The following is a 41723-nucleotide window of genomic DNA, read 5'->3' as shown; positions in this document are numbered from 1 at the left end:
GTCCTGCCGCAACGCATTCAGAGTACAGGAGTTCTTCATGGACGGGCTCTTAGGCCGCCGCCTGACTTCAGACTGCCCAGGTAGTGCTAGAGGGTGTTATGGACCTCTGCAGTAGTATTCTTCAGTATGAGGGATGCAGTCTGCCCGCAAGCCATACCCGTCTGACGTCTCCGACGAAGAATGGGCGCTGATCGCGCCCTATTTGGTTCTTCTGCGTGAGGATGCCGGCCAACGACTGTACTCGCTCCGCGAGCTGTTCAACGGCCTGCGCTACGTCATCCGCCACGGCATTCCTTGGCGCGCCATGCCCAATGACCTGCCGCCCTGGGCCGCGGTCTACCAGCAGGCACAGCGCTGGTTGGCCGCCGGTGTGTTCGAAGCCCTGGCCAGCGACCTCCGCGCCATCCTCCGCCTGGCCGCCGGCCGCAACGCCGAGCCCAGCGCGGCCATCCTCGACAGCCGCACCCTCCGCTCGACGCCCGAGAGCGGTGAACGTGCCGGCTACGATGGCGCCAAGCGCAAGCGCGGCTCCAAGCTGCACCTGGCCGTCGACACCCTCGGCCATCTGCTGGCCCTGCACGTCACCCCAGCCAGCGCCGAGGATCGTGGCCAAGTCGAGCACCTCGCTCAGGCAGTGCAGGTGGAAACCGGCGGGAGCGTCGACCTGGCCTATGTCGATGCGGGCTACACCGGTGAGCGCGCCGCCAACGCCGCCCGCCGGCACGGCATCGAACTCGAGGTCGTCAAGCTGCCCGAAGCCAAGAAGGGGTTCATCCTCTTGCCTCGCAGATGGGTGGTGAAGCGCTCCTTCGCCTGGACCACGCGCTTCCGCCGCCTCGTCAAAGACTACGAGCGCTACGCCAGCACGCTCGCCGACCTCCACCTCGTCGCCTTCGTCTGCCTCATGCTCAAGCAAGTCGCTCTACTAACAACAGGTACCTAACAACCTCTAGGCGGCCTGAACCCCCTTCGAGGTGCTGTACTCGAAATGCAGCGCCTCGCCGGGGAAGACCCGCGGATGGATCGCATGCGCCGCCATCGCTGCCTCGGAGAAGCCCTGCAGGATCAGCTTCAGCTTTCCCGGATAGGTGGCGATGTCGCCGATGGCATGCACCCCCGGCAGGCTGGTCATGCAGGTCGCGGGCTCCACGGAGACATGGCTGTGGGAGAGCCCGAGCCCCCACTCCGCGATCGGCCCGAGCTCCATCGACAGGCCGAAGAAGGCCAGCAGGTGGTCCGCCGGCACCACCTTCTCCTCGCCCTTCAGCGTCGCCAGCACGACGCCGGAGAGCCGCCCGCCATCCCCCCGCAGCCCGTGCAGCTGATAGGGGATGGCCATCTCGATCTCCCCCTTCGCCGCCGCCTCCTCGAGCCTGGCCGCGCTCTCCGGCGCCGCCCGGAACTTGGCCCGGCGATGCACGACGACGACCCGCTCGGCGACGTCCTTCAGCGACAGCGCCCAGTCGACCGCCGAGTCGCCCCCGCCCGCGATGACGACGCGCCGGCCGCGGAACTCCTCGCGGCGCGCCACCGCGTAGCGCACCGCGCCTGCGGCCTCGTAGCCGGCGAGCCCCTCGAGCGGCGGCCGGTTCGGCCCGAAGGCCCCGGCGCCGGCCGCGATCACCACCGCCTTCGCCCGCACCTCGTCCCCCGCGCTGGTGCCGAGCAGCCAAGTCTCGCCTGCATTCGCCAGCCGCTCCACCCGCCGCCCGAGCAGGTAGACGGGCTTGAATGGCGCCGCCTGCGCCTCGAGCTGGTGGATCAGCGCCGCACCGTCGATCGCCGGATGGGCCGGGATGTCGTAGATCGGCTTCTCCGGGTAGAGCGCCACGCATTGCCCGCCGATCGAATCCAGCGCATCGATCACGACGCTCCGCATCCGCAGCATGCCGCACTGGAACACGGCGAAGAGCCCGACCGGGCCCGCGCCGATGATCGCCACATCCGTCTCGATCGCCGCCATCATCATGACCTTCGAAGAGGCCCGGGTATTAAGGCGCAAGCCGCGCTATACCAACCCCTCGATGTTCCCTTCTCCGGCGCCCCTCACCCTGACGCTGCCCGACGCCGCGGCCACCGTCCGCCTCGCCGCCCTGCTTGCCCCGCGTGCCCGGGCGGGCGACGCCATCCTGCTCGAGGGCCCGCTCGGCGCCGGCAAGAGCGCCTTCGCCCGCGCCCTCCTCCGCACCCTCGCCGGCGATCCCGCGCTCGAAGTCCCCTCGCCGAGCTTCACCCTGGTGCAGAGCTACGACCTCCCCGGCGGGCTCGAGGCGCATCACTTCGACCTCTACCGACTCGACGGTCCCTCCGGCCTCCGCGAGCTGGGCTGGGAGGAGGCCCGGCGCGGCCTCGTCCTGGTCGAATGGCCGGACCGCCTCGGCCCGCTCGCGCCCGAGGCGGCGTTGCGCCTTTGCCTCGCTTACGGCGATCATGAAGATTCACGCATCGCCACACTGGACGGCTGGCCCGGTCGGCTGCATGGGCTGCCGGGATGAGATTCCCCGACCCCTTCCTCGCCGCTCATGGCTATGGGACGGCCGCCCGCCAGCCCCTCGCCGGCGATGCCGACCTGCGCCGCTATGCCCGCCTCGCCGGCGGCCCGCGCCCCGCCCTGCTGATGGACGCCCCGCCGCCGCAGGATGTCCGCCCCTTCCACGCCCTGTCGCGCCATCTCCTCTCGGCCGGCTTCTCCGTGCCGGAGGTGATCGCGGCCGACGAGGCGGCGGGCTTCCTCCTGGTCGAGGATTTCGGCGACGCGACGCATGCCGCCCTCCTCGATGCCGGCGCCGACCCCCTGCCCCTCTACCGCGAGGCGGCGGAGGCGCTCGCCGCCCTGCACGCCGCCCCGCCGCCCCCCGGCCTGCCCGCCTGGGATGCCGAGGCGATGGCCCGGGCGACGGCCGCGACCTTCCTCGAATGGTGGTGGCCGGCGGCCTTCGGCGCCCCGCCCGCCGAGTCCGTCCGCGCCGGCCTCGCCGCCGCGCTGGCCGAGATGCTGGCACCCCTGGCCGGCGCGCGGGGCTTCGTCCACCGCGACTGGTTCCCGGCCAACCTCATGCGACTCGAGGACCGCGCGGGAATCCGCCGCACCGGCATCCTCGACTTCCAGGACGCTGCCATCGGCCACCCTGCCTACGACATCGTCTCCCTGGTGGAGGATGCCCGGCGCGACGTGGCGCCGGAGGTCCGCCGCGCCACCCTCGCCGCCTACCTGGCTGCCCGCCCCGGCCTCGACCGCGGGGCCTTCCTCGGCGCCATGGCGGCCTGCGGCGCGCAGCGGCATCTCCGCGTCGCGGCGCTCTGGGTGCGGCTGGCCAGGCGCGACGGCAAGCCGGGCTATCTGGTACACGGCCCGCGCTGCTGGGCGCTGCTCGACCGCGCGCTCTCGCAGCCGGCCTGCGCCCCGCTCCGCCGCTTCCTCGACACCCATGTGCCGCACGAGATGCGCCGCAATCCCCCGGAGGGGTCATGACGCCCACCGCTCCACGCCTTCGCGCCCCGCGGCGCACCAGCGACCGGGGGGCCGCATGATCCACCTGACCCATGGCATGGTCCTCGCCGCCGGCCTCGGCCTGCGCATGCGGCCGCTGACCGAGACCACTGCCAAGCCGCTGCTGATGCTGGACGGCCGCAGCCTGCTCGACCGCGCGCTTGACCGGCTCGATTCGGCCGGCGTGGCGCAGGCCGTGGTCAACGCCCATTGGCATGCCGACCAGGTCGCCGAGGCCGTCGCCCGCCGCGACACGCCCCGCATCACCCTGCAACGCGAGGAGCTGCTGTTGGAGACCGGCGGCGGCGTCACCCGCGCCCTGCCCCTGCTCGGCCCCGGCCCCTTCGCCGTGCTGAACGGCGACAGCGTCGCCCTCGACGGCCCGACCCCGGCCCTCGCCCGCATGGCGGCCAGCTTCGACCCGGCGGCGATGGATGGGCTGCTGCTGGTCGTCCGCACCGCGCAGGTGGATGGCGAGGTCGGCCGCGGCGACTTCCATCTCGACCCGCTCGGCCGCATCCGCCGGCCGAAGGAGCTGGAGCTCTCGCCCTACATCTTCTCGGGCGTCCAGCTCCTCTCGCCCGCGCTCTTCGAGGGCGCCCCGGCCGGCCCCTTCAGCCTCAACCGCCTCTACGACCGGGCCATCGAGGCCGGCAGGCTCTTCGCCCTCGTGCATGACGGCATCTGGTTCCACCTCTCGACGCCCGCCGACCTGGAACGCGCCGAGGCCTCCATGCAGGCCGGCCTGGTGAGGGCCCCCTTCTAGCCGATGGCGCTCTTCCACATCCCGACGCACCTGCCCTTCCTCGACTGCCTCGCGGCCGGGGTGCTGCAGGCCGTGCCCGGCGACGCGCCGGAGCGCTTGTCGCGCGTCACCATCCTGCTGCCGACGCGGCGCTCGGCCCGCGCGCTCCGCACCGCCTTCCTCCGCGCGGCGGATGGCCAGGCGCTGCTGCTGCCGCGGATGCGGGCTCTCGCCGGCCTCTCCACCGAGGATGCCGACGAGCTGGCGCTGCCCGCCCTGCTCGACCTGCCGCCCGCCGTCGACCCGCTGCGCCGCCAGGCGGTGCTGACCGGCTTCATCCAGCGCCTGCCGCGGGAGCGCGGCGGCCCGGCGACGCCGGACCAGGCCTGGGCGCTGGCCGGCGCCCTCGGCACGCTGCTCGACGAGATCGCCCTCGAGGAGCGCGACCTCGACCTGCTCGCCGAGACCCCGCCCATCGCCCTTGCCGAGCAATGGCTGGAGCGGCTGGAGGCCCTGGTGCCGGAGACCCATGCGGCGCATTGGCAGATCACCCTCGCCTTCCTGCGCGGCGTCATGGCGCAGTGGCAGCACTGGCTGGAGGGCGAGGGGCTGCTCGACATCGGCATGCGCCGGGCCCAGGCGCTCAGGGCGCAGACCCTCGCCTGGCAGCAGGACCCGCCGCGGGACCCGGTGATCGCCGCCGGCATCGGCGTCGGCGGCACCATCCCGGCGGCCGAGGCCCTGCTCCGCGTCATCGCCCATGACCTGCCGCGCGGCTCCGTCGTCCTGCACGGCATCGACGCCGCCTCGGCCGAGGCGCAGGTCTGGGACGCCATCCCCGACTCCCCGACGCATCCCTATTGCGGCCAGCGGCGGCTGCTGGCGGCGCTGAAGGTCGGCGCCGACCAGGTCGCCCGCTGGCCCGGCTGCCCGGCGGAGGAGGCCGAGCGCGCCGCGCCGCAGCGCCGGCCGGACCTGCTGGGGATGGCGCTGCGCCCCGCCGCCGGCCTGCCCGCCTGGCAGGCGCGCCGGCCGGAGGAGTGGCGGCAGGCGCTCGAGGGCCTCACCCTGCTGACCGCGCCGGATGCCCAGGCCGAGGCGGCCGCCATCGCGCTGACGCTGCGCGAGGCGCTGGAGGACCCTTCGGCCCGCGCCGCCCTCGTCACCCCCGACCGCGACCTCGCCCGCCGCGTCTCGGCCGAGCTGGCCCGCCACGGCGTCACCGCCGACGACTCGGCCGGCGAGCCGCTGGGCGAGACGCCGACCGGCAGCTTCCTCCGCCTCATCGCCCGCATGGCCGCGGCCGAGCTGGCGCCGGTGCCGCTGCTCTCTGTCCTGAAGCACCCGCTCTGCGCCGGCGGGTGGGAGCGCGGCCGCTGGATCGCCGCCGTGCGCCGGCTGGAACGCGCCGCGCTGCGCGGCCCTCGCCCGGCGCCGGGAATGGCCGGGCTGCGCGCCGCTGCCCGCGCCGGCCTCTCCCGCGAGGCGGAGGCCGAGGCGCTGGCCGAGGTCACCGCGCTGCTCGATGCACTGGAGGCCGCGCTCGGCGCCTTCACCGGCCTCGGCCCCACGCCCGTTCCGCCTGCTGACCTGCTCGCTGGCCACCTCCGCGCCGCCGAGGCGCTGGCGGCGACGCCGGGCCTGCCGGGCGGCCTCCGCCTCTATGCCGGCGAGGAGGGCGAGGCGCTGGCCTCCCACCTCGCCGCCCTGGCGCCCGCCATGGCGCTGCTGCCGCCGCTCGCGGCCGAGGCCTGGCCCTCGCTCTTCGACGCCGCCATGGATGGCGCGGCGGCACCCAGCCTGCGCGGCAGCCGCGGGCGTGATGGCGGGGTGCATCCGCGGGTCGAGATCCTCGGCCTGCTGGAGGCGCGGCTGCTGACCTTCGACCGCGTCGTGCTCGGCGCGCTCGACGAGACGGTCTGGCCGCTCGCCACCGATCCCGGCCCCTGGATGAGCCGCCCCATGCGCCGCGAGTTCGGCCTGCCGGAGCCGGAGGCACGCATCGGCCGCGTCTGCGCAGATTTCCTCCTGGCCGCCTGCTCGGCACCGGTGGCCGTGCTCTCTCGCGCCCAGCGCCGGGGCGGGGCGCCGACCCTGCCGGCCCGCTGGCTGACGCGGCTGGAAACCTTCCTCGCCGGCCAGGACGGATTGCGGCTGGAGCCGAGCCCGGCGATCGCCTGGGCCGCCCGGCTGGACCGGGCGGAGCGCGCCATGCCCTGCGCCCGCCCCGCCCCGCGCCCGCGGCCCGACCAGCGGCCGGCGCGGCTCTCCGTCACCCAGGTGGAGACGCTGATCGCCGACCCCTACGCCTTCTATGCGCGGCACGTCCTGCGGCTCTATCCCCTCGACCCGCTGGAGGCGGATGCGGGGGTGCTCGACTACGGCAACCTCGTCCATGCGGCCATGGCGGGCTTCGTCCGCCGCCTCTCCAGTCAACCCTGGCCGGGCGAGGATGCGGCGCGGCAATGGTGGCAGGATGCGGCGCGGGCGGCGCTGGCCGAGGCCTCGCCCCGCCCCGGCCTCGCCGCCTTCTGGGCGCCGCGCCTCGCCCGCATCGGCGATTTCGCGGTGCGCCAGGAAGCAGCGTTGCGCGAGGGCACGGGCCCGATCCGGAGCGAGGTGGAGGTCCGCGGCGAGCTGCCGCTCCGCCTCGGCGGGCGCGAGGTGGTGCTGACGGCCTATGCCGACCGCATCGACATCCTGCCGAATGGCCTTCGCATCCTCGACTACAAGACCGGCGAGCCGCCGAGCGGCGAGGCTGTGCGCGACGGCCGCAAGCCGCAGCTGACGCTCGAGGCCGCCATCGCCGCGGCCGGCGGCTTCGCCCGCGTCCCGGCCGAGGATGCGGCGGCGCTGCTCTACTGGCGCCTCTCCGGCGGGCCGAAGCCGGGCGAGGAGAAGGCCGCGGCAGAGGACAAGGCGCTGGTCCGCCAGCTCGCCGATGCGGCGCAGACGGCGCTGATCGACCTCGTCCGCGACTTCCTGCTGGGCGACCGGCCCTTCACCGCCCGTCCGCATCCGAAGCGGGCGCCTGCGGGCAGCGACTACGACCATCTCTCGCGCCTGGCCGAATGGGCCGGCGCCGAGGATGCGCGGGGGCCGGCATGAGCGAGAATGCGCGCGCGCGGGCGGAGGCGCAGCAGCAGGCGGCCTCCGACCCTGCGGTCTCCGCCTGGGTGGGCGCCTCGGCCGGCTCGGGCAAGACCAAGGTGCTGATCGACCGCGTGCTGCGGCTGCTGCTCGACCCGGAGCAGGTGCCGGGGCGCATCCTCTGCCTTACCTTCACCCGCGCGGCGGCGGCCGAGATGCAGGCGCGCCTGCGCCGGCGCCTCGGCGAATGGACGGTGGCGGAGGAGGCGCAGCTCGCGGCGCAGATCCGCCGCCTCACCGGCCTCGACCCCGATGCGCGGCGGATCGACCGCGCCCGCCGGCTGCTGGTCGAGGTGCTGGAGATGCCGGGCGGCATGCGCATCTCGACCATCCACAGCTTCTGCCAGACCCTGCTGCGCAGCTTCCCGCTCGAGGCCGACCTACCGCCGCAATTCGCCGTGCTGGAGGAGCAGGACGCCGCCGCCATGCTGGCCGAGGCGCGCGAATCGGTGCTGGCCAATGCGGGCGCGGTGGCTCAGGAATTGGCGCTTCTTGCGGGCATCGCCTCGGCGGATACCTTCGCCGATGTGACGCGGGCGCTGCTGCAGGACACGGCGCGGGAGCGGCTGCTACGCTGCCTCGACGGCTGCAACGGCATCACCGGCCTCAGGCTGCGCCTCGCCGCGGCGCTCGGCGCGCCGGACAGCCTCGACGAGGCGGATGTGGTCGCGGCCGCCTGCGCCGTCGAGGAGGCGCCGCTGCGCCTGGCGGCGAGCCTGCTCGGCGCGAGCAAGAACGAGAACGACCGCAAGCGCGCCGAGCTTCTCGCCGAGTGGATCGGCGCAGGTGCCGAGGCCCGTGCCGCGCGCTTCACCGATTGGTGCGAGGTCTTCCTCACCAAGGAAGGCAAGGCCCGCGCCGCCCGCAGCCTGCTGACGAAGAGCGTCGGCGCCCGCTATGACGAGGTGCTGACCGCGCTCCTCGCCGAGGGCGAGCGGCTGCTGAAGGTGGAGGAGCAGCGCGCCGCCTGCCGCCTCGCCGCCGCAACGGGCGCGCTGCTGGCCCTCGCCGCGCCGGTGCTCGACCGCAGCCGGGCGCGGCAGCGCCAGGCCGGGCTGCTCGGCTATGGCGACCTGATCGACCATGTGCGGCGCATCCTGCAGGATCCGGGCAGCGCCTGGGTGCTCTACAAGCTCGATGGCGGGCTCGACCACGTCCTGCTCGACGAGGCGCAGGACAGCAACCCGGCGCAATGGGGCATCGCCGCAGCGCTGACGGCGGAGTTCTTTGCGGGTGCGGGCGTCGAGCGCGGCCGGGCCCGCTCGCTCTCGGCCGCGGCGGTGGAGGCGCCGGCGCCGCGCCGCACGGTCTTCGCCGTCGGCGACATCAAGCAGGCAATATACGGCTTCCAGGGAGCGGACGCCGCCGGCTTCGCCACCTGGCAGGGGCATTACGGGCGCCAGGTGCTGGATGGCGGCGGCGAGTTCCGCCAGGTGCAGCTCGACGTCTCCTTCCGCTCGACGGCGCCGGTGCTGGCCCTCGTCGATGCCGTCTTCGCCGATGGGGCGGCGCGGCAGGGCGTCGTCGCCGATGGCGCGCCGCTGCGCCACCTACCCGACCGGCTCGGCCATGCCGGCTGCGTCGAGCTCTGGCCGCTGCTCCGCCCCGCCGAGACGCCGGCGCCCGAGCCCTGGCTCGTTCCGCTCGAGCCGGAGCGCGTGGCGAGCGCCGATGCGCTGATGGCGGAGGCGCTGGCGGCGCGCATCGACCATATGATCCGTCATGAGCGCCTCGAGGCGCGGGGCCGCGGCGTGCGCGCGGGCGATGTGCTGGTGCTGCTGCGCAAGCAGGCGAATGTCGCCCTCGTCCCGCTGCTGGTCCGCGCGTTGAAGGCGCGGCAGGTGCCGGTCGCGGGCGTCACCCGCGTCAAGCTCGTCGAGCATATCGCGGTGATGGACCTGCTGGCGCTCTGCGACGTGCTGCTGCTGCCCGAGGATGATCTTCAGCTCGCCGCGCTGCTGAAGAGCCCGCTGATCGGCCTCTCCGAAGAGGGGCTGCTGGCCCTGGCGCATGGCCGCACGGGCTCGCTCTGGCGCGCGCTGATGGCGCATCGGGACGAGGCGGCGGATGGCACCGTGGCGCGGGCGGCGGCCTGGCTGGCGCGGCTGGCGGACCGCGCCGACCTCGTCACCCCGCATGCGCTGCTGGCCGAGGTGCTGGGCGAGCCCTCGATGGATGGCACCCGCGGCCGGGCGCGGCTGCTGGCGCGCCTCGGGCCGGAGGCGGCGGATGTGCTGGACGAGCTGCTGCATGCGGCGCTGACCCATGAGCGGCGGCATCCCCCGAGCCTGCAGGGCTTCCTCCACTGGCTGCGCCAGGGCGGCGCCGAGGTGAAGCGGGAGGCCGAGGCGGCGGGCGATGCGGTGCGCATCATGACCGTCCACAATGCCAAGGGGCTGCAGGCGCCGATCGTCATCCTCCCCGATGTCGGCAGCGGCACCGGCTCCGAGGCGATCCGCTGGCTGGAGGGGGATGGCTTCCACCTTCCCCTTTGGGCGCCGAACAAGGGCTTCCACGCCCCGGCCTTCCTCGCCGCGAAAGCCGCCGACGAGGCGCGGCGGCAGGAGGAGGAGAACCGGCTGCTCTATGTCGCCCTGACCCGCGCCGAGGACCGGCTGGTGGTCTGCGGCTGGGGCAAGGAGCCGGGCGAGTGGTACCTGCATGTCGCGGCCGGCTTCCGGCGGATCAAGGGCGCGGCGGAGCATCGCTTCGACCATCTCGGCTTCGGCGCGCCGGCGGCCTGCGATTTCGGCGACTGCATCCACTGGCGGCTGGAATGCCACCAGGAGGAGGAGGCAGTGCCCGACAGCGCCGCCGCCGAGGCGGCCGAGGCCGGGCCGCTGCCGGACTGGGCGACGCGCGCCGCGCCGGCCGAGGCGGCCGAGGCGGCGCTCAGCCCCTCCGCTCTGCCCGGCGAGCAGGAGACGCCCGCCGCCGCCCCGCATGGCGCGGCCGACCCGGACGGGCGGCGCTTCCGCCGCGGCCGGGTGATGCACGCCCTCCTCCAGCACCTGCCGGAGCGGGCGCCGGAGGAGCAGCGGGAGGCCGCGGCGCGTTTCCTCGCCCGGCCCGGCCATGGGCTGGAGCCCGAGGAGCAGGCGGAGATGCTGGAGGAGGTGCTGGCGCTCCTCGCCGCCCCCGCCATCGCCGCCGCCTTCGGGCCGGGGAGCCTGGCCGAGGCGCCGATCGCCGGCCGGATCGCGGGGCAGCTGGTGACGGGCCAGGTCGACCGGCTGGTGGTCTCGTCCGACCGCGTGCTGGTGCTCGACTACAAGACCAACCGCCCGCCGCCCGCGACGCCCGAGGAAGTCGCGCCGCTCTACCTGCGGCAGATGGCGGCCTACCGGGCGGTGCTGCGCCAGGCCTTCCCCGGCCGGGCGCTCGAGTGCGCCCTGGTCTGGACCTATGGCGCGCGGCTGATGCCGCTGCCGGGCGAACTGCTGGACGCGCATCTCCCCGCGCGCCCGGCATAGCCGCCCCGCGGTGGGACCGGCCTTGACCCAGGCGCGCCCTGTGACGAATTCTTACATCACGATGGGGCCTTCCCGGCCCCAGGAGCGAGGCGCAGAACGATGAGCGAACTCACCAAGGCCGTGACCGACGACAGCTTCAAGCAGGACGTGCTGGACGCCTCCGGCCCCGTGCTGGTCGATTTCTGGGCGGAGTGGTGCGGGCCCTGCCGGATGGTCGGCCCGATCCTCGACGACATCGCCCGCGAGTATGACGGCAAGCTGACTATCGCCAAGGTCAACATCGACGAGAACCCGATGACGCCGAACGAGTATGCGGTGCGGGGCATCCCGACCATGCTGCTCTTCAAGGACGGCAAGCTGCTCGACACCAAGGTCGGCGCCCTGCCAAAGACGGCGCTGAAGGACTGGATCGCCGGCCAGATCGACTGATGGCGAAAGGGGGTCCCGGTTCGGCCGGCGGCCCCCATCTCCGTGGGATGAAGCGCATCCTGCAGACCTTCCTCTCCCTTCCCCTGACCCTTCCCTGGGTCCTGCCGGCCGCGGCGCAAAGCCCGGCCGGCTTTCGCGTGGCGGAATTCGCCACCGGCCTCGAGCGCCCCTGGGGCGGCGCCTTCCTGCCCGATGGGCGGCTGCTGCTGACCGAGCGGCCAGGGCGGATGCGCCTGGTCGGGCGCGACGGCGCGGTCTCCCCGCCGCTCGCCGGCGTGCCGGAGGTGGAGGTGCGCGGCCAGGGCGGGCTGCTCGACGTCGCCCTCGCGCCCGACTTCCAGCGGACGCGGGAGGTCTATCTCTGCCAGGCGGCGCTGGTGCAGGGCGGGGCGCTGACGCGGCTGGTCCGCGCCCGGCTCTCCGCCGATGCCACGGCGCTCGAAGGGGCGACGCCCATCCTCGATGCGACACCGCCGCAGGAGAGCGGGCGCAACCACTACGGCTGCCGCATCGCCTTCGGCCCGGACGGGGCGATGTACCTCTCGACGGGCGATCGCTACACGACCAAGGCGCGGGCGCAGCGGCTCGACGACCTGGGCGGCAAGGTTCTGCGCCTGGCGCGGAACGGCGCGGCGCTGGCCGACAACCCCCTTGCCGGGCGGCCGGGGGTGCGGGCGGAGATCTTCACCTACGGCCACCGCAACCCGCAGGGCCTGGCCGTCAACCCCTGGACGGGCAGCCTGTGGGAGGCGGAGTTCGGCGCCCGCGGCGGGGACGAGGTGAACATCCTCCGGCCCGGGCGGAATTACGGCTGGCCGGTCGTCACCAAGGGCGTCGACTACGACGGCAGCCGAATCGGCGAGGGCACGTCGCGGCCCGACATGGAGGAGCCGGCGCATTACTGGGTGCCCTCCGTCAGCCCCTCCGGCATCGCCTTCTACTCGGGCGATGCCTTCCCCGCCTGGCGCGGCAGCCTGTTCCTCGCGGCGCTCAACCCGCCGGGGCTGGTGCGGCTCTCGACCGAGGGCGACCGGGTGACGGGGGAGGAGCGGCTGCTGCAGGGGCGGACGCGCTTCCGCCAGCTGCTGCAGGGGCCGGACGGCTTCCTCTACCTGCTGACGGACGAGGGCGCAGGGCGGGTGCTGCAGCTCCGCCCATGAAAAAGGCCCCGGGGATCGCTCCCCGGGGCCCGTCCTCGCGCCTTGCGGCAGCGATCAGTTGTCGCTCTGGCGCACGCCCATGAACTGCATCATCAGCTGGAACAGGTTGATGAAGTTCAGGTAGAGGCCGAGCGCATCCATCACGCTGCGCTTGCCGGCCTCGTCCGTGCCCTCGGCATAGGCGTGCTCGACATAGTCCGCCTTGATCCGCTGGGTGTCCCAGGCGGTCAGCCCGGTGAAGACTACCACGCCGAGCACGCTGATGGCGAACTGCAGCGCCGTCGAGCCGATGAACATGTTCACCAGGCCCGCGATGATGATGCCGAACAGGCCCATCATCATGAAGCTGCCCATCCGCGTCAGGTCGGTCTTCGTCGTGTAGCCGTAGAGGCTGATGGCGGCGAACATGCCGGCCGTCACGAAGAAGGCGCGCGCCACCGAGGCGCCGGTGAACACCAGGAAGATATGCGCCATGCTGGCGCCCATCACCGCAGCGAAGGCCCAGAACAGCGCCTGCGCCGTGGTCTTGGACAGGCGGTTGATGCCGAAGCTCAGCACCAGCACGAAGGCCAGCGGCGCGAACATCGCGACATAGGCCAGGATGGTCGGCTGCACGGCGGCGCCGCGCGGCGTCATCACGCGCTGATAGAAGAGCGCCTGGAGCTCAGGGACGTTGGCGATCAGGTATGCGACGATGCCTGTCAGCACCAGCCCCGAAGCCATCCAGTTGTAGACCCGGAGCATATACGCCCGGAGCCCGGCATCGACGGCGACCGCGTCGGCGGTCGACGCACGACCCCAGCCAGGCGCACCCGTCGTAGCGCGATAGTCGGGTTGAAGGGCCATTGGTGTCTCGAACCTCCCAAAGGGGGTTATCCCCGCGATGCGGTTTATATGGACAAGCTGTAACCCGTTTCAACGGGATTCGGGAGCGGCAAACCCATCACCGCCTCACAACCTCTCCGGCCGGCGGGCGAGGGAGCCACCGGCTCCCGCTATATGGGCATGCGGCCGCCCAAGTTCATGTGAAGAAGTGTGCATCGCCGCTTACTCGTTCCGCAACAGCGGCGCCGGGCGGGCCCGCAATGCGAGCGCGGTGCCGATCTGGCCGCAGAGCAGCGTCAGCAGCGTGCAGCCGAGCACCGTCAGGGCGAGCGTCCCCGGCAGCGGCGCCCAATGCGCCTGCATCACCAGGGTGACGACGGCCCAGGAGGCGGCGCTGCCGGCGACCGCCGCCAGCGCGCCGGCGACCAGCCCGACCAGCGCATACTCCACCAGCCAGGCCGCGCGGATCTGCGCGCGCGTCGCGCCGATCGTCTTCAGCACCACCGCGTCCCGCACCCGCTGGCGCTGCCCGGCGGCGACGGCGCCGGCCAGGACCAGGCCCCCCGCCAGCAGCGTCACCCCGCCGACCGCCGACATCGCCGTCCCGATGCGGCCGAGCAGCGTCGCCACCGCCTCCAGCGCATCCCGCACGCGGATGCCGGTAATGTTGGGGAAGGCGTCGGTGAGGATGCGGAGCACCGTCGCATCCTGCGCCGCATCGCCGCGGAGGGTGGCGATGTGGGTGTGCGGCGCCGCCTCCAGCAGCCCGGGCGAGGCGACCATGGCGAAGTTCAGCCCGAGGCCGCGCCAGTTCACCTCGCGCAGGTTGGCGATGGTGAAGTCGATGTTGCGGCCGAGGATGTTGAGGGTGATGACGTCGCCGATCCCGACACTCCAGCCCTTGGCGATGTTGGCCTCGAAGGAGAGCAGCGGCGCGCCGCGGTAGTCGGCCGCCCACCACTGGCCGGCAACCAGGCGGGTGCCCTCGGGCGGCGTCGGGGTGTAGGTCAGGCCGCGGTCGCCGCGCAGCGCCCAGGCGGTCTCGGGCGTCGTTTGGAACTGCTCGGCGGGAATGCCCTTCACCGCGGCGACCCGGGCACGGAGGCTCGGCACCCGCTTCACCTCCTCGATGCCGGGGATGCCGCGGGCGACCGCGTCGAAGCGCTGCACCTGGTCCGACTGGATGTCGATGAAGAAGAAATTGGGCGCATTGGCCGGCATCTCCCCGGCCAGCTCGCGGCGGAGATTGCCCTCGATCTGGGCGATGGCGGCGAGCGTCGTCAGCCCGATGCCGAGCGAGACCACGAGCAGCACGGTCGGCGCCCCCGGTCGGTGCAGGTTGGCGAGGCCGAGGCGGAGCGCCGGCCGCCGCAGATGGCCGAGCCGCCGGGCGAGCAGCATCAGCCCCGCCGCGCCGAGGCGGAAGAGCAGCAACGCCCCGATCGCCGCGCCGCAGAAGCCGGCGGCGAAGTAGGGGTCGCCCGAGCTGCGGATGACGAGGCCGATCAGCGCCAGGGCGGCGAGCGCATTGAGGGCCAGCACCGTCCAGGACGGGCGGCCGGCGGCGGGCTGGACGGCATCGCGGAACAGCGCCGCACCCGAGATGCGCGCCGCCCGGCCGAGCGGCCAGAGGGTGAAGGCAAGCGCGGTGAGGAAGCCGTAGAGCGCCGCCGCGATCAGCGGCCGCGGATAGGGGGCGAGGCGCGGCGGCACCGGCAGCGAACCGGAGAGGGCCTGCGCGGCCGCCCAGGTCAGCCCGTAGCCTGCTACCAAGCCGATGACGATGCCGAGCCCGGCCAGCGCCATCACCTGGATCAGGTAGGTGAGGAAGATGACCGAGGACGGAGCGCCGAGGCAGCGCAGCGTGGCGATGGACCGCGCCCGCGCCTCGAGCCAGGCGCGCACGCCGGTGGCGACCCCGATCCCCCCCACCAGGAGCGCGGTGAGGCCGGCCAGCGTCAGGAAGGAGGCGGAGCGATCGAGGAAGCGATTCACCCCCGGCTCCGCCGCATCGGCGGTGCGGACGCGCCAGCCCTCGGCGGCGAAGTCGCGCTGCAGGCTCTCGGCGAAGGCCTTCGGGTCGGCGCCGGCGGGCAGGCGGAGGCGCAGGTCGTTCTGGTAGAGGCTGCCGGGCTGGATCAGCTGGGTCTCGGCCAGGGTGGCGGCGGCGATCAGGGCGCGGGGTCCGAAGAGGGCGGGCGTCGCCACCTTGTCGGGCTCCGCCTTCACCGTGGCGGCGAAGCGGAGGCGCGCCTCGCCCACCCGCACCTCGTCGCCGAGGGCGAGGCCGAGGCGCTCGGCGACCAGAGGGTCGAGCGCCAGGGTGCCGGTGGCCAGCGGCAGGGGCGGGTCGAGCTCCAGCCGGCCGATCAGCGGGTAGGCGCCATCCACCGCCTTCAGCTCGACCAGCATGCGCTCGCCCTTCGGCGAGACGGCCATGGCGCGGAGCGTGGTGATGGCCGAGGGCGCGGCGCCGCGGGCGGCCGCCCAGGCGAGCAGCTCCGGCGGCAGGGGGCGGGACCCTCCCCTGACCTCGACATCGCCGCCGAGGATGCGGGCGCCATCGGCCCGGAGCCCGGCCTGGATGCCGGCGCGGAGGGTGCCTACCGCGGCGATGGCGGCGACGCCGAGGGCGAGGCAGGCGAGCACGATGCGCAAAGACCGCAGCCCGCCGCGCAATTCACGCCGCGCCAGGACGAGGCCGAGCCTCGCTTGGCCGAGGATGCCCAAATACCGTCTCCGCAATGGGGTTATGTTGAGGAGGTGGGGCGGGTAAAGCCGGGTCCAAGGCCCGGCGGCAACGTCGGTCGTGAAGAAGCGTTACGCCGCCCGACCGGGAAAGAGAGTCGAATGGACAGCGAAATCGTCGTCGCGCTGGTGGCGCTCATCGCGATGGAGGTGGTGCTCGGCATCGACAACCTCGTCTTCATCGCCATCCTCTCCAACCGGCTGCCGGAGGCGCAGCGCGTCAATGCCCGGCGCATCGGCCTCGGCCTCGCCGTGCTGATGCGCTTCGCCATGCTGGCGGGGGCATCCTGGCTGCTGTCGCTGACGCGGCCGCTCTTCGCGGTGGCGGGGATGGATTTCTCGGGCAAGGACCTGATCCTGCTCGGCGGCGGGCTGTTCCTGATCGGCAAGGCGGTGGTCGAGATCCATCACCGCGTCGACCCGGACAGCCAGGAGGCGGCGCATCAGGCGGATGCGCGGGTCGCGGGCTTCTGGACGACGGTCATCCAGATCCTACTGCTGGACCTGGTCTTCTCGGTGGACAGCATCCTCGCCGCCGTCGCGCTGACGCGGGAGTTCTGGATCATCGCGACCGCGATCGTCGTCTCGGTGCTGGCCATGCTGCTGTCGATGGATGCGCTCTCCCGCTTCATGGAGCGCAACCCGACGGTGGTGATGCTGGCCCTCGCCTTCCTCGTCATGATCGGGATGGTGCTGATGGCCGAGGGCTTCGGCGTGCATGTGCCGAAGGGCTTCGTCTATGTGGCGATGGCCTTCGCCGCGGCGGTGGAGGGGCTGAACCTGCTGGCCAAGCGCGCGGGACGGCGGCGGAAGGCGGCTACTCCTTCGCCGGGAACCGATTGAAGACCAGGGCGCGGAAGCCGGGCGGCAGGGCGCCCGCCAGCCGGGCCGCCAGGTAGAGCGGCAGGGGATAGGCGATGCGGGTCCGGCCGGCGGCGATGCCGGCGAGCGTCCGCCGCGCTGCCTCCTCCGGCTCCATGAGCAGGGGCATCGGGAAGGCGTTGCGGGCGGTCATCGGCGTGCGGATATAGCCCGGGCAGACGGCGTACAGACGAATTCCCCGCCGGCGCTCGCTGGCGTCCAGCGCCTCCGCCCAGCGCTGCACCGCGGATTTGCTGGCGCAATAGGCGGGCGCGCCGGGGGCGGCGACGAAGGCGGCGACGGAGGCGACCACGGCGACCCGGCCGCGCACCCCGTCCGGGCCGGGCGGCTGGGCGGCCATGGCCTCGAGTGCCGGGAGGGCGGTGTTCAGCACGCCCGTCACATTGGTCTCGAAGACCGAGCGCGCGACATGGGCAGGCTCCACCCGGCCGCCGGTGCCGGCGGAGATGCCGGCATTGGCGAGGACGAGGTCGAGGCGGCCGGCGGAGGCGACCCAATCGGCCATCGCCGCGGCGTCCCGGACATCGACCACCCGCGCCCGGGCGGTGGCGCCGACGGCGCGGCAGGCCTCGGCCACCAGCTCCAGCCGGGCCGCGTCGCGGCCGCCGAGATGGAGCACCCTCCCCTCCCCCGCGCAGGCGAGGGCGAGCGCCCGCCCGAGGCCGGAGGAGGCCCCCGTCACCAGCACATGCCGCCACGCTGCCATCGCTTGCATCCCGCCGCGCCGCGCGGGACAAGGCGCGGCGATGGGCACTCTTATGAGCATGACCGGCTTCGCGCGCGAGAGCGGCGTGCTGGCCGATGGCACCGGCTTCGTCTGGGAACTCCGCAGCGTGAACGGGCGGGGGCTCGACCTCCGCTTCAGGCTGCCGAACGGGCAGGACGCGCTGGAGGCGGGGCTGCGCGAGGCGCTCACCAGGCGACTGAAGCGCGGCAATGTTTCGGCGACCCTCAGCCTGAAGCGCGAGGAGCGGCCCCGGCTGGCCGTCGACCCGGCGGCGCTCGACCAGGCCCTGCGGCTGGCGCTCGACCTTGCCGCGCGCATCCCGGGCAGCGCGCCGCCGCGGGCGGAGGCGCTGCTGGGGCTCCCCGGCATCATGCGGACGGAGGTTCCGGAGCCGGACGAGGCGCTGGAGGAGGCGAAGCGCGGCGAGCTCGCCGCCGCCTGGGGCCGGGCGCTGGACGGGCTGGTCGCCGCCCGGCGCGAGGAGGGGGCCAAGCTGCGTGACATCCTCGCCGGGCTGCTCGACGAGGTCGCGGCGCTGCGCGAGCGGGCTATCGCCGAGGCGGCGGACCAGCCGGAGGCGCAAAGGCGGCGGATGCTGGACCAGCTCGCGGCGCTGCTCGGCGAGGCCGGCACGGCGCGGGTGCCGGAGGAGCGGCTGGCGCAGGAAGTGGCGCTGCTCGCCCAGAAATCCGACGTGCGGGAGGAGCTGGACCGGCTCGGCGCCCATATCGAGGCAGCCCGCGCCCTGCTGCAGGCCGGCGAGGGTGCGGGCCGCAAGCTCGACTTCCTCACCCAGGAATTCGTGCGGGAGGCGAACACGCTCTGCTCGAAATCCGCCTCCATCCCCCTCACCCGCACCGGGCTCGAGCTGAAGGCCGCGATCGAGCGGCTGAAGGAGCAGGCGGCGAATGTGGAATGATGCGTAAGGGCTGCTGCCTCGTCCTCGCCGCGGCGCCGGGGGGCGGCAAGACCAGCATCTCCCGCGCGCTGCTGGAGCTGGAGCCGGAGCTGCGCCTCTCGGTCAGCGCGACGACCCGCGCGCCGCGGCCGGGCGAGCAGGAGGGCGTGCACTACTTCTTCCGCAGCCCCGAGCAATTCGCGGCCGGCGTCGCGGCGGGCGAGTTCCTGGAGCATGCCAGCTTCCTCGGCCGCTCCTACGGCACCCCGCGCGCCGCGGTGGAGACGGCGCTGGCGGCGGGGCAGGACGTGCTCTTCGACATCGAGTGGCAGGGGCACCGGCTGCTGAAGGCGGCGATGCCGGACGACGTCGTCGGCATCTTCCTCCTGCCGCCGAGCCTCGCCGAGCTGGAGCGCCGGCTGCGCGGCCGCGGCCAGGACGCTGAGGAGGAGATCGCCCGGCGCATGGCCGCCTCGCGCGAGGAGATGCGGCACTGGGATGAATTCGACCATGTGCTGGTGAATGACGACTTCGCCGCCACCGTCGCCGCGGCGCGCGCCATCCTGCATGCGGCGCGGACGCGGCGGAGCCGCCTGCCCTGGCTGCCGGGCTTCGTCGCCGGGCTGCTGGGGGAGTAGCTTGGGCGCGGTCCTCGAGGTCGTCGGGCCGGTCTTCGTCATCATCGGCCTCGGCTGGGCGATGGCCCGCCGGGGCTTCATCGACGCGCCGGGCTTTGCCGCGCTGAACCGCTTCGTCTTCACCTTCTGCGCGCCCGCGCTGCTCTTCCTCGGCGGCACCAGCGGTGCGAGTGGCGGCGGGCGGGCTGCGCTCGCCTTCTTCCTCGGCACGGCGGTGCTCTATGCGGGCGTGCTGGTGCTGGCGCGGCGGCGCATGCCGCTCGGCCAGGCGGGGATGCTGGCGCTCGACTCCACCTTCGGCAACACGGTGATGATGGGCATCCCGCTCATTCTCGCGGCCTATGGGCAGGGGGCGCTGGCGATGCTGCTGGCGATCCTCGCGCTGCACTCCATGCTGCTGCTCGGCACCGCGACCGTCGTCGCCGAGATCGGGCTGCATGCGCGGGCGCCCTGGCGGCGGGTGCTGCGGGCGACGCTGCTCGGCGTGGCGCGGAACCCGATCGTCATGGCGGTGGTGGCGGCGCTGGCCTGGCGCCTCCTCGGCCTGCCGCCGCCGCCCGGCGTGGTGCGGCAGACGCTGTCGCTGCTCGGCGGTGCGGCGCCGCCGGTCGCGCTGTTCTGCCTGGGCGGCAGCCTCGCGCGCTTCGATGTCGCCAGCGCCTGGCGGGAGACGGTGGTGGCGACGGTGCTGAAGCTGCTGGCGATGCCGGCCCTGGTCTGGCTGGCCGGCCTGGCGATCGGCCTTGGCCGGCTGGAGATGGCGGTCGCGGTGACCGCGGCGGCGCTGCCGACGGGCGCGAACGCCTTCCTCCTGGCCGAGCGCTACCGGATCGGCGCAGCGCGCTCGGGTGCGACGGTGCTGGCGAGCACGCTCCTCTCCGTCGCAACGCTTGCGGGGCTGCTGGCCTGGTTCGGGATTGGCTGATCAGCGCATGGGCGGAGCGAATTGCAGACCGCCCTTGGTCCAGAGCGCGTTCGGGCCGCGCTCCACGCCCATCGGGGTGATCGAGCGCTCCCACATCTCGCCGTAATTGCCGACCTGGCGGATCGCCTCATAGGCCCAGCGGTTGTCGAGGCCGAGCGCCTCGCCGAGATTGCCCTCGCGCCCGAGCAGCCGGCGGATGTCGGGGTTGGTGCTCCCCTCCAGCCTGGCGAGGTCGGTGCTGCGGACCTCCAGCTGCTCGGCCGTCAGCAGGGCGAAGTGGACCCAGCGCACCACGTCGAACCAGCGGTCGTCGCCCTTGCGCACCATGGAGCCGGAGGGGCCGGTGCTGATCATCTGCGGCAGGATGCGGTAGTTCTTCGCCCGCTCCGGCCCGAGCCGCCAGCGGAAGCCGGCAAGCTGCGAGGCATCGGTGGTGAAGGCATCGCAGCGGCCGGCGAGGAAGGCCTCCTGCACCTCGGTCACGCCGCCGATCATCACCGGGGTGAAGCGCATGGAGCGGGTGCGGAAGAAGTCGGCGAGGTCGAGCTCCGTGCTCGTCCCCGGGCGGACGCAAACGCTGGCGCCGTCGAGCTGGCCGGGCTCCGTCACGCCGCTGTCGGCGCGGACGATGAAGGTGGTGCCGTCCCAGAAATTCGTCGCGGCGAAGAGCAGGCCGAGATTGCCCTCGCGCGTCAGCGACCAGCCGGTATTGCGGATCAGCACGTCGATCTCGCCCGACTGCAGGGCGGTGAAGCGGGTCTGCGCTGAGAGGTTGACGAAGCGGACGCGCTTGGCGTCGCCGAGCACGGCGGCGGCGATGGCGCGGCAGTAGTCAGCATCGAGTCCCTGGACCTCGCCGCGGCTGTCGGCCAGCGAGAATCCGGCGATCTCGCCGGAGACGCCGCAGAGAAGCTGGCCGCGGGCGCGGATCGCATCGAGCGTCGCCGAGCCGCTTGGGCGGGGCTGGGCCGCGGCGGGTTCGGCGGCGAGGCCGAGCGCGAGCAGGGCGAGGAGGCAGAGGCGGCGCATGCGGGGCTCTCCGGTTCAGGCGGCGTGGCGGGTGGCGCGGGCGAAGCGTTCCAGCCGGAAGGGCGAGGGATCCACGACGGGCGGCGCGCCGATGGCAAGCTCCGCAGCCAGCCGCCCGGCGCCGGGGCCGAGGCCGAAGCCATGGCCGGAGAAGCCGCTCGCCAGGACCAAGCCCGGCAGCGCCGCGACCGGGCCGATGACCGGCACCGCATCCGGCGTCGCATCGATCAGCCCGCCCCAGCTACCGGCGACGCGCATCGCCTTGAAGGCCGGGAAGTCGCGGGCGAGGTTGGCCTGCGCCTCGGCGAGGATGCCGGGAACGGGCGCCGGGTCGAGCACGCGGACGCGCTCGAAGGGCGTCACCTCGTCCATCGACCAGCGGCGCGGCATGCGCCATTCCTCGAGGAAGCGGCCGCCGACGCGGAGCCGCAGCTCATGCCACTGCTTGCGGAGCGAGGGCAGGAAGTCGCCCATCAGGCGGAAGCTGTCGGGTACGATCTCGGCGACGCTGGCGCCGCGCTGGGCCACGGTGTAGCCGCCGTCCCGCCGCTTGCGGAAGGCCCAGTCGGAGGCGCCGACCGCCATCTCCGGCAAGCCCTCCAGCGTCTCGGTGCGGAGGACGGAGCCGAGGATCTTCAGCTGCGGGAAGTCAACGCCATGGTTGCCGAGGAAGAGGCGCGACCAGGCGCCGGCGGCGAGGATCACGCCGTCGCAGGCGATCCGCCCGCGCTCGGTGACGACGCCGGCGACGCGGCCGCCCGCCAGGTCAAGGCCGCGCACGGCGCACTCGGTGAGGATCGCGGCGCCGGCGCGGCGGGCGGCGCGGGCCATGGCCGGCACGGCGAGCGAGGGCTCGGCCCTGCCGTCGCTCGGCGTGTGGAGCCCGCCGGCCCAGCGGCGGGTGGTCTCGGGGAACATCGCCGCCACCTGGTCCGGCGTCAGCAGGCGGGCATCGATCTGCCATTGCCGCGCATGCTCGAGCCAGGCCTCGTGCACGGCGGTGTGCCGCGGCGTCTCGTGCAGGTAGACCACGCCGGCGCGGTGGTAGCCGGTGGATGCTTCGAGCCGCGCATCCATCCCCTCCCACTGACGGAGGGCTTCGAGGGAGAGGGGGATCTCGGCCGGGTGGCGGCCCATCTTGCGGCACCAGCCCCAGTTGCGGCTGGACTGCTCGCCGGCGATGCGGCCCTTCTCCACCAGGGCGACGGAGACGCCGCGCTCGGCGAGCGTCAGCGCGGCCATGACGCCGATGACGCCGCCGCCGATCACCACCACCGCGGCCCGCGCCGGGAGCGCCTCGTCACCCTGGAATGGATCGACCACTGCGGCCATGCGTCACCTCGAGGACAATGCGGCAGGGTGACGAAGCGGCGCCGCCGGGCCAAGACCCGTTCTCGCGCCGCAACGTCCGTCAGCCCCGGGCGAGCAGCACCCGGGCGAGGCGGTCGAATTCGGCGATGCTCAGCGTCTCCGCCCGGCGGTCGCCGGCGATGCCGGATTCGGCCAGCAGCCCCTCCGCATCGCCGAGTGCTTTGAGCGCGCCGCGCAGCATCTTGCGGCGCTGGCCGAAGGCGGCGGCGGTCAGCCGCTCCATGGTGCGGAACAGGGCATCGCCCGGGTCCTCCGCATGCGGGGTCAGACCGACCACCGCGGACCAGACCTTCGGCGGTGGGCTGAAGGCGCCGGGCGGCAGGCGCAGCAGCAGCTCGCAGCGGCAGCGCCACTGGGCGAGGACGCCGAGCCGGCCATAGGCCCCCGTCCCCGGCGCGGCGCAGATGCGCTCGGCGACCTCCTGCTGGAACATCAGCGCCATGCCGGTGACGGCGGCGGCGGCGCGCAGCCAGCCGACCAGCAAGGGCGTCGCCACGTTGTAGGGCAGGTTGGCGAGGATGGCGCGCGGGGCAGGCACCAGCGCCGCGACATCGATGGTGAGCGCATCCGCCTCGATCACGCGGAGGCGGCCGGGATAGGCGGCCTCCAGCTCGGCAAGCGCGGCGATGGCGCGGCGGTCGAGCTCCACCGCCGTCACCGTCTCGGCCGGGCCGGCCAGCAGGGCGCGCGTCAGGCCGCCGGGGCCGGGGCCGACCTCCAGCACATGCCGCCCCGCCAAATCCCCGGCGAGGCCGGCGATGCGGCCGCACAGCGCCTCGTCCAGCAGGAAATGCTGGCCGAGCGACTTCCGCGCATCGAGCCCGTGGCGGGCGATCGTCTCCCGGAGCGAGGGAAGCGCGTTCAGCTCCGCATCTCAATCACCGCACGGCGGCGCAGGTCGCGCTGAAGCTGGCGGGAGAGCAGCTCGATGCGGTCGCGGAGGAGCTGCTGCTTGGCCTGGTCGGGGGTCAGCTCGGCGAGGTTCCGCTGCTCGCGGGAGCAGACCATCATCACCAGCACGCCCTCCGGCGTCAGGATGGGCTGCGAGGGCTTGCCCGGCGTGAGGCCGGCCAGCATGGCGCGCAGCGGCGGCGGGTTCACCGTCTCGAGGCGGATCTGGCCGGGATCGGCCGCGCGGTCGCCGCCGCCGGCGCCCTTGGCCGCGGCCTCGACGGCGTCGCAGCTCCGGGCACTGGCGGCGAGGCGCTGGGCCTTCTCCACCTGGTCGCGCTGCTGCTGCGTCGGGTTGTTCGGGTCGAGCGTGCCGGCGAAGGGGAAATAGGCCTGGCGGACGCTGATCAGCGTGGCGAGGTCGCGGCCGCTCTCGCGCTTCTGGCGCATGGCGACGATCTGGAAGCCGCCGGGCACCTTGATGGCGTTGCTGACGGCGCCGGGCGGCATGCGCTCGGCGACGGCGGCGACGGCGGGATCCAGCTCCTCCTTCCGGGTCCAGCCGAGGTCGCCGCCCTGCAACGCGGTCTGCGACTGGCTGAACTGGGTCGCGGCAACGGGGAAGGGAATGCCGGCGCGGAGCTGGCGGATCACCTCGTCGGTGAAGCGGTTGACCTCCGCCTCGTTCCGCGGGTCGTCGAGCGGGATGAAGATCTCGGAGAGCAGGTATTCCGGCTGGCCGGTGCGGGCGGCGGCGGCGCGGATCGTCTCCTGCACCTCGGCATCGGAGGGGACGGCGGTGGGGCCGAGCTGCTGGCGCAGCAGCCGGGCCCAGCCGATCTGGGTGCGGATCTGGTCGTAGAGCACGCGCGGCTGCACGCCGACCTGGCGGAGCTGCTGGCTGAGCGCACCGGCCGGCAGGTTGTTGCGCTGCTCCAGCTCCTTCACCGCATCGGCGACGTCGGTGTCGGTGACGGGGATGCGGCGGCGCTGCACCTCCTGCAGGCGGAGGCGCTCGTCGACCAGCAGGCGGGTCACCTGCGGGGTGAGGCGGTCCAGCGTCTCCGGCGCCACGGCGATGCCGGCATTGAGCGCGAAGAGCCGAGCGCGGCCGACGATGTCGGCGCGGCTCACCACCTCGCCATTGACCACAGCCACGATGCGGTTGGCCTGCGCCGCGGCCTGGGATTGCGGCGGCAGCTGCGCGCCCGCCGGCAGGGGCAGGGCTGCAGCCAGCAGCAGGGCGAGGGCGATGGGTCGGGCGGGGCGCGGCATGGGGGCGTTCCTTACCCGGCCCGCCGTGGCAATGCCAGGGTCAAGAGAACCAGGCCTCGAAGGCGGCGAAGGTCTCGGCGGCGCCGGACAGCATGCCGGCGAGGCCGCCGGGCTCGGCGCCGCAGGCCTCGATGGCGGCGCAGCAGGCGGCCCACATCGCCCCGTGCCGGGCGCCATGGCCGAGGAGGAAGCTCCTCCCCTGCCCCGCCGGCAGCAGCCGGTCGAGGCCGCGGGCGAGCTGGCGGCCGCCGAGGGTGGAGCCTTCGGTCACATAGACGGCGCCGAGCGCCCGGGCGGCGGTGGCGAAGCCGGGGACGGGGGCGAGGGGCGCAATGGGCGGGACGCCGAGATCGGCGAGGTCTGCCCGCAGCAGCGGCGCGCGGCGGCGCGCGGCAAGGTCGATGCCGTAGGGGGCGAGGGTGGGGGCGGCGGCGAGGCCGGCCTCGATGGCCGTGTGGAAGCCGAGCAGGCGGCGCAGCAGCCTGGCATAGCCGGCGCGGTCCAGCCGGCCCTCGGCAAGGGCCTGGAAGGCAGGGATCTGGTGCAGCCGCTCATGCGCCTCGGCGGTGGCCGCGCGGAGGGCCAGGCGGGAGGTGGGATGGTGGAGCACGGAAGACGGGGGGTACCTCGGCGGGGCCGCCAGCCTATCAGCCCGGCCGGGCTCAGCCAACCTGGCCCATGGTCCGCCGCAGCAAGGCGGCGAGGCGGGGCTCCGCCGCGCGCTGGGCGGCGCGCTCGATGGCACGGTAGTCGGCGACCAGGCTGCGGCCGGCATCGGTCAGCCTCGCGCCGCCGCCGCGATGGCCGCCGGGGCTTGCCGCCACCGCCGCCTGGCCGAGCAGCCTGTTCAGCGCATCGACCAGGTCCCAAGCGCGCTTGTAGCTCATCCCCAGGGCGCGGCCGGCGGCGGAGATGGAGCCCTCGCGGTCGATCGCCTCGAGGAGGTCGATCTTGCCGGGGCCGATGCGGCCCTGCGGCAGGTCGATGCGCAGGCTGAGCTGGCCGGTGTCCCTGGCCGTGTCGGAGGAGGCCTCGGCGGTCATGGCGGCGAGTGTAGCGCCATCCGCCGGCACGCTCCGCCAAAAACCGCCGTCACCGGGCGAGGGAGAAGCCGTGGCGCTGCCAGACCGGCGCCGCGTCGGGCCCGGCGAGGAAGGCGAGCAGGGCGCGCGCCTCCGCCTTGCCCTCGGCGCGGCGGGTCAGCGCGAAGGGGTAGGTGATGGGCGGGTGGCTCCCGGCCGGGAAGGTGCCGACGATGCGGACGCCGCGGCTGGCGGCGGCGTCGGTGCCGTAGACGATGCCGTAGGGCGCCTCGCCGCGCTCGACCAGCAGCAGCGCGGAGCGGACATTGTCGGCCCGCGCCAGGCGGGGCGCGATCGCCTCCCACTGCCCCATCCAGGTGAGCGCCGCCTGGGCATAGCGGCCGACCGGCACATGCGCCGGGTCGCCGGTGGCGATGCGGCCGCCGGGCCCGAGCAGGGCGGCGAGGTCGGTCTCGCGGGTCAGCGCGACCGGGCGGGCGGCGTCGGCGGGGGCGACGAGGACGAGGGAGTTGCCGAGCGGGCTGCTGCGGGTCGCCTGCGCCAGCAGGTTGCGCTCCTGCAGGTAGTCGGCCCAGGGCTCGTCGGCGCTCATGAACAGGTCGGCCGGGGCGCCCTGCTCGATCTGCCGGGCCAGCGCCGAGGAGGCGGCGAAGGACAGGCGCGGCGCCGGATGGCCGCGCTGCTGCCATTCCGTGGCGAGGGCGCGGAGCGCATCGGTCAGGCTGGCGGCGGCGAAGACGGTGACGGGCTGCTGCGCGCGGGCAGGGAAGCCGGCGAGGGCGAGGCTGCCGAGCAGGGCAAGGAGCAGGCGGCGCATGGGCATCTCCCGAGCGTCATATCCAATCGGACATAGCGCCTGGCCCGACCGCCGTCCAGCCTCGGCCCGGCGCGGCTCCGGGAGGGCGCGGCGGCGCCTGCCACGGTCCCGCCGGCAATCCTTCGGGCGGTGGAGGCCGCCCGGCGCGGACCACCGGTGCGCCGCCAAGCGACGCCGGCCCGCCGGCACCGGGAGCCCCCGGAGCGACGAAGATTGCTGGAAACCCTCGGCGGAGTGCTGCTTTGCCCCCGCATGGCAGGCAGCAGTGAACGTGACCAGGACGAGTCGCTCGCTCAGCAAGCTGCGCTGGCGAATTTCGGCGGGCTCGCCCTCAAGTCGAACGACCTCGACGAGATCCTGGGCGAAGCCTGCCGCCTTGTCGGCGAGGCGCTCCGGACTGACCTGGCCAAGGTGGTGGAGCTCGGTGCCGACGGCGAGACCCTCCTCGTCCGGGCCGGCGTCGGCTGGCGGCCGGGGATCGTGGGCCAGATCAGGACGAACATTGCCGATCCCTTCCCGGAGGGGCTTGTCCTGCGATCCCACGAGCCGATCGTCTCGTCGGACCTGACGCAGGAGAGCCGCTTCACGATCCCGGAATTCGTCGTCGAGCACGGGGTCAAGGCCACGGTCTGCGTGCTCATCCCCGGCATCGACAGCCTGCCGGCCTATGGCGTCCTCCAGGTCGACAGCCGCGAGCTGCGGGACTTCGGCGAGGAGCACATGGCGTTCCTCAGCACCTATGCGAACATGCTGGCCTCGGCCGTCGGCCGGTTCCGTGCGGCCGGCGAGCTGCAGCGGCGGGCGGACGAGAACGAGAGGCTGCTGCATGAGGTGCAGCAGCGCGCCGACGACAACGAGCGGCTGCTCCGCGAGCTTCAGCACCGCGTCAAGAACAACCTCCAGGTCATGGTCGGCCTGGTCGAGGTGCAGTCCCGACAGGCGAATGCGGGCTCGGCCAGGCCGGCCTTGCGCGCCATCGGCCGGCGCATCGAGGCGCTGCGCCTGCTGCACGACAAGCTGCACCTGGGCGGCGATGTCGACCGCATCGACCTCAGCGACTATCTCAGCCAGCTGGCGGCCAGCCTGCTGCGCTTCCACGAGGGCGAGGCCAAGCGGATCAAGCTCATCCTCGATGTCGAGCGGGGGCTGATCGCCTCCCCGGACCAGGCGGCGCCCATCGGCCTGATCGTGAACGAGTTCATCACGAACAGCCTCAAATACGCCTTCGACGGACGAGCCGGCACGATCGGCCTCCGCCTCGGGACGGTCGGGGGCAGCGACATCGCGCTCGACCTGTCGGATGACGGCAAGGGGCTGCCGCCCGATGCGTCGGCGCAGGGCGGCACGGGCATGCGCCTCATCACGAGCCTGGCCCGGCAGCTTCGCACCCAGGCCGACTGGGCTCCGAGCCATGGGCACGGAGCCCGCCTGCGGATCCCGCTGCACCTGCGGGGGATCTGAGGCTCGGCGCCGCGGTGGCGTCCCCGGCGGGATTCGAACCCACGGCCCCCAGATTAGGAATCTGGTGCTCTATCCTGCTGAGCTACGGAGACCCGGGCGCAGCCTTACCACATCAGCCGCGCCGCCGGAACCGCTCCACCGCGCTCACCAGCGCCGTGCGCACGCCGGGCTCCAGGGCGGAATGGCCGGCATCGGGCACCACGGTCAGCCGGGCGCGGGGCCAGGCGGCGGCGAGGTCGAAGGCGGTCTCGGCCGGGCAGACCATGTCGTAGCGGCCCTGCACGATCTCGGCCGGGATATGGGCGATGCGGTCCATATGGCCGAGCAGCCCGGCCCGCGGCAGGAAGAGGTCATGGGCGAAGTAATGCGCCTCGATCCGGGCGAGGCCGAGGGCGGTGCGATCCTGGGCGAAGCTCGCCACCGTCTCCGGGCTCGGCAGCAGGGTGGAGCAACTGCCCTCGTACTGGCTCCAGGCGCGGGCGGCGGGCAGGTGGACCATCGGGTCCGGGTCGCGGAGGCGGCGCAGATAGGCGCCGAGCAGGTCGCCGCGCTCCTCCGGCGGCAGGTGCTCGGCGAAGGCGGCCCAGGCATCGGGGAAGATGCGGCGGAGGCCGGTCAGGAACCACTCCACCTCCGAGCGCCGGCCGAGGAAGACGCCGCGCAGCACGCAGCCGGTCACCCGTTCCGGATGCGCCTGGGCATAGGCGAGGGCCAGCGTGCTGCCCCAGGAGCCGCCGAAGAGCAGCCAGCGCTCGATGCCGAGGAAGCGTCGCAGCGTCTCGATGTCCTCGACCAGGTGCGGCGTGGAGTTCTCGCGCAGCTCGCCCAGGGGCCGCGAGCGGCCGGCGCCGCGCTGGTCGAAGATCACCACGCGCCAGTGGCCGGGATCGAAGAAGCGGCGGTGCACCGCGCCGGCTCCGGCGCCGGGCCCGCCATGCAGGAAGAGCGCGGGCTGGCCGCGCGGATTGCCGACCTGCTCCCAGTACATGACATGGCCGCCGGTGAGCGGCAGCAGGCCGGTTTCGAAAGGTGCGATATCGGGAAAAAGGTCGCCGCGGGGCATGGCCCAATATCCGCAGGTGGACGCCGCTCGGCAACTGCCAGCGCGGGGTCCGGGCGTGGGGTTTCCGCCGCATGGCACCGGAAAGTGACAGATTTCCCCCACGGGCATCACTCACGGCGAGCGGCGCCCCTTCGCCTTTCGCCGGAGCGTGCCTAACTTGGCCCCAATGGCCATGTCATCGCCCGCGAATTCGCGCCCGACGCCGCCCGACGCCCTGCCGCGCTGCGCCGTCTGCGGCACGGGCAGCCGCCAGCCGCCCTTCCGCCCCGGCCCGCCGGAACAGGCGCCGGACCTCGACCTCCGCCCCGGCGAGCCGGTGCGCTCCACCATGGCGCGCTGGCTGCAGCAATGCCCGAGCTGCGGCTATTCGGCGCCGAACATCACCCGCGCCCATCCGGCCGCGGCGCAGGCCGTGGCGGCCGCGCCCTTCCGCGCGCTGATGGCGGAAGCGGCCTATCCGCCGCTGGCCCGGCGCTTCCTTGCCTGGGCGCATGTGCTGGAGGAGACGGGGGCGCTGCATGCCGCGGCCGAGGCGACGCTGCAGGCGGCCTGGGTGGCGGACGACCTGGGCCAACGGGACCTGGCGCGGCACTGGCGGCTGGAGGCCGTCGCGCTCTGGCGCGGCGGACCGCCGCTCGACCAGGAGCAGACGGTGCGGATCATCGACGCGCTGCGCCGGGCCGAGGCCTGGGAGGATGCGCGGATGACGGCCCAGACCCTCTCCCAGGCCGAGGCGCCGGAGGCGGTGGCGCAGGTGGTCGGGCTCGAGATGCGGCTGATCGCGGCGCAGGATGCCGGGCGGCACACGGTGGCGAGCGCCCTTCCCCCGCCCGCACGCCGGCCGCATGTGACGCATCAGCGGAGCCAGCCCAAGGCTGGCGCGGGCTTCCTCGGCAGGCTGCGGCGCTGGTTCGGCAAGGGCTAGAGCCAATGCCGGCCAGGGCGCATCGCCTGATCGGCGCGGCTGGCCCGCCGGGACAACAGGTTGGAGCGGCGTCCACAAGCCGATGCGACCGGAAACCGTCCTGGAGCACACCCCCATCGGACGGAAGCACCTGATGGGGTGTGTTTGCTCGCCCGAGCAGCGGGCTGGAGCGGCCTCCGTGCGCCAAGTCGAACGCAACCGCTTTTGAGCATACTCCGGTCAGGCGGACTCACCTGATCGAAGGTATTCGCTCGCCCGAGCAACAGGCTGGAGCGGGTTCCGTAAGCCTGGTCGAACGGAACCCGCTCTAGCGGAGGACCCTGCGGATCATGGCCCGGGCGCGCTCGGTGCGCGGCGGGTCGAACAGGCGGGAGAGGCTCCAGGCGCCATGCGCGACGCGGGCGCGGAGGTTGCTGAACTCGCGGAACCCCGCCTCGCCGTTGCGCCGCCCGAAGCCGGAGGCGCCGATGCCGCCGAAGGCGAGGCCCGGGAAGGCGGCGTACTCGACGCAGCGCCCCTCGACGATGGCGCCGCTCCGCGTGCGGGCGGCGACGGCTTCCCGCTCCGCCGTGCTGGCGCCGAAGAGGTAGATGGCCAGCGCCGGCGGCCGCACGGCAATCCAGTCGAGGGCTGCGGCAAGGTTGGGCAGCGGCTGCAGGGCAAGGACCGGGCCGAAGAGCTCCACCTCATGCAGCGGATGGCCGGGCGGGGCTTCGGCGAGGGCGATGGCGCGGTGGCGGCCGGGGCCGTCCTCGGCGAGCGGCGTCAGGCTGGCGCCGGCGCAGAGGCCGGCAAGGCGGTCGGCCTGGCGGTCATTCACCACCACCGTCTCCGGCAGGCCGATGCCGGTCGCGCGGCAGGCGGCGATGAAATCCTCCTGGCGATGGCCGACCAGCAGGACGGTATCGGGGGCGATGCAGGTCTGCCCGGCATTCACCGCCTTGCCGGCGAGGATCGCCTGGGCGGCGCGGGCCAGGTCGGCGCCGGGCAGGATCAGGGCTGGGCATTTGCCGCCCAGCTCCAGCGTCAGCGGGGTGAGGTTGGCGGCGGCGGCCTGCATGACGCGGCGGCCGGTCTCGGTGCCGCCGGTGAAGACCAGGTGGTCCCAGGGCTGGGCGGCGAAATCGGCGGCGATGCCGGGGCCGCCCTGCACCGTGCGGGCCATGTCCTCGCCGAGCGTCTCCCCCAGCAGCGCCGCGACGAGGGCGGCGGTGCGCGGCGTCGCCTCGGCCGGCTTCACCACGATGCGGTTGCCGGCGGCGAGGGCATCCACGGCCGGAAGCAGGGCGAGCTGGAGCGGGTAGTTCCAGGGCGCCATGATGCCGATGACGCCCTTCGGCACCGGCTCCTCCGCGGCGCGGGCCGGCAGGAAGGGAAAGGGCACGGCGGCGCGGCGCGGCCTTGCCCAGCGATGCAGGTGGCGGCGGGCGTGGCGGGCGGCATCCACCACCAGCTTCACCTCGGCGAGCAGGGATTCCTCCGTGCTGCGGCCGCCGTAATCGGCATCGATGGCGGCGGCGACTTCCTCCGCCCGGCGCAGCAGCGCGGCGGCGAGGGCATCGAGCAGCGTGCGGCGGCGCGCCAGGTCGGGGGCGCCGTCGCGGGCCGCGGCGGCGCGGAGGGCGGCGAGGGCGTCAGCCGCGGATGGCATCGGCGGCGGCCTGGCCGCTGCGCGTCGCGGCCTCGATGGTGGCGGGGAAGATGGGGTCGGTCCAGTCGCCGGCCAGCGCCAGGTTGGGCAGCGGCAGGCGCGGCGGGCGCGGTGGCGGGCCCGGCATGTGGCGCGGGGTGGCGCGGCGCTCCTTCACCACGCGGCAGGGCGGCGCCTGCTCGGGCCAATCGCCGGCGAGGCCGAAGGCGAGGGCCGCCTCGCGCAGCTCGGCCCAGGCGCGGGCGGCGAGGCTGTCCTGGTCCTCGCGCGCCGCCTCGTCGCCGGCGCTGACGGTGACGCTGACGCCGGCGGGGCGGACCAGCACCCACTGGCAGAGCGCATCGAGCAGGCCGAGGAAGCGCACCGGCCCGGGGCCGGGATGCGCATAGTGCAGGTTGACGATCGGGGCATAGGCCTCGGGCGCCGTGAGATGGGGCAGGAGGCGAAGGCTCTCCCAGGGCGGCGTCGCCAGCACGGCGGCATCGCCGGGGCCGAGGCGCACCGCATCCTCGCCGAAATCGAGCGCCGCGAGGCGGCCGTCCCCCTGCACCAGCCGCCGCAGGCGGGCGCCGAAGCGGATTCCAGCGCCGGCGGCCTCCAGCGTGGCCAGCGCCGGGGCGACGAGGTCGGGGCCGAGGCCGGAGCGGGCGACGAAGAGCCGCGTCGCCCCGGGCCCGCCCATCCGCCGCAGCACGGCGCCGAGGCGGCGGGAGGAAGCCTCCACCGAGGGCGTGTTCAGCGCCGCGATCACCAGCGGGTCGACGAAGCCGCGATGGAATTCGGGGTGGGCGGCCATCGCCTCGGCGACGGGGCGGTCGCCCCAGGGGGCGGACAGCCTGGCCAGTGCCATCACCGCCCGGCCGGAGAAGCCGGGTGGGCGGAGCGCCGGGTCGCGCCACTGGAATGGCGAGAGGGCGACGCGGAAGGCGCGGCCGTCGCGGCGATCGAGCACGGGCAGGCCGGCCGGCTCGGGCTCCACCCAGCCTTCCAGCGCGCCGATTCGCTTCAGCAGGCCGAGGGCTGCGGTATTGGCGCCGAGCAGGGCATGGGTGCCGTTGTCAGTGCCGTCCGGCAAGGCGCGGGCGCGACCGCCGGCGCCGGGCGAGGCCTCGTACAGCATAATCTGGCGGCCGCGATCCACGAGGCGCAGGGCGGCGGCGAGGCCGGCGACGCCGGCGCCGATCACATGGATGGTCATCACTCTACCCTACCGAAACGCGGCCGCGGCTGGCTGTGCCGAAGCCCTGGGGACCCCGGCGGCAAGCCGGGGTTCCTGCGAGGCTGCGCAGCGCTTCTGTGACAAGTAGTCAGCGACCCAGCGCCATCCAGGCCATGCGGAGCTTTTCGCCCTTGGTCAGGCGCGGGCGCGGGCGCGCGCCCTCCCAGCCGCGGGCGACGAGGCGGTCGAGCAGGCGGCGGTAGCCCCAGGCCATGACGGCGGCGGGACGGAGGGCGGTGGGGTCGAACCGGTGGATCTCCTCCTCCGCCCGGGCGAAGCCGGCCTGTGCCTGGGCGCCGAGCCGGGCGCAGATGGCGGGAAAGCCGGGGTGGCGGATGATGGCCTCCGCGGGGCCGTCGGGGATGCCCTCGGCGGCGAGCAGGTCGAGGGGGATGTAGACCCGGTCGCGTGCCGCATCCTCGTCCACGTCACGGAGGATGTTGGTCAGCTGGAAGGTGTGGCCGAGATCGAGGCCGAAGCCCTCCGCCTCCGGCGCGCCGAAGATGCGGACCGACATGGCGCCGACGCTGCCGGCGACGCGGCGGCAATAAAGGTCGAGATCGGCCTCGGTCTGGAGGCGCAGGCGGGAGGCAGAGTCGGTCTCCATGCCGGCGATCATCGCCTCGCATTCCTCGAGAGGCACGCCATAGGCCGCGCGGGCCCAAGCGAGTTCGCGGGAGAGGACGCAGTCCGGCCGCTCCAGCTTGCGGCGCCAGTCGGCGAGGAAACGGCGCTTCTCGGCCTCGGGCATGGCGCCGTCGGCGATGTCGTCGACGGCGCGGCAGAAAGCGTAGACCGCCCAGAGGGCGCGGCGCCGCTCGCCCTTCAGCGCTGCCATGCCGCGGGCGAAGGAGGAGCCGGCGCGGGAGACGCGGCGGGCGACGATCGCCGCATCGCGCGGGCCGAGCAGCGGCGCGGCGGCGAAGGCACGGGCGAAATCGGCCTTGCCGAGCGCCACGCGGCCGAGCACCGGGTCGGCGGCCCGGAGGCGCGCGAGCAGGCGCCGAGCGAGCGCGATGGTGACGGTGCTCTGCCAGGCGAGGCGGCGGGACCGCAGCATCCGCGGGAAGCCGGAGGCGCGGTCGAGCTGCTCCTCCACCCGGTCGAGGGCGGCGTCCAGCACCTCGCGGCGGCGGGCGGCATTGGCCGGATCGAAGAAGCCTGACTCGCCGCCGGCCAACGCCATCCAGGCCTCGGGCATGTAGATGCGGTCGAGCTGGTCCCGGTCCGGCACCAGGTCCTGCAGGTGGTTCAGCACCTGGAGGGCGGTGCAGAGCCCATCAGCGGCAGCATTGGCGTCGGCATTGTCCCCATCGCCATGGAGGCGGAGCAGCATCCGCCCGACCGGGTCGGCAGAGCGGCGGCAGTAGTCCTCGAGCGCCGCCCAGTCGGCATAGCGGGTGCAGGTCGCATCCTGGCGGAAGGCGGAGAGCATCAGCCGCGCCTCCGCCGTGCCGACGCCGAGGCGGTTCAGCGGGATGGAAGGGTCCTCGAGGCTCCGCTCCATGGCATCGAGCCGGGCGAGCTTCTCCGCCGGCGGCAGTTCCGCGCTGTCGGCGATGTCGTCGGCGGTGCGGACGAAGCGGTAGAAGGCCATCACCTGCGCCCGCGCCGCCCTGGCGAGCAGCAGCGAGGCGGTCGGGAAATTCTCGGTGTCAAAGTCGCGGTTCGGGGTGACGGCGATGCCGGCGGCGCTGCTGCTCATGCCGCCTTTGTGGCCGGATATGCGCGGCCTTTCCAGCCCGCCGGTCGCCCGAGCAGCCAGCGGATGAGCGCGACCCACTGAATCGCCAGCGCGACCAACACGGTGAGCGGGTGGAGCGGCACGGTCCACCACGGCTCCCGCGCCCGCCAGGTGATGGCGGCGCGGAGGGCGAACATCAGCAGGATGGCGGCAATGGCGGGCGGCGCTGGCAGCAGCGCCCAGGGCCAGAGATGGGCGCCCGAGAGCAGCACCGTCCAGACCGGCAGGCCGAGCGGCGTCGCCATCCCCTCCCGCGCATTCTTCATGAAGCCCGCCCAGGAATCGGCGAAGCCGCCATACATCCGGCAGGTGGCGAGCGGGGCGCCGTCCACCACCTCCGTCCGGTGGCCCTCGGCGCGGAAGCGGCGGGCCAGCGCCAGCCCGTCATGCAGGACGTGGCGGACGGCGCCGTGGCCGCCCACCGCCTCATAGGCCGCGCGGTCGCAGAGGATGAGCTGGCCGCAGGCGGCGGCGAGGTCGGCCCGGCGGGTGAAGGCGCGGCCGACCGCGGGCAGGTAGCCGAGCAGCAGCAGGTTGATGGCGGGGACGGTCAGCGCCTCGCCGAGCGAGCAGATCAACTGGCGCGGCACGCCGCTCAGCATGGCGATCCGCTGCGACCGGCCATGCGCCAGCATGGCGGCGGCGGCCTCCGGCGCTAGCCGGACATCGGCATCGATGAAGAGGAGGTGGGTGCCGCGCGCGGCCTCGGCGAGGCGGGCGCAGGCATGGACCTTGCCGGTCCAGTCGGGCGGCAGGGGCGGCGCCTGCACCAGGCGGATGCGCGTGTCCTCCCCGGCAAGGCGGGCGACGATCGCGCCGGTGCCGTCGCGGCTGGCATCGTCCATGACGACGACCTCGACGGCGACGCCCTGGCTGGCGAGCGCGGCACGGAGGCAGGCCTCGATATTTGCCGCCTCGTCGCGGGCGGGGATGAGGATGGAGACGAGGCCTTCCTGCCCGCCCGCCGGGGCGCGGAGGCGCGGCAGGAGCCAAAGGTTCACCAGGCCGAACAGCGCCGGCAGGGCGGCGAGGCCGAGGGCGGCCCAGGCGAGCAGCATCGCGCCTACCCCCCGGCCCGTGGGTCGTGGCGCGGGTCGAAGGCCTCGCCGCGCAGCGCCGCCCTGGCCTGCCGCCAGCCCTGGTAGATGCCGCCCATCCCTGCCCTCCCTTCCAGCACCACCCGGAACCGGCCGGGATCGCGGACGATGGCATCCTCGGCGAGGCGGTCCATCACCGCTTCCAACGCGGTGCGGAGGCGCTGGCTGCGGGCCTCGCGGTCGAGCGCCACCAGCTCCGCCGCCGGGATGGGCGGGCCGAACCCCGCCAGCATCTCCGGCGCGGCCTCGGTCCAGAAGGGGTATTCGAGGGCGAGGGGGAGGAAGCGCGCCTCGGGCGCCAGCTCGGCCAGTCGGATGAGGCCCGGGGCGATGGGAACCGGCCGCTCCCGCACGTCGCAGAAGCGCCCGGGAGCGTTCATCCAGAGCATGTGGCCGGGCTCGGCGAGGACCGACTGCGCGGTGCGGAGGAAGGCGACGGCGCCGCGCGCCGATTGCTGCTCGATGCCGAAGACGCCTATCCGCCGCATGAAGCTGTAGCGGGCGAGCGCCGCCGCCTCCATCGGGATGAACATGCGCCGCCCCGGCAGCAGCTCGGTCGAGAGGATCATGAAGGCGACGCCGTCCCACCAGGAGGGATGGTTGGCATAGACGACGAGCGGACCTTCCCCCTCCCCCGGCCGCGGCGCCCCCCAATGGGCGAGGCGGATGGCGCGCAGCCGTGCCGCCGCATGGCGGCCGAAGATGAAGCGGAAGAAGGCGAAGCGGGCCGGCGAGAAGAGCTCCGCCGGCCCGGCCTGGCTCATTCGGCGGCTAGCGGCATGCGGAGGGCGTCGGGCAGCCCGGCCTCCCGCGCCGCCGCGCTCATGCCGCGCCCGCCGAGATCGTGGTCGAGGCTGTCGGCGGCGATCCAGCCGCTCATCATCACCATCGGCATGCCCGGCCCCGGATGGGCGGCGCCGCCGGCGAGGTAGAGGCCCTTGATGCGCTTCGACCGGTTGCCCGGCTTGAAGGCGCCGAGCCAGGCGCCGTGGCTGGCCAGCCCGTAGATGGCGCCGTTCAGCACCTTGTAGCGCTCATGGATGTCGACCGGCGTTAGCGCGCTCTCGGTGACGATGCGCTCCTCGATGTCCTCCATCCCCGCCGTGCGCTTCAGCTTGTCGAGGATGGTCTGCCGGTAGGGCCCGAACTGCTTCGACCAGTCGTGGCCGGGGCGGAGCCAGGGCGTGTGGACCAGCACGTAGAGCGCCTCGCCGCCCTCGGGCGCGACGGTCGGGTCGGTGCCAGAGGGGGCGGCGAGATAGGCGGTCGGGTCCGGCGCCGGGACGCCGCGCTTGTAGATCGCGTCGAACTCCTCCTCCGCATCGCGGGAGAAGACGAAGCAGTGATGCGCGAGATGCTCGTAGCGCTTCCTGAGGCCGAGATAGAGCACGACGCCGGAGCAGGCCGGCTCATGACCCTTCTTCGCCACCTTCTGCCCGACGGGGCCGCCGACCAGCTCCTTGTAGGTGCGGATGGCGTCCATGTTGGAGATGACGGCATCGCAGGCGATCCGCTCGCCGCCCGCGGTGCGGACGGCCTTCACTGCGTTGTTCTCGATGTCGAAGCCCGTCACCTCGACGCCCGGGCGGAGGTCTGCGCCGAGCGAGGCGGCGAGGTTCGCCAAGCCCTCGGCCACCGCACGGGTGCCGCCTCGGGGATACCAGATGCCCTCGCTCGCCTGCATGTCGCCGATCGAGCAGAGCACGGCCGGGGCGAGATAGGGGCTGGAGCCGACATACTGGCAGAAATGGTCGAGCATCTGGGCGAGGCGGGCATCCGGCACATGGCCGCGGATGATCTTCGCCACGTTCTTGCCCATGCGCAGCGCCAGCACGTCGCGCATGGTGTTCGGGTCGAAATTGGACTTCAGGTCGATGGTGTCGGTGAGGCCCTCGACCGATTTCCAGAAGAAGAACTTCTCCGAGATCTCGTGCAGCCGCCGCGCCTCGGCCTGGAAGCGCTGGTAGCCCGCACCCTGGCCGGTGCCGGGGGCGAAGGCGTCCATGGCGGCCGCCATCTTCGCCACATCCTCGATCAGGTCGATCCGCGTGCCGTCCTCGAAGAAGCAGCGCCATTGCGGGTCGAGCCGGATCAGCGGCAGGTCCTGCGACTGGTCGCGCCCGGCCTCGGCGAAGATGCGGCGCAGCACGCGGGGGACGGTGAGGATCGTCGGCCCCATGTCGAAGCGGTAGCCCTGGTTGCTGCCGGGGCGCTCCGGGTCGGGCAGGTTCAGCACCGCGGCCTTGCCGCCGAGCCAGGGATTCTTGTCGAGCAACGTGACCTTGTGGCCGCGCGCCGCGGCCACCGCCGCCGCCGCGAGCCCGCCGAGGCCACCGCCCACCACCACAACATGCGAGACCATGGCCGGTCTTCCCTTCTTCTTATCGATCAACGGGCGGTCTGGTAGCTGGGCGCGATCTCGGCGAAGCCGGTGCCCTGCGGCACGGCTCCCATGCCGAGGTCGCGGGCCAGCAGCCCGGAGCTGATCCGCGCACCCTCATAGATTACCGGCAATCCGCTGCCGGGATGCGTGCCGCCGCCGACCAAATAGACGCCCTCCACCCCCTCGAAGCGGTTGCGCGGCCGGAAGCAGAGCATCTGGCCGAGATCATGCGACAGGTTGAAGGTGGCGCCGAAGCCGACCGCATACTCGTCACGCCACTCGCGCGGCGTCACCATCCGCTCGTAGCGGATGCGGGATTCGAGGTCGTGCAGGCCGAGCAGCTTCAGCCGGTCGAGGGCAAGGCGGCGGTAGCGCGGCGCCTCCGCCTCCCAATCGAAGCCGTGCTCCTCGGCATCGCGCATGTTGGGGACCGGGACGAGCAGGTAGAGCGAGGTGTGGCCGGCCGGCGCCATGGTGTCGTCGGTCTTGCCGGGATGATGCAGGTAGAGGCTCGGCACGTCCGGGATCTCGCCCGCTTCGATCTGGCCGATGTTCCGGCGGTAGTCCTCGGCGAGCAGGATGGTGTGATGGGCGAGCTCCGGAAAGCTGCCCTCCACGCCGAGATAGAGCATGAAGGTCGAGCAGGAGTAGCGCGCCTTGGCGATGCGCTTGTCGGGCCAGCGGCGGCGCAGCGCGTCCGGGATCAGCCGCGGCATGGCATGGGCAAAGTCGGCATTCACCACCACCGCATCCGCCGCCTGGCGGATGCCGCCCACCTCGACGCCGGTCGCCTTCCGGCCATCGAAGCTGATGCGCTCAATCTCGGAGCCGAGGCGGATGTCGACGCCCAGCCGCTCCGCGACGCGGGCCATCGCCGAGGAGACGGCGCCGCAGCCGCCCACCGGATGGAAGACGCCGTGCTCGTACTCGAGGAAGGAAAGGATGGTGAAGAGGCTGGGGCAGCGGAACGGGCTCATCCCGAGATACTTGGTCTGGAAGGAGAAGGCGAGGCGCACCCGCGGGTCCTTGAAGTACCGCGCGAGGTCCTGGTCCACCGTCTGGTGCGGCCGCATCAGCGGCAGGCTCTTCAGCAGGCCGGGCGAGAGGAAGCGCGCCGGCGAGGAGAAGGCATTCTCCAGCACCGGGCGGAAAGCCTCGAGCTTGCGGCGGTTGGCCTCGAAGAAGGGACGGAGGCCGGCGGCATCGCCCGGGTTCAGCCGCGCGATCTCGGCCTCCATCCGGGCGATGTCGGATGTGGCCTCGATCGTCTCGCTGCCCTCGAAGACGAGGCGATATTGCGGGTCGAGGCGCATCATCGCGACCTCCTCCTCGAGGCTCGCGCCGCAGCTCGAGAAGATCTCGGAGAGGATGCGGGGGTAGAGGAAGAAGGTGGGGCCGAGGTCGAAGCGGTAGCCTTCCTCCGTCGTCAGCGTGCGGGTGCGGCCGCCGACCACCTCGTCCTTCTCATGCAGGGTGACGCGGGCGCCCTGGGCCGCGAGGAGCATGGCTGCCGCGAGCCCGCCCGGGCCAGCCCCGATGATGGCGATGCGAGGGCGTGAGGCCTGAAGGGCGGGAGCGGCAAGCGGAGCATTCATGCGCGGCAGTCATCCAGGCAAGACAATGGGTTCGGCCTTGGGCCAGATGCGGTGCAGCTGGCCTTCCGCAAGGGTCTGATCGCGCAATAAAGCGCCCGCCGCGTCACGCGGCGGGCAGCAGGGCGAGCAGGGCGTCCGCCGCCTCGATCTCCGCCAGCCGGGCGGCGGCGCGGGGCAGCAGCCGCGCCAGGTAGAAGGCGCAGATCGGGGCGTAGCGCGCATCCGCCGCCGCGGCGCGGGAGAGCATCCAGCCGCCCATGGTCCAGCCGGCGGCGTCGAGATAGGCCGCCGCCGAGGCCTGGGCGGCGGCCGGGTCGCGCTGGCCGCGCTCGAGCATCCAGGCGGTGGCCCGCTCCAGCGCCTCCGCCGCGCCGGCAAGCCGCGGGTCGGCCGCGCGCATCTCAGCGATCACCGCCGCCATCTCCGCCCCGCCGTCGCGGAAAAGCTTGCGGGTGACGAGGTCGATGGCCTGGATGCCGTTGGTGCCCTCGTAGATCGGGGCGATGCGGGCATCGCGCAGCACCTGGGCGGCGCCGGTATCCTCGACGAAGCCCATCCCGCCGTGCACCTGGATGCCGAGCGAGGCGACATCGACGCCGCGATCGGTGCACCAGGCCTTGACGATGGGCGTCAGCAGGGCGACGCGCGCCTCGCTGGCGCCGGCGAGGCGGGCGCGGTCGAGCGCGGCCCCGGCCTCGAGCGCGAGCAGCCGTCCCGCGAGGGTGATGGCGCGCATCTCGGCCAGCATCCGAGCGACATCCGGGTGGCGGCTGATCGGCCCGCCGCCCTGCAAGCGGTCGGCGGCATAGGCCTCGGCGAGGGCCAGCGCCCGGGCGCCCTGGGCCACGCCCTCGACGCCGACGCCGAGGCGCGCGGCATTCATCATCGCGAACATGGCATTGAGGCCGCGATTGGGCTCGCCGACCAGCTGCGCCTCGGCGCCCTCGAACAACATTACGCAGGTCGGCGCGGCATGGATGCCGAGCTTCCGCTCGATGCCACCGCAGCGCAGCGCATTAGCCCGCCCGTCCGGCAGCACCTTGGGCGCGGCGAAGAGGCTGATGCCCTTGGTGCCGGGCGGCGCATCAGGCAGCCGGGCGAGGACGAGGTGGAGGGTGTTCGGCGTCAGGTCATGGTCGCCGAAGGTGATGTAGATCTTCTGCCCGGTGACCCTGTAGCCGCCCATCCCGTCCGGCTCGGCCTTGGTACGGATCTGGGAGAGGTCGCTGCCGGCCTGGGGCTCGGTTAGGCACATGGTCCCGGTCCATTCGCCGGAGACCAGCTTCGGCAGCCAGGCCTCCTGCTGGGCAGGGCTGGCGAAGCGGGCCAGCGCCTCGATGGCGCCGGCGGTCAGCAGCGGGCAGAGGCTGAAGGCCATGTCGCCGCTGGTGACGAGCTCGGAGACGGCCATCCAGAGCGCCTGGGGCAGCTCCTGCCCGCCGACCGGGACGCCGTTCACCTCGGCGGGGGCGGCAAGGCCCTGCCAGCCGCCCTCGATCCAACCCTGATAAGCCTCACGGTAGGAGGGGGGGAGGCGGACCACGCCATTCTCGTAGACCGCGCCATGCCGGTCGGCCGCCTGGGCATGCGGCCAGAGCAGCTCGCGGGCATAGCGCTCCGCCTCGCGGATGATGGCGGTGATGTCGTCCGGGCCGATGGGCAGGCCGGTAGCGGCGGTGATGCCGGGCAGGTCGACAACCCGGGTGAGGCCGAGAATGAGGTCCTCGGCGGGGGTCGTGGCATGGGTCATCGGTTGGATCGGCTCTCCCGGTGATGCGGTTTTGCCGACCCTAGCACAGCACGACGCGGCCCGTATTGGGCCGCGTCGGCCGCGTACCGATCAGTCCCGGCTGCGGCTGCGGGAGGTGCCGCCGCTGCTGCGCCCGCCCTTCGCCGCCGCCGCGGTGCGGCCGGCGGCGCCGCGCGCGGTCGTCCGCGCCGTGCCGCGCTTGGCGGCGGTGCCGTTGGCCGCCCGCTTGGGCGCGCCGCCATTGGCCGGCTTCGCCGTGCTGCGCTTGGCGGCGGAGGCGGCGGTGGCGCGCTTCGTCGTGCCGGTGCTGTTGCGGCCG

At 73.6% G+C, this 41723-nt stretch carries 35 protein-coding genes and 1 tRNA gene; 14 read left to right on the top strand and 22 right to left on the bottom strand.

Translation table 11 applies throughout. The annotated features are described in order from the left end of the window. The first annotated feature begins 133 nt into the window (after window positions 1-133). Window positions 134-943: an IS5 family transposase gene (locus AC5JJ1_RS15825; protein WP_495786060.1), complete on the top strand. Its 810-nt coding sequence runs from the start codon at window positions 134-136 to the stop codon at window positions 941-943. Between the two features lie 6 nt (window positions 944-949). Here AC5JJ1_RS15825 and AC5JJ1_RS15820 read toward each other — a convergent pair whose 3' ends face one another. Further along, window positions 950-1966 (bottom strand): NAD(P)/FAD-dependent oxidoreductase, encoded by a 1017-nt coding sequence (locus AC5JJ1_RS15820; RefSeq protein ID WP_495786064.1) that lies wholly within the window; start codon window positions 1964-1966, stop codon window positions 950-952. A 58-nt stretch (window positions 1967-2024) separates the two neighbouring features. Between AC5JJ1_RS15820 and tsaE the strand changes: the two genes are divergently transcribed. The 7 genes from tsaE to AC5JJ1_RS15785 all read left to right on the top strand — a co-directional run bounded on the left by tsaE (window position 2025) and on the right by AC5JJ1_RS15785 (window position 12447). After that, window positions 2025-2495, top strand: coding sequence for a tRNA (adenosine(37)-N6)-threonylcarbamoyltransferase complex ATPase subunit type 1 TsaE (tsaE, locus tag AC5JJ1_RS15815; protein WP_495786059.1), 471 nt, complete (start codon window positions 2025-2027; stop codon window positions 2493-2495). Next, the gene (locus AC5JJ1_RS15810; protein WP_495786058.1) at window positions 2492-3472 is read left to right on the top strand and encodes an aminoglycoside phosphotransferase family protein; all 981 of its coding nucleotides are present in this window, start codon (window positions 2492-2494) and stop codon (window positions 3470-3472) included. The genes tsaE and AC5JJ1_RS15810 overlap by 4 nt, the downstream gene beginning before the upstream one ends. Before the next feature lie 55 nt (window positions 3473-3527). Further along, window positions 3528-4256 (top strand): nucleotidyltransferase family protein, encoded by a 729-nt coding sequence (locus AC5JJ1_RS15805; RefSeq protein ID WP_495786057.1) that lies wholly within the window; start codon window positions 3528-3530, stop codon window positions 4254-4256. Window positions 4257-4259: 3 nt separating this feature from the next. Beyond that, window positions 4260-7343: a double-strand break repair protein AddB gene (addB, locus tag AC5JJ1_RS15800; protein ID WP_495786056.1), complete on the top strand. Its 3084-nt coding sequence runs from the start codon at window positions 4260-4262 to the stop codon at window positions 7341-7343. After that, on the top strand, window positions 7340-10858 hold the full coding sequence (addA, locus tag AC5JJ1_RS15795) for a double-strand break repair helicase AddA (RefSeq protein WP_495786055.1): 3519 nt from the start codon (window positions 7340-7342) through the stop codon (window positions 10856-10858). The genes addB and addA overlap by 4 nt, the downstream gene beginning before the upstream one ends. Window positions 10859-10957: 99 nt before the next feature. Continuing rightward, window positions 10958-11287, top strand: coding sequence for a thioredoxin TrxA (gene trxA, locus AC5JJ1_RS15790; protein ID WP_495786054.1), 330 nt, complete (start codon window positions 10958-10960; stop codon window positions 11285-11287). Window positions 11288-11334: 47 nt separating this feature from the next. Next, entirely contained in the window at window positions 11335-12447 is a 1113-nt protein-coding gene (locus AC5JJ1_RS15785; RefSeq protein ID WP_495786053.1) for a PQQ-dependent sugar dehydrogenase, read from the top strand. Between the two features lie 54 nt (window positions 12448-12501). On the opposite strand, the gene AC5JJ1_RS15780 is transcribed toward AC5JJ1_RS15785, so the two are convergent. Further along, entirely contained in the window at window positions 12502-13293 is a 792-nt protein-coding gene (locus AC5JJ1_RS15780; RefSeq protein ID WP_495786052.1) for a Bax inhibitor-1/YccA family protein, read from the bottom strand. 201 nt (window positions 13294-13494) lie between these two features. Next, window positions 13495-16002, bottom strand: a complete 2508-nt coding sequence (locus AC5JJ1_RS15775; RefSeq protein WP_495786051.1) for an ABC transporter permease — start codon at window positions 16000-16002, stop codon at window positions 13495-13497. Between the two features lie 120 nt (window positions 16003-16122). Between AC5JJ1_RS15775 and AC5JJ1_RS15770 the strand changes: the two genes are divergently transcribed. Continuing rightward, a complete protein-coding gene (locus AC5JJ1_RS15770; RefSeq protein ID WP_495786050.1) occupies window positions 16123-16863 on the top strand; it encodes a TerC family protein in 741 nt (246 codons plus the stop codon). On the opposite strand, the gene AC5JJ1_RS15765 is transcribed toward AC5JJ1_RS15770, so the two are convergent. Further along, a complete protein-coding gene (locus AC5JJ1_RS15765) occupies window positions 16838-17608 on the bottom strand; it encodes an SDR family NAD(P)-dependent oxidoreductase (protein ID WP_495786049.1) in 771 nt (256 codons plus the stop codon). The two genes, AC5JJ1_RS15770 and AC5JJ1_RS15765, sit on opposite strands and share 26 nt — an antisense overlap. Window positions 17609-17666: 58 nt before the next feature. Here AC5JJ1_RS15765 and AC5JJ1_RS15760 point away from each other — a divergent pair, with 58 nt between their 5' ends. Genes AC5JJ1_RS15760 through AC5JJ1_RS15750 form a run of 3 tightly spaced genes read left to right on the top strand, consistent with a single transcriptional unit; the run spans window position 17667 to window position 20090 of the window. Continuing rightward, the gene (locus tag AC5JJ1_RS15760) at window positions 17667-18548 is read left to right on the top strand and encodes a YicC/YloC family endoribonuclease (protein WP_495786048.1); all 882 of its coding nucleotides are present in this window, start codon (window positions 17667-17669) and stop codon (window positions 18546-18548) included. Next, window positions 18545-19165, top strand: a complete 621-nt coding sequence (gene gmk, locus AC5JJ1_RS15755) for a guanylate kinase (RefSeq protein ID WP_495786047.1) — start codon at window positions 18545-18547, stop codon at window positions 19163-19165. Before AC5JJ1_RS15760 ends, gmk begins: the two co-directional genes overlap by 4 nt. A 1-nt stretch (window position 19166) precedes the next feature. After that, complete coding sequence (locus tag AC5JJ1_RS15750) at window positions 19167-20090, top strand: AEC family transporter (protein ID WP_495786046.1); 924 nt, start codon at window positions 19167-19169, stop codon at window positions 20088-20090. On the opposite strand, the gene AC5JJ1_RS15745 is transcribed toward AC5JJ1_RS15750, so the two are convergent. The 7 genes from AC5JJ1_RS15745 to modA all read right to left on the bottom strand — a co-directional run bounded on the left by AC5JJ1_RS15745 (window position 20091) and on the right by modA (window position 26516). Next, the gene (locus tag AC5JJ1_RS15745; RefSeq protein WP_495786045.1) at window positions 20091-21119 is read right to left on the bottom strand and encodes an amino acid ABC transporter substrate-binding protein; all 1029 of its coding nucleotides are present in this window, start codon (window positions 21117-21119) and stop codon (window positions 20091-20093) included. 15 nt (window positions 21120-21134) lie between these two features. Then, window positions 21135-22451: an NAD(P)/FAD-dependent oxidoreductase gene (locus AC5JJ1_RS15740; protein WP_495786044.1), complete on the bottom strand. Its 1317-nt coding sequence runs from the start codon at window positions 22449-22451 to the stop codon at window positions 21135-21137. Window positions 22452-22530: 79 nt separating this feature from the next. Then, window positions 22531-23355, bottom strand: coding sequence for a 16S rRNA (adenine(1518)-N(6)/adenine(1519)-N(6))-dimethyltransferase RsmA (rsmA, locus tag AC5JJ1_RS15735; RefSeq protein WP_495786063.1), 825 nt, complete (start codon window positions 23353-23355; stop codon window positions 22531-22533). Beyond that, window positions 23352-24656 carry a peptidylprolyl isomerase gene (locus AC5JJ1_RS15730; RefSeq protein WP_495786043.1) on the bottom strand — a complete coding sequence of 435 codons (1305 nt, stop codon included), beginning with the start codon at window positions 24654-24656 and terminating at the stop codon, window positions 23352-23354. The genes rsmA and AC5JJ1_RS15730 overlap by 4 nt, the downstream gene beginning before the upstream one ends. Window positions 24657-24696: 40 nt before the next feature. Next, a complete protein-coding gene (locus AC5JJ1_RS15725) occupies window positions 24697-25266 on the bottom strand; it encodes a biliverdin-producing heme oxygenase (protein ID WP_495786042.1) in 570 nt (189 codons plus the stop codon). A gap of 52 nt (window positions 25267-25318) precedes the next feature. After that, entirely contained in the window at window positions 25319-25699 is a 381-nt protein-coding gene (locus AC5JJ1_RS15720) for a winged helix-turn-helix domain-containing protein (protein ID WP_495786041.1), read from the bottom strand. Window positions 25700-25748: 49 nt separating this feature from the next. Beyond that, window positions 25749-26516 (bottom strand): molybdate ABC transporter substrate-binding protein, encoded by a 768-nt coding sequence (gene modA, locus AC5JJ1_RS15715; RefSeq protein WP_495786040.1) that lies wholly within the window; start codon window positions 26514-26516, stop codon window positions 25749-25751. Window positions 26517-26768: 252 nt separating this feature from the next. On the opposite strand from modA, the gene AC5JJ1_RS15710 reads away from it, so the two are divergent. Beyond that, on the top strand, window positions 26769-27977 hold the full coding sequence (locus AC5JJ1_RS15710; protein WP_495786039.1) for a sensor histidine kinase: 1209 nt from the start codon (window positions 26769-26771) through the stop codon (window positions 27975-27977). Window positions 27978-27992: 15 nt separating this feature from the next. Here the strand turns inward: AC5JJ1_RS15710 and AC5JJ1_RS15705 are convergent. Together AC5JJ1_RS15705 and pip are read right to left on the bottom strand one after the other, a co-directional pair. After that, window positions 27993-28069 (bottom strand) — tRNA-Arg (locus AC5JJ1_RS15705). 20 nt (window positions 28070-28089) lie between these two features. Further along, window positions 28090-29040 carry a prolyl aminopeptidase gene (gene pip, locus AC5JJ1_RS15700; protein ID WP_495786038.1) on the bottom strand — a complete coding sequence of 317 codons (951 nt, stop codon included), beginning with the start codon at window positions 29038-29040 and terminating at the stop codon, window positions 28090-28092. Between the two features lie 172 nt (window positions 29041-29212). Between pip and AC5JJ1_RS15695 the strand changes: the two genes are divergently transcribed. Beyond that, window positions 29213-29965, top strand: coding sequence for a hypothetical protein (locus tag AC5JJ1_RS15695; protein ID WP_495786037.1), 753 nt, complete (start codon window positions 29213-29215; stop codon window positions 29963-29965). A gap of 307 nt (window positions 29966-30272) precedes the next feature. On the opposite strand, the gene AC5JJ1_RS15690 is transcribed toward AC5JJ1_RS15695, so the two are convergent. From AC5JJ1_RS15690 to AC5JJ1_RS15650, 9 genes are all read right to left on the bottom strand, one after another. Continuing rightward, the gene (locus tag AC5JJ1_RS15690; protein WP_495786036.1) at window positions 30273-31616 is read right to left on the bottom strand and encodes an aldehyde dehydrogenase family protein; all 1344 of its coding nucleotides are present in this window, start codon (window positions 31614-31616) and stop codon (window positions 30273-30275) included. After that, on the bottom strand, window positions 31600-32814 hold the full coding sequence (locus AC5JJ1_RS15685) for a hydroxysqualene dehydroxylase (RefSeq protein WP_495786035.1): 1215 nt from the start codon (window positions 32812-32814) through the stop codon (window positions 31600-31602). The genes AC5JJ1_RS15690 and AC5JJ1_RS15685 overlap by 17 nt, the downstream gene beginning before the upstream one ends. A 109-nt stretch (window positions 32815-32923) precedes the next feature. Next, window positions 32924-34540 carry a squalene/phytoene synthase family protein gene (locus tag AC5JJ1_RS15680; RefSeq protein WP_495786034.1) on the bottom strand — a complete coding sequence of 539 codons (1617 nt, stop codon included), beginning with the start codon at window positions 34538-34540 and terminating at the stop codon, window positions 32924-32926. Further along, window positions 34537-35637, bottom strand: coding sequence for a glycosyltransferase family 2 protein (locus AC5JJ1_RS15675; protein WP_495786033.1), 1101 nt, complete (start codon window positions 35635-35637; stop codon window positions 34537-34539). Before AC5JJ1_RS15675 ends, AC5JJ1_RS15680 begins: the two co-directional genes overlap by 4 nt. Before the next feature lie 5 nt (window positions 35638-35642). Next, window positions 35643-36440, bottom strand: a complete 798-nt coding sequence (locus AC5JJ1_RS15670; protein WP_495786032.1) for a lysophospholipid acyltransferase family protein — start codon at window positions 36438-36440, stop codon at window positions 35643-35645. Further along, window positions 36437-38038, bottom strand: coding sequence for a phytoene desaturase family protein (locus tag AC5JJ1_RS15665; RefSeq protein ID WP_495786031.1), 1602 nt, complete (start codon window positions 38036-38038; stop codon window positions 36437-36439). Before AC5JJ1_RS15665 ends, AC5JJ1_RS15670 begins: the two co-directional genes overlap by 4 nt. A gap of 26 nt (window positions 38039-38064) precedes the next feature. Next, window positions 38065-39654: a phytoene desaturase family protein gene (crtI, locus tag AC5JJ1_RS15660; protein ID WP_495786030.1), complete on the bottom strand. Its 1590-nt coding sequence runs from the start codon at window positions 39652-39654 to the stop codon at window positions 38065-38067. A gap of 103 nt (window positions 39655-39757) precedes the next feature. Beyond that, window positions 39758-41404: an acyl-CoA dehydrogenase family protein gene (locus tag AC5JJ1_RS15655; RefSeq protein ID WP_495786029.1), complete on the bottom strand. Its 1647-nt coding sequence runs from the start codon at window positions 41402-41404 to the stop codon at window positions 39758-39760. 90 nt (window positions 41405-41494) lie between these two features. Continuing rightward, window positions 41495-41723 (bottom strand): hypothetical protein (locus AC5JJ1_RS15650; protein WP_495786028.1); only part of this gene is annotated, 229 nt, incomplete at its 5' end.

Source organism: Belnapia sp., assembly GCF_059504005.1.
This window is presented reverse-complemented; position numbering and strand designations above follow the sequence as displayed.

Excerpts from the sequence above, each read along its gene's own strand:
- AC5JJ1_RS15825 (WP_495786060.1), top strand. The coding sequence starts at position 134 with ATGCAGTCTGCCCGCAAGCCATACCCGTCTGACGTCTCCGACGAAGAA.
- AC5JJ1_RS15820 (WP_495786064.1), bottom strand. The coding sequence starts at position 1,966 with ATGATGGCGGCGATCGAGACGGATGTGGCGATCATCGGCGCGGGCCCG.
- tsaE (WP_495786059.1), top strand. The coding sequence starts at position 2,025 with ATGTTCCCTTCTCCGGCGCCCCTCACCCTGACGCTGCCCGACGCCGCG.
- AC5JJ1_RS15810 (WP_495786058.1), top strand. The coding sequence starts at position 2,492 with ATGAGATTCCCCGACCCCTTCCTCGCCGCTCATGGCTATGGGACGGCC.
- AC5JJ1_RS15805 (WP_495786057.1), top strand. The coding sequence starts at position 3,528 with ATGATCCACCTGACCCATGGCATGGTCCTCGCCGCCGGCCTCGGCCTG.
- addB (WP_495786056.1), top strand. The coding sequence starts at position 4,260 with ATGGCGCTCTTCCACATCCCGACGCACCTGCCCTTCCTCGACTGCCTC.
- addA (WP_495786055.1), top strand. The coding sequence starts at position 7,340 with ATGAGCGAGAATGCGCGCGCGCGGGCGGAGGCGCAGCAGCAGGCGGCC.
- trxA (WP_495786054.1), top strand. The coding sequence starts at position 10,958 with ATGAGCGAACTCACCAAGGCCGTGACCGACGACAGCTTCAAGCAGGAC.
- AC5JJ1_RS15785 (WP_495786053.1), top strand. The coding sequence starts at position 11,335 with ATGAAGCGCATCCTGCAGACCTTCCTCTCCCTTCCCCTGACCCTTCCC.
- AC5JJ1_RS15780 (WP_495786052.1), bottom strand. The coding sequence starts at position 13,293 with ATGGCCCTTCAACCCGACTATCGCGCTACGACGGGTGCGCCTGGCTGG.
- AC5JJ1_RS15770 (WP_495786050.1), top strand. The coding sequence starts at position 16,123 with ATGGACAGCGAAATCGTCGTCGCGCTGGTGGCGCTCATCGCGATGGAG.
- AC5JJ1_RS15765 (WP_495786049.1), bottom strand. The coding sequence starts at position 17,608 with ATGGCAGCGTGGCGGCATGTGCTGGTGACGGGGGCCTCCTCCGGCCTC.
- AC5JJ1_RS15760 (WP_495786048.1), top strand. The coding sequence starts at position 17,667 with ATGACCGGCTTCGCGCGCGAGAGCGGCGTGCTGGCCGATGGCACCGGC.
- gmk (WP_495786047.1), top strand. The coding sequence starts at position 18,545 with ATGATGCGTAAGGGCTGCTGCCTCGTCCTCGCCGCGGCGCCGGGGGGC.
- AC5JJ1_RS15745 (WP_495786045.1), bottom strand. The coding sequence starts at position 21,119 with ATGCGCCGCCTCTGCCTCCTCGCCCTGCTCGCGCTCGGCCTCGCCGCC.
- AC5JJ1_RS15740 (WP_495786044.1), bottom strand. The coding sequence starts at position 22,451 with ATGGCCGCAGTGGTCGATCCATTCCAGGGTGACGAGGCGCTCCCGGCG.
- AC5JJ1_RS15730 (WP_495786043.1), bottom strand. The coding sequence starts at position 24,656 with ATGCCGCGCCCCGCCCGACCCATCGCCCTCGCCCTGCTGCTGGCTGCA.
- AC5JJ1_RS15720 (WP_495786041.1), bottom strand. The coding sequence starts at position 25,699 with ATGACCGCCGAGGCCTCCTCCGACACGGCCAGGGACACCGGCCAGCTC.
- modA (WP_495786040.1), bottom strand. The coding sequence starts at position 26,516 with ATGCGCCGCCTGCTCCTTGCCCTGCTCGGCAGCCTCGCCCTCGCCGGC.
- AC5JJ1_RS15710 (WP_495786039.1), top strand. The coding sequence starts at position 26,769 with ATGGCAGGCAGCAGTGAACGTGACCAGGACGAGTCGCTCGCTCAGCAA.
- pip (WP_495786038.1), bottom strand. The coding sequence starts at position 29,040 with ATGCCCCGCGGCGACCTTTTTCCCGATATCGCACCTTTCGAAACCGGC.
- AC5JJ1_RS15695 (WP_495786037.1), top strand. The coding sequence starts at position 29,213 with ATGTCATCGCCCGCGAATTCGCGCCCGACGCCGCCCGACGCCCTGCCG.
- AC5JJ1_RS15690 (WP_495786036.1), bottom strand. The coding sequence starts at position 31,616 with ATGCCATCCGCGGCTGACGCCCTCGCCGCCCTCCGCGCCGCCGCGGCC.
- AC5JJ1_RS15685 (WP_495786035.1), bottom strand. The coding sequence starts at position 32,814 with ATGACCATCCATGTGATCGGCGCCGGCGTCGCCGGCCTCGCCGCCGCC.
- AC5JJ1_RS15680 (WP_495786034.1), bottom strand. The coding sequence starts at position 34,540 with ATGAGCAGCAGCGCCGCCGGCATCGCCGTCACCCCGAACCGCGACTTT.
- AC5JJ1_RS15675 (WP_495786033.1), bottom strand. The coding sequence starts at position 35,637 with ATGCTGCTCGCCTGGGCCGCCCTCGGCCTCGCCGCCCTGCCGGCGCTG.
- AC5JJ1_RS15670 (WP_495786032.1), bottom strand. The coding sequence starts at position 36,440 with ATGAGCCAGGCCGGGCCGGCGGAGCTCTTCTCGCCGGCCCGCTTCGCC.
- AC5JJ1_RS15665 (WP_495786031.1), bottom strand. The coding sequence starts at position 38,038 with ATGGTCTCGCATGTTGTGGTGGTGGGCGGTGGCCTCGGCGGGCTCGCG.
- crtI (WP_495786030.1), bottom strand. The coding sequence starts at position 39,654 with ATGAATGCTCCGCTTGCCGCTCCCGCCCTTCAGGCCTCACGCCCTCGC.
- AC5JJ1_RS15655 (WP_495786029.1), bottom strand. The coding sequence starts at position 41,404 with ATGACCCATGCCACGACCCCCGCCGAGGACCTCATTCTCGGCCTCACC.